51 protein-coding genes (2 of these 51 only partly in view) are annotated in these 56,341 nt (G+C 69.0%); 30 read left to right on the top strand and 21 right to left on the bottom strand.

Annotated elements, in window-relative coordinates:
* From ACV7NO_RS01355 to ACV7NO_RS01315, 9 genes are all read left to right on the top strand, one after another.
* On the top strand, positions 1-503 hold the 3' portion of the coding sequence (locus tag ACV7NO_RS01355) for a helix-turn-helix domain-containing protein (RefSeq protein WP_463404245.1). It extends 373 nt beyond the left edge of the window; 503 of the gene's 876 nt are visible here — the last part of the coding sequence; its start codon lies beyond the left edge, outside the window; its stop codon occupies positions 501-503.
* 109 nt (positions 504-612) lie between these two features.
* Complete coding sequence (locus ACV7NO_RS01350) at positions 613-1,098, top strand: RrF2 family transcriptional regulator (protein WP_463404244.1); 486 nt, start codon at positions 613-615, stop codon at positions 1,096-1,098.
* Between the two features lie 2 nt (positions 1,099-1,100).
* Complete coding sequence (sufB, locus tag ACV7NO_RS01345) at positions 1,101-2,573, top strand: Fe-S cluster assembly protein SufB (RefSeq protein WP_463404243.1); 1,473 nt, start codon at positions 1,101-1,103, stop codon at positions 2,571-2,573.
* Positions 2,574-2,873: 300 nt separating this feature from the next.
* The gene (sufC, locus tag ACV7NO_RS01340; RefSeq protein WP_463404242.1) at positions 2,874-3,716 is read left to right on the top strand and encodes a Fe-S cluster assembly ATPase SufC; all 843 of its coding nucleotides are present in this window, start codon (positions 2,874-2,876) and stop codon (positions 3,714-3,716) included.
* A gap of 145 nt (positions 3,717-3,861) precedes the next feature.
* Positions 3,862-4,917 carry a SufB/SufD family protein gene (locus ACV7NO_RS01335; protein WP_463404241.1) on the top strand — a complete coding sequence of 352 codons (1,056 nt, stop codon included), beginning with the start codon at positions 3,862-3,864 and terminating at the stop codon, positions 4,915-4,917.
* 113 nt (positions 4,918-5,030) lie between these two features.
* Positions 5,031-6,257 (top strand): cysteine desulfurase, encoded by a 1,227-nt coding sequence (locus ACV7NO_RS01330; protein ID WP_463404240.1) that lies wholly within the window; start codon positions 5,031-5,033, stop codon positions 6,255-6,257.
* Positions 6,254-6,736: an SUF system Fe-S cluster assembly protein gene (locus ACV7NO_RS01325; protein WP_463404239.1), complete on the top strand. Its 483-nt coding sequence runs from the start codon at positions 6,254-6,256 to the stop codon at positions 6,734-6,736. Before ACV7NO_RS01330 ends, ACV7NO_RS01325 begins: the two co-directional genes overlap by 4 nt.
* A 53-nt stretch (positions 6,737-6,789) precedes the next feature.
* A complete protein-coding gene (locus ACV7NO_RS01320; RefSeq protein ID WP_463404238.1) occupies positions 6,790-7,143 on the top strand; it encodes a HesB/IscA family protein in 354 nt (117 codons plus the stop codon).
* Positions 7,144-7,349: 206 nt separating this feature from the next.
* Positions 7,350-8,756, top strand: a complete 1,407-nt coding sequence (locus ACV7NO_RS01315) for an amino acid permease (RefSeq protein WP_463404237.1) — start codon at positions 7,350-7,352, stop codon at positions 8,754-8,756.
* On the opposite strand, the gene ACV7NO_RS01310 is transcribed toward ACV7NO_RS01315, so the two are convergent.
* Positions 8,757-9,656 (bottom strand): LysR substrate-binding domain-containing protein, encoded by a 900-nt coding sequence (locus tag ACV7NO_RS01310; RefSeq protein ID WP_463404236.1) that lies wholly within the window; start codon positions 9,654-9,656, stop codon positions 8,757-8,759. It abuts the gene before it with no gap.
* A 359-nt stretch (positions 9,657-10,015) separates the two neighbouring features.
* Between ACV7NO_RS01310 and ACV7NO_RS01305 the strand changes: the two genes are divergently transcribed.
* The gene (locus ACV7NO_RS01305; protein ID WP_463407247.1) at positions 10,016-12,310 is read left to right on the top strand and encodes a CDC48 family AAA ATPase; all 2,295 of its coding nucleotides are present in this window, start codon (positions 10,016-10,018) and stop codon (positions 12,308-12,310) included.
* Positions 12,311-12,405: 95 nt separating this feature from the next.
* Here the strand turns inward: ACV7NO_RS01305 and ACV7NO_RS01300 are convergent, their stop codons facing one another.
* Genes ACV7NO_RS01300 through ACV7NO_RS01290 form a run of 3 tightly spaced genes read right to left on the bottom strand, consistent with a single transcriptional unit; the run spans position 12,406 to position 14,559 of the window.
* Entirely contained in the window at positions 12,406-12,954 is a 549-nt protein-coding gene (locus tag ACV7NO_RS01300; RefSeq protein WP_463404235.1) for a pseudouridine synthase, read from the bottom strand.
* 7 nt (positions 12,955-12,961) lie between these two features.
* Positions 12,962-14,290 (bottom strand): MFS transporter, encoded by a 1,329-nt coding sequence (locus ACV7NO_RS01295; protein ID WP_463404234.1) that lies wholly within the window; start codon positions 14,288-14,290, stop codon positions 12,962-12,964.
* Positions 14,287-14,559: an antibiotic biosynthesis monooxygenase family protein gene (locus tag ACV7NO_RS01290; RefSeq protein ID WP_463404233.1), complete on the bottom strand. Its 273-nt coding sequence runs from the start codon at positions 14,557-14,559 to the stop codon at positions 14,287-14,289. Before ACV7NO_RS01290 ends, ACV7NO_RS01295 begins: the two co-directional genes overlap by 4 nt.
* Positions 14,560-14,766: 207 nt before the next feature.
* Between ACV7NO_RS01290 and ACV7NO_RS01285 the strand changes: the two genes are divergently transcribed.
* Positions 14,767-15,387 (top strand): class I SAM-dependent methyltransferase, encoded by a 621-nt coding sequence (locus ACV7NO_RS01285; RefSeq protein WP_463404232.1) that lies wholly within the window; start codon positions 14,767-14,769, stop codon positions 15,385-15,387.
* A 193-nt stretch (positions 15,388-15,580) separates the two neighbouring features.
* On the opposite strand, the gene ACV7NO_RS01280 is transcribed toward ACV7NO_RS01285, so the two are convergent.
* Positions 15,581-16,750, bottom strand: a complete 1,170-nt coding sequence (locus ACV7NO_RS01280) for a phospholipase D-like domain-containing protein (RefSeq protein ID WP_463404231.1) — start codon at positions 16,748-16,750, stop codon at positions 15,581-15,583.
* 118 nt (positions 16,751-16,868) lie between these two features.
* On the opposite strand from ACV7NO_RS01280, the gene rpoZ reads away from it, so the two are divergent.
* From rpoZ to ACV7NO_RS01265, 3 genes are all read left to right on the top strand, one after another.
* A complete protein-coding gene (gene rpoZ, locus ACV7NO_RS01275; protein ID WP_463404230.1) occupies positions 16,869-17,213 on the top strand; it encodes a DNA-directed RNA polymerase subunit omega in 345 nt (114 codons plus the stop codon).
* A 113-nt stretch (positions 17,214-17,326) separates the two neighbouring features.
* Positions 17,327-18,493, top strand: coding sequence for a Na+/H+ antiporter NhaA (gene nhaA / locus ACV7NO_RS01270; RefSeq protein WP_463404229.1), 1,167 nt, complete (start codon positions 17,327-17,329; stop codon positions 18,491-18,493).
* Positions 18,490-19,494: a histone deacetylase family protein gene (locus tag ACV7NO_RS01265; RefSeq protein WP_463404228.1), complete on the top strand. Its 1,005-nt coding sequence runs from the start codon at positions 18,490-18,492 to the stop codon at positions 19,492-19,494. Before nhaA ends, ACV7NO_RS01265 begins: the two co-directional genes overlap by 4 nt.
* 117 nt (positions 19,495-19,611) lie before the next feature.
* Here the strand turns inward: ACV7NO_RS01265 and lgt are convergent, their stop codons facing one another.
* Positions 19,612-20,514 (bottom strand): prolipoprotein diacylglyceryl transferase, encoded by a 903-nt coding sequence (gene lgt / locus ACV7NO_RS01260; RefSeq protein ID WP_463404227.1) that lies wholly within the window; start codon positions 20,512-20,514, stop codon positions 19,612-19,614.
* A 65-nt stretch (positions 20,515-20,579) separates the two neighbouring features.
* Between lgt and ACV7NO_RS01255 the strand changes: the two genes are divergently transcribed.
* The 4 genes from ACV7NO_RS01255 (at position 20,580) to phbB (ending at position 26,420) form a co-directional block, all read left to right on the top strand.
* Positions 20,580-22,253, top strand: a complete 1,674-nt coding sequence (locus ACV7NO_RS01255; RefSeq protein WP_463404226.1) for a class I adenylate-forming enzyme family protein — start codon at positions 20,580-20,582, stop codon at positions 22,251-22,253.
* 73 nt (positions 22,254-22,326) lie between these two features.
* Positions 22,327-24,552 carry a xanthine dehydrogenase family protein molybdopterin-binding subunit gene (locus ACV7NO_RS01250; RefSeq protein ID WP_463404225.1) on the top strand — a complete coding sequence of 742 codons (2,226 nt, stop codon included), beginning with the start codon at positions 22,327-22,329 and terminating at the stop codon, positions 24,550-24,552.
* 110 nt (positions 24,553-24,662) lie between these two features.
* Positions 24,663-25,667, top strand: a complete 1,005-nt coding sequence (gene hemH / locus ACV7NO_RS01245; protein ID WP_463404224.1) for a ferrochelatase — start codon at positions 24,663-24,665, stop codon at positions 25,665-25,667.
* 30 nt (positions 25,668-25,697) lie between these two features.
* The gene (gene phbB / locus ACV7NO_RS01240; RefSeq protein WP_463404223.1) at positions 25,698-26,420 is read left to right on the top strand and encodes an acetoacetyl-CoA reductase; all 723 of its coding nucleotides are present in this window, start codon (positions 25,698-25,700) and stop codon (positions 26,418-26,420) included.
* Positions 26,421-26,647: 227 nt separating this feature from the next.
* On the opposite strand, the gene ACV7NO_RS01235 is transcribed toward phbB, so the two are convergent.
* Positions 26,648-28,168 carry a sulfotransferase family protein gene (locus ACV7NO_RS01235; protein WP_463404222.1) on the bottom strand — a complete coding sequence of 507 codons (1,521 nt, stop codon included), beginning with the start codon at positions 28,166-28,168 and terminating at the stop codon, positions 26,648-26,650.
* A 266-nt stretch (positions 28,169-28,434) separates the two neighbouring features.
* Positions 28,435-28,812, bottom strand: a complete 378-nt coding sequence (locus ACV7NO_RS01230; protein ID WP_463407246.1) for a glycine zipper 2TM domain-containing protein — start codon at positions 28,810-28,812, stop codon at positions 28,435-28,437.
* 196 nt (positions 28,813-29,008) lie between these two features.
* Between ACV7NO_RS01230 and ACV7NO_RS01225 the strand changes: the two genes are divergently transcribed.
* Entirely contained in the window at positions 29,009-30,052 is a 1,044-nt protein-coding gene (locus tag ACV7NO_RS01225) for an esterase-like activity of phytase family protein (protein ID WP_463404221.1), read from the top strand.
* A 57-nt stretch (positions 30,053-30,109) separates the two neighbouring features.
* On the opposite strand, the gene rpmB is transcribed toward ACV7NO_RS01225, so the two are convergent.
* Positions 30,110-30,412 (bottom strand): 50S ribosomal protein L28, encoded by a 303-nt coding sequence (gene rpmB / locus ACV7NO_RS01220; protein ID WP_463404220.1) that lies wholly within the window; start codon positions 30,410-30,412, stop codon positions 30,110-30,112.
* Positions 30,413-30,573: 161 nt separating this feature from the next.
* Between rpmB and ACV7NO_RS01215 the strand changes: the two genes are divergently transcribed.
* Both ACV7NO_RS01215 and ACV7NO_RS01210 read left to right on the top strand, forming a co-directional pair.
* Positions 30,574-30,795 carry a hypothetical protein gene (locus ACV7NO_RS01215; protein WP_463404219.1) on the top strand — a complete coding sequence of 74 codons (222 nt, stop codon included), beginning with the start codon at positions 30,574-30,576 and terminating at the stop codon, positions 30,793-30,795.
* A 42-nt stretch (positions 30,796-30,837) separates the two neighbouring features.
* Positions 30,838-31,287 (top strand): nucleoside deaminase, encoded by a 450-nt coding sequence (locus tag ACV7NO_RS01210; RefSeq protein ID WP_463404218.1) that lies wholly within the window; start codon positions 30,838-30,840, stop codon positions 31,285-31,287.
* 283 nt (positions 31,288-31,570) lie between these two features.
* On the opposite strand, the gene ACV7NO_RS01205 is transcribed toward ACV7NO_RS01210, so the two are convergent.
* Positions 31,571-32,251, bottom strand: a complete 681-nt coding sequence (locus ACV7NO_RS01205; protein WP_463404217.1) for an OmpA family protein — start codon at positions 32,249-32,251, stop codon at positions 31,571-31,573.
* Between the two features lie 151 nt (positions 32,252-32,402).
* Between ACV7NO_RS01205 and ACV7NO_RS01200 the strand changes: the two genes are divergently transcribed.
* The gene (locus ACV7NO_RS01200) at positions 32,403-33,698 is read left to right on the top strand and encodes a hemolysin family protein (protein WP_463404216.1); all 1,296 of its coding nucleotides are present in this window, start codon (positions 32,403-32,405) and stop codon (positions 33,696-33,698) included.
* 442 nt (positions 33,699-34,140) lie between these two features.
* Here ACV7NO_RS01200 and ACV7NO_RS01195 read toward each other — a convergent pair whose 3' ends face one another.
* The 3 genes from ACV7NO_RS01195 to purD all read right to left on the bottom strand — a co-directional run bounded on the left by ACV7NO_RS01195 (position 34,141) and on the right by purD (position 36,863).
* A complete protein-coding gene (locus ACV7NO_RS01195) occupies positions 34,141-34,734 on the bottom strand; it encodes a hypothetical protein (RefSeq protein WP_463404215.1) in 594 nt (197 codons plus the stop codon).
* Between the two features lie 102 nt (positions 34,735-34,836).
* Positions 34,837-35,556 (bottom strand): hypothetical protein, encoded by a 720-nt coding sequence (locus tag ACV7NO_RS01190; protein WP_463404214.1) that lies wholly within the window; start codon positions 35,554-35,556, stop codon positions 34,837-34,839.
* Between the two features lie 23 nt (positions 35,557-35,579).
* A complete protein-coding gene (purD, locus tag ACV7NO_RS01185) occupies positions 35,580-36,863 on the bottom strand; it encodes a phosphoribosylamine--glycine ligase (RefSeq protein ID WP_463404213.1) in 1,284 nt (427 codons plus the stop codon).
* On the opposite strand from purD, the gene xseA reads away from it, so the two are divergent.
* Genes xseA through ACV7NO_RS01170 form a run of 3 tightly spaced genes read left to right on the top strand, consistent with a single transcriptional unit; the run spans position 36,862 to position 39,276 of the window.
* Positions 36,862-38,220 (top strand): exodeoxyribonuclease VII large subunit, encoded by a 1,359-nt coding sequence (gene xseA, locus ACV7NO_RS01180; protein ID WP_463404212.1) that lies wholly within the window; start codon positions 36,862-36,864, stop codon positions 38,218-38,220. The genes purD and xseA overlap by 2 nt on opposite strands.
* Before the next feature lie 31 nt (positions 38,221-38,251).
* On the top strand, positions 38,252-38,452 hold the full coding sequence (locus ACV7NO_RS01175) for a DUF2093 domain-containing protein (RefSeq protein ID WP_463404211.1): 201 nt from the start codon (positions 38,252-38,254) through the stop codon (positions 38,450-38,452).
* The gene (locus ACV7NO_RS01170; RefSeq protein WP_463404210.1) at positions 38,449-39,276 is read left to right on the top strand and encodes a M23 family metallopeptidase; all 828 of its coding nucleotides are present in this window, start codon (positions 38,449-38,451) and stop codon (positions 39,274-39,276) included. Before ACV7NO_RS01175 ends, ACV7NO_RS01170 begins: the two co-directional genes overlap by 4 nt.
* Here ACV7NO_RS01170 and ACV7NO_RS01165 read toward each other — a convergent pair.
* Positions 39,273-39,794: a hypothetical protein gene (locus tag ACV7NO_RS01165; RefSeq protein WP_463404209.1), complete on the bottom strand. Its 522-nt coding sequence runs from the start codon at positions 39,792-39,794 to the stop codon at positions 39,273-39,275. The two genes, ACV7NO_RS01170 and ACV7NO_RS01165, sit on opposite strands and share 4 nt — an antisense overlap.
* A gap of 303 nt (positions 39,795-40,097) precedes the next feature.
* Here ACV7NO_RS01165 and ACV7NO_RS01160 point away from each other — a divergent pair, with 303 nt between their 5' ends.
* Complete coding sequence (locus ACV7NO_RS01160) at positions 40,098-43,130, top strand: TonB-dependent receptor domain-containing protein (RefSeq protein ID WP_463404208.1); 3,033 nt, start codon at positions 40,098-40,100, stop codon at positions 43,128-43,130.
* Between the two features lie 99 nt (positions 43,131-43,229).
* Here the strand turns inward: ACV7NO_RS01160 and ACV7NO_RS01155 are convergent, their stop codons facing one another.
* A complete protein-coding gene (locus ACV7NO_RS01155) occupies positions 43,230-44,267 on the bottom strand; it encodes a hypothetical protein (protein ID WP_463404207.1) in 1,038 nt (345 codons plus the stop codon).
* Positions 44,268-44,463: 196 nt separating this feature from the next.
* On the opposite strand from ACV7NO_RS01155, the gene ACV7NO_RS01150 reads away from it, so the two are divergent.
* A complete protein-coding gene (locus ACV7NO_RS01150; protein ID WP_463404206.1) occupies positions 44,464-45,780 on the top strand; it encodes an aspartyl/asparaginyl beta-hydroxylase domain-containing protein in 1,317 nt (438 codons plus the stop codon).
* Between the two features lie 96 nt (positions 45,781-45,876).
* On the opposite strand, the gene clpB is transcribed toward ACV7NO_RS01150, so the two are convergent.
* Entirely contained in the window at positions 45,877-48,456 is a 2,580-nt protein-coding gene (gene clpB / locus ACV7NO_RS01145; protein ID WP_463404205.1) for an ATP-dependent chaperone ClpB, read from the bottom strand.
* A gap of 178 nt (positions 48,457-48,634) precedes the next feature.
* Between clpB and ACV7NO_RS01140 the strand changes: the two genes are divergently transcribed.
* Both ACV7NO_RS01140 and ACV7NO_RS01135 read left to right on the top strand, forming a co-directional pair.
* Positions 48,635-51,511 carry a M16 family metallopeptidase gene (locus tag ACV7NO_RS01140; protein WP_463404204.1) on the top strand — a complete coding sequence of 959 codons (2,877 nt, stop codon included), beginning with the start codon at positions 48,635-48,637 and terminating at the stop codon, positions 51,509-51,511.
* An 11-nt stretch (positions 51,512-51,522) separates the two neighbouring features.
* On the top strand, positions 51,523-51,822 hold the full coding sequence (locus tag ACV7NO_RS01135; RefSeq protein WP_463404203.1) for a hypothetical protein: 300 nt from the start codon (positions 51,523-51,525) through the stop codon (positions 51,820-51,822).
* A gap of 251 nt (positions 51,823-52,073) precedes the next feature.
* Here the strand turns inward: ACV7NO_RS01135 and ACV7NO_RS01130 are convergent, their stop codons facing one another.
* Both ACV7NO_RS01130 and purE read right to left on the bottom strand, forming a co-directional pair.
* A complete protein-coding gene (locus tag ACV7NO_RS01130) occupies positions 52,074-53,141 on the bottom strand; it encodes a 5-(carboxyamino)imidazole ribonucleotide synthase (RefSeq protein WP_463404202.1) in 1,068 nt (355 codons plus the stop codon).
* Positions 53,138-53,617 carry a 5-(carboxyamino)imidazole ribonucleotide mutase gene (purE, locus tag ACV7NO_RS01125; RefSeq protein ID WP_463404201.1) on the bottom strand — a complete coding sequence of 160 codons (480 nt, stop codon included), beginning with the start codon at positions 53,615-53,617 and terminating at the stop codon, positions 53,138-53,140. The genes ACV7NO_RS01130 and purE overlap by 4 nt, the downstream gene beginning before the upstream one ends.
* A 101-nt stretch (positions 53,618-53,718) precedes the next feature.
* On the opposite strand from purE, the gene ACV7NO_RS01120 reads away from it, so the two are divergent.
* Positions 53,719-54,537 (top strand): GGDEF domain-containing protein, encoded by an 819-nt coding sequence (locus ACV7NO_RS01120; protein WP_463404200.1) that lies wholly within the window; start codon positions 53,719-53,721, stop codon positions 54,535-54,537.
* Here ACV7NO_RS01120 and gpmA read toward each other — a convergent pair.
* The 3 genes in view from gpmA to ACV7NO_RS01105 are tightly spaced (at most 42 nt apart) and all read right to left on the bottom strand, a layout consistent with a single transcriptional unit that may run on beyond the window.
* Complete coding sequence (gene gpmA, locus ACV7NO_RS01115; RefSeq protein ID WP_463404199.1) at positions 54,500-55,186, bottom strand: 2,3-diphosphoglycerate-dependent phosphoglycerate mutase; 687 nt, start codon at positions 55,184-55,186, stop codon at positions 54,500-54,502. The genes ACV7NO_RS01120 and gpmA overlap by 38 nt on opposite strands.
* Positions 55,187-55,228: 42 nt before the next feature.
* Positions 55,229-55,687, bottom strand: a complete 459-nt coding sequence (locus ACV7NO_RS01110) for a GNAT family N-acetyltransferase (RefSeq protein WP_463404198.1) — start codon at positions 55,685-55,687, stop codon at positions 55,229-55,231.
* A gap of 10 nt (positions 55,688-55,697) precedes the next feature.
* Positions 55,698-56,341, bottom strand: partial view of a M14 family metallopeptidase gene (locus ACV7NO_RS01105; protein WP_463404197.1) — the 3' portion only. It continues 478 nt past the right edge of the window; the window shows 644 of its 1,122 coding nt (coding positions 479-1,122); its start codon lies off the right edge, out of view; it ends in the stop codon at positions 55,698-55,700.

The following is a 56,341-nucleotide window of genomic DNA, read 5'->3' as shown; positions in this document are numbered from 1 at the left end:
CGGCGGTGGAGGCGCGCCGGGCGATGATCGCGGCGGACGGCACCGATGCGAAGATCGCGGTCGCGGAGGCGTTCGTCCGCGCGATGCTGATGCGGACGGAGACTGGCGCCGACACCGCAGCGGTCGATTTCGCGCGGCGGATCGAGGCATGGCTGCTCCACGCGGCCAATCCCGACGTGGGCGCGCTCGCCGCGGGGATGGGCATTTCGCGGCGTCAGGTCGAACGGCGCTGCAACGCGTTGTACGGGGTGCCGCCGCGTGCGCTGGCGCGCAAGTATCGCGCGCTGCGCGCCGCGGTCGCGCTCGCCAGCGGCACCGCGACGCTCGACGACCTGCTCCGGGACGGATTCTACGACCAGTCGCACCTGATCCGCGAACTGCGGCACTTCACCGGGATGACGCCGCGCCAGATCCGCGACGGGACGACCGCGCTCGCGCGGCTGACGATCGAGCGACGGCGTGCGCTGGGCGGACAGATCGACGCGCTGCTGCGCGATAGTTGATCGCGGCGGACGGCCACCGGGTTGATTTCGCACGCCGACGGGGCCATTTGCCAATCGGATCGAATCGGTCCGATTTGAGAGTGGTTCGCAACACGATGATGACCCAGCGATGAAACTGTCGAGCTTCGCCGATTACGCGGTCGTCCTGATGTCCGCCGCCGCGCGGCATTGCGGGAGCCGGGGCGGCGGGGCCGGACGGCTCAACGCGACGCTGCTGGCCGAGGAGACGGGCGTGCCGCTGCCCACCGCGCAGAAGCTGGTCAGCCGGCTGAGCGCGGCCGGGCTGATCGAGAGCACGCGCGGCACCGGCGGTGGCTTCCGCCTGTCGCGCCCGCCGTCCGCGATCACGCTGGCGGACATCGTCGAGGCGGTCGAGGGGCCGATCGCGTTGACCGCGTGCGTCGAGAGCGGTGCGCACGATTGCGGGCTCGAAGGCAATTGCCGCGTCAAGCCGCACTGGGCCGTCGTCAACGACGCGGTCCGCGGTGCGTTGGCGGGGGTGACGCTCGCGTCGCTGTCATCTCCGCCGTTCGAAACGAACGGATCTGGTGCCGCGGGTGCGCCAATCTTCGAAACCAGTGAGATCAGGGCATAATCATGGCCACCAAGAACGCCGAAGCCTATGCCGCGGTCGCCAAGACCTACGAATGGGGCTTCTCCTCCGATATCGAGCAGGACTTTGCGCCCAAGGGGTTGAGCGAGGATACCGTGCGCTTCATCTCCGCCAAGAAGGGCGAGCCCGAATGGATGCTCGACTGGCGGCTGAAGGCGTATCGGCTATGGTTGACGCTGGAGGCGCCCGACTGGGCCAAGCTGAACATCCCGCCGATCGATTATCAGGACGCGTATTATTACGCGGAGCCCAAGGCGAAGCCCAAGCTGGGCTCGCTCGACGAGGTCGATCCCGAGATCCTGCGCGTGTACGAGAAGCTGGGCATCCCGATCGCGGAGCAGAAGCTGCTCGCGGGGGTGGAGGGTGCGGAGCCGCCGCGGCGCGTCGCGGTCGACGCGGTGTTCGACAGCGTGTCGGTCGCGACGACGTTCCGCAAGGAGCTGGAGGCGGCGGGCGTCATCTTCCGGTCGATCTCGGAAGCGATCAAGGAATATCCCGATCTGGTCCGCAAGTGGCTGGGCAAGGTGGTGCCGCAGCGCGACAATTATTTCGCGACGCTCAACGCCGCGGTCTTCTCCGACGGGACGTTCGTCTACATCCCCGAGGGCGTGCGCTGCCCGATGGAGCTGTCGACCTATTTCCGGATCAACGCGGAGAATACGGGGCAGTTCGAGCGGACGCTGATCGTCGCCGACAAGGGATCGTACGTTTCGTATCTCGAAGGCTGCACCGCGCCGATGCGCGACGAGAACCAGCTGCACGCTGCGGTCGTCGAGCTGGTCGCGATGGACGATGCGGAGATCAAATATTCGACCGTCCAGAACTGGTATCCCGGCGACGAGAACGGCCTGGGCGGCATCTACAATTTCGTGACCAAGCGCGCCTTGTGTCAGGGCAGGAACAGCAAGGTGTCGTGGACGCAGGTCGAGACGGGCAGCGCGATCACGTGGAAATATCCGTCGTGCGTGCTGGCGGGCGAGAACTCGGTCGGCGAGTTCTATTCGGTCGCGGTGACGAACAATCGTCAGCAGGCGGATACCGGCACCAAGATGATCCATCTGGGCAAGGGGTCGCGCTCGACGATCGTGTCGAAGGGGATCTCGGCGGGGCGCTCGGACAATACCTATCGCGGGCTGGTGCGCGTGGCGGCGTCGGCGGAAGGGGTGCGCAACTTCACCCAGTGCGATTCGCTGCTGCTCGGCGACCAGTGCGGCGCGCATACCGTGCCGTATATCGAGGTGCGCAACCCCTCGGCGCAGATCGAGCATGAGGCGACGACCTCGAAGATCTCCGAGGACCAGATGTTTTACGCGATGTCGCGCGGGCTGGATTCGGAGGCGGCGGTCGCGCTGATCGTCAACGGCTTCGCGCGCGAGGTGTTGCAGCAGTTGCCGATGGAGTTTGCGGTCGAGGCACAGAAGCTGCTGGGGATTTCGCTTGAGGGGTCGGTGGGGTGAGTAGGGACGAGATAGGTAATCTGCTATCAGCGGACGAAGCCGGACCCGTGGCATCGCCAGAGATTAGCCGGCCGAAACCTACAGTGGTCCCGCCTGAACGTCCGACTGGATCATTAGCCGTAACGCTTGGCTGGATAGCGATGGGTGTCTCTGTTTCAACGATGGCCTTGGGTGCGTTAGGAACATTTGACATCGGCTGGAATGGTCTAATGTTTTCTAGTGGATTGTTTTCGTTTGGGTTCTTTGTGTGGATGGCGGGTTATATCGTCAGCGCACTTTATTTTCTGCCAGGTAAAGATGATGCTTAGAATCGAAAACCTCCACGCCGAGATCGACGGCAAGGAAATCCTCAAGGGTCTCTCACTCAGCGTGAATGCGGGCGAGGTGCATGCGATCATGGGGCCGAACGGCGCGGGGAAGTCGACGCTCGGTTATGTGCTGGGCGGGCGGCCGGGCTATGAGGTGACCGCGGGGAGCGTGATGTTCCAGCCCTCCCGTCACCCCGGCGAAGGCCGGGGTCCAGATCTGGCCGTGGGGCTGGATCCCGGCCTTCGCCGGGATGACGAGGAAGACGGCTGGATCGACCTGCTGGCGCTCGCCCCCAACGAGCGGGCGGCGGCGGGGGTGTTCCTGGGCTTCCAGTATCCGGTCGAGATTCCCGGCGTGTCGAACGTCCAGTTCCTGCGCGAGGCGCTCAACGCGCAGCGGGCGTCGCGCGGCGAGAAGCCGCTGTCGGGCGCGGAGTTCCTCAAGCTGGCGCGCGGCGAGGCGGCCAAGCTGGAGATGGATGCGGAGATGCTCAAGCGGCCGGTCAATGTCGGTTTCTCGGGCGGCGAGAAGAAGCGCAACGAGATGGTCCAGATGGGCGTCGTGAACCCGACGTTCGCGATCCTCGACGAGACCGATTCGGGGCTCGACATCGATGCGCTGCGGATCGTCGGCGACGGGATCAACCGGATCATGCGCGCACCCGACAAGGCGGTGCTGCTCATCACGCATTACCAGCGGCTGCTCGATTACGTGAAGCCGGACTTCGTGCATGTGCTGGACGGCGGCGTCATCACGCGGACCGGTGGCGCGGAGCTGGCGCACGAGCTGGAGCGGCAGGGTTACGCGACGCCAGAGCTGAGGGGGGCGGCATGAGCGCCTTCGCGTTCCTCCCCGGCACGGGGAGGGGGACCAGCTTTGCCGGTGGAGGGGGATCGCGACAGGCGGTGTCCTTCGCGGCGGCGCCTCTCCACCATCCTGCGGATGGTCCCCCTCCCCAGCAGGCTGGGGAGGAATGAGGATGGCGACGCTTTCGCTTCCGACCGTGCGCGAGGAACTGTGGCGCTGGTCCGACATGCCCGCGCTCGATGCGGCGCGGGCGGCTGGCCCGGTCGAGGTCGCACGCCCCGCGTCGATCCTGCCGGACGAACAGCAGCTGCTGTTCGTCGATGGCCGGCTCGAGGGTGACGCCGCCGCGCTCACCCCGGTCACGCTCGAAAGCGACCACCCGCTCGCGCGGCACGCCGCCGGGCAGGGGCACGAACTGCGCCTCGCGGCCGGCTCGATCACGACGCTGGAGATCACGCGCCTCAACAACGGGGTCGACAGCCATACGCCGCTCGCGATCGTCCTCGGCGAGGATGCGGTGCTGACGCTGGTGGAAACCTATGCGGGCACCGGCTGGTCGAACGCGCTCACGCGGTTCGATCTGGCGCAGGGTGCGCGGGTGATGCGATCGGTGCGGGTGACGCAGGCCACCGGCTTCGTCTCGACGCGCGACGAGGTCGTGATCGCTGAAACCGCCAGCTTCGTGTCGGTGGCGCTGGGCGCGTGCGATGCGGGGACGCGGTTCGATGCGGCGCTGACGCTGAATGGTGACGGGGCCTATGCGGAACTGGGCGGCGCGCTGCTGACGCGCGGTGAGCAGAAGCAGGAGTGCGCGGTGCGCGTCCGCCACGCGGCACCCAACGGCCAGTCGCACCAGTTGTGGCGCGCGGTCGCAGCGGACCGGTCGACCGCGAGCCTGGCCGCCGCGGTCGAGGTGGCGCGCGACGCGCAGAAGACCGATGGCGAGCAGTCGCTGCGTGGCCTGCTGCTGGCGCGGACCGCGACGGTGAACCTGAAGCCCGAGCTGGAGATCTTCGCGGACGACGTGAAATGCGCGCACGGCGCGACGGTGGGCGAACTCGATGCGCGCGCGCTGTTCTACATGGCGAGCCGGGGGATTCCGGAGGCGCGCGCGAAGGCTCTGCTGACGCGCGCGTTCGTCGCGGACGCGCTCGACCGGATCGCGGATGAAGCCGTGCGCGAGGCGTTCGCGGCGGATGCGGATGCGTGGCTGGAGACGGCGCTGTGAGTGATCTCGACACGATCCTCCCCGGCACGGGGAGGGGGACCGCTCGCGCAGCGAGTGGTGGAGGGGGAGAGCCCCTGGCGGTAGCATCCGTGGAGGCCCCCCTTCACCAGCCTGTGGCTGGTCCCCCTCCCCGTGCCGGGGAGGATCTGGCGCCGCTGGATACGCTGGCGGACTTCCCCGCGATCCCGGCCGGCTGGGCGTATCTCGATACCGCCGCCACGTCGCAGAAGCCGCAGGCGGTGATCGATGCGATCGCTCGGGGCTATGGCGAAACCTATGCGACGGTGCATCGCGGGGTGTACCAGCGGTCCGCCGACATGACGCTCGCCTATGAGGCGGCGCGGCGTACCGTGGCCGCGTTCATCGGCGGGGCGGAGGATGAAGTGGTCTTCGTCCGCGGCGCGACGGAGGGCATCAACCTCGTCGCGCAGTGCTGGGCGGGGACGCAGCTGAAGGCAGGGGACCGCATCCTGCTGTCCGCGCTGGAGCATCATTCGAACATCGTGCCGTGGCAGATGGCGGCGCAGGCGCATGGCGTTGCGATCGACGTCGTGCCGCTGACCGCGGATCACCGCATCGATCTCGACGCGATGGCGGCGATGCTGACGCCCGCGCACAAGCTGGTCGCGCTGGCGCACGTCTCGAACGTGCTCGGCTCGGTGCTCGATGCGAATCGCGCCACCGCGCTGGCGCACGGCGTTGGCGCGAAGATCCTGATCGACGGGTGCCAGGCGGTGGCGCGGCTGCGCGTCGATGTGCGCGAGATCGGGTGCGATTTCTACGTCTTCTCCGGGCACAAGCTGTACGGCCCGACCGGAATCGGCGTGCTGTGGGCGAAGCGCGACCTGCTGGCGGCGATGCCCCCTTGGCAGGGCGGCGGATCGATGATCGACCGGGTGACCTTCGCGAAGACCACCTATGCGCCGCCGCCGACGCGGTTCGAGGCGGGGACGCCGCATATCGTCGGCGCGCTGGGGCTGGCGGCGGCGATCGACTATGTCGAGGCGATCGGGCTCGACCGCATCCACGCGCACGAGACCGCGCTGGTGCGGCAGGCGCGCGTGGCGCTGTCGCGGATCAACGCGGTGACGCTGTTCGGACCGGAGGACTCGGCCGGCATCGTCAGCTTCGCGATCGCGGGGGTGCATCCGCACGACATCGGCACCATATTGGACGAGGCGGGTGTCGCGATCCGCGCGGGACATCACTGCGCGCAGCCGCTGATGGAGACGCTGGGCGTCGAGGCGACAGCGCGGGCGAGCTTCGGGGTGTATAACGGGTCGCAGGATGTCGACGCGCTGGTCGCGGGGCTGGAACGGGTAGCGAGGATCTTCGGGTGAGCGACAGGTTCGAGATCGAGGAAGTCGAGGGCGTGGCGCCGCCGGCGCGTGCGCGGGTGGAGGATGCGGTGGAGACGCCGCCCGAAACCGCAGCCGAGACGTTCGGTCGCAAGCGCGACTATCTGGAAGGGTTCCTCGCGCAGAAGCCCGCGGGCGACGTGCCGGGCGAGCCGGGGGGGGCGCTGTACGAAGCGGTCGTCGAGGCGCTCAAGGAAATCTACGATCCCGAGATTCCGGTGAACATCTACGACCTGGGGCTGATCTACGGCGTCGAGGTGACCGACGAGGGGCAGGCGATCGTCACGATGACGCTGACGACGCCGAACTGCCCTGTCGCGGAGAGCATGCCCGCCGAGGTGGAGATGCGCGTCGCCGCCGTGCCGGGGATCGCGTTCGCCGACGTCAACCTCGTCTGGGATCCGCCCTGGGATCCGCAGAAGATGTCCGACGAGGCGAAGCTGGAACTGGGGATGCTGTAGGTTTCGATCAAAGTGGTACTTTGATCGAATTGAGAGCGAACGGAATTTTTTTAATGGCCACGACCCTTCGCGAGCGCCCGGCGGCGCTGAACCTGACACCGTCGGCGCATGCGCGGATCGCCGCGCTGATGGAGCGCGCGCCCGAGGGGGCGATCGGGGTGAAGCTGTCGACGCCCAAGCGCGGCTGCTCCGGCCTCGCCTATTCGGTCGACTATGTGACCGAGGCCAAGCCGTTCGACGAGGTGATCGCGACGCCGGGCGGGACGCTGTACGTCGACGGCGGATCGATCCTGTACCTGATCGGATCGACGATGGACTGGGTGGAGGATGACTTCACCGCCGGATTCGTCTTCGCCAATCCCAACGCCAAGGGCGCGTGCGGGTGCGGGGAGAGCTTTACGGTTTGAACTGCCTTTGATCGTCACCCCGGCGGGGTCCGGGCTTCGCTAGGCGGGACGTGCGTCGCTGGCGATGCTTGCGACTTTCTCGTGGAGGGCTGGACCCCGGCCTTCGCCGGGGTGACGGACAGGGGGATATCGCCGTCTCCCGGCTTGAACCTGCTCCCGGTCTGCCGCAACAGGTTGGCAGAGCACCGATAAGAGGGGACGGGGACATGGCAGGCGGGCTTTTCCGGACGAAGCCGATCGCGGTCGAGCCGGTGGCAGGGGCGCACCAACTCGCGCGGACGCTGTCATGGCCGCATCTGGTCGCGATGGGGGTCGGCGGGATCGTCGGGACCGGGATCCTGACGCTGATCGGGGTCGGCGCGGGGCTGGCGGGGCCGGCGGTAATCCTGTCGTTCGCGATCGCGGGTGCGATCTGTGCGTGCGCCGCGCTCGCCTATGCCGAGATGGCGACGATGATCCCCGCCTCGGGCAGCGCCTATACCTACAGCTATGTCGTGCTGGGCGAGACGATCGCATGGGTGATCGGGTGGAGCCTGATCCTCGAATATTCGCTGGTCGTGTCGACGGTCGCGGTCGGCTGGTCGGGCTATGCCGCGCCGCTGCTGGAGCGCGTGATCGGGTTTCCCGAGGCGCTGACGAAGGGGCCCGAACTGGGCGGGGTGCTCAACGTGCCCGCGGTGTTCATCATCGCGGTGGTCGCGGGCATGCTGTCGTTCGGGACGCGCGAGAGCGCGACCGTCAACGCGGTGCTGGTGGGCGTGAAGATGATCGCGCTGACGGTGTTCGTCATCATCGCGCTGCCGCATTTTTCGGGCGCCAACCTCGAGCCGTTCATGCCGTACGGTTTCCCCAAGGCGCTGGCGCCGGACGGGGCGGAGCGCGGGGTGATGGCGGCGGCGGCGATCATCTTCTTCGCCTTCTACGGGTTCGACGCGATCTCGACCGCGGCGGAGGAGACGAAGAACCCGGGGCGCGATCTCGCGATCGGGATCGTTGGATCGATGGTGGCGTGCATCGCGATCTACGTGCTGGTCGCGGTCGCGGCGGTGGGGGCGCTGAGCTACACGCGGTTCGCAGGGTCCGCGGAGCCGCTGGCGCTGATCCTGCGCGAGATCGGATCCCCGGGATTCGCGACGTTCCTCGGCGCCTCCGCGGTGATCGCGCTGCCGACGGTGCTGCTGGCGTTCCTGTTCGGGCAGAGCCGGATCTTCTTCACGATGGCGCGTGACGGGCTGCTGCCCGCGGGCCTTGCGAAGGTGTCGAAGCGCGGCGCGCCGGTGCGGATCACCTGGATCACCGCCGCGATCGTCGCGGTGATCGCAGGGCTGTTGCCGCTCGCGGAGATCGCGGCGTTGGCGAATGCGGGGACGCTTGCGGCGTTCGTCGCGGTGTGCGTGTGCATGATGGTGATGCGCCGGCGCGCGCCCGATTTTGCGCGGACATTCCGTACGCCGCTGGCGCCGGTGGTGGGGACGCTGGGGGTGCTGGGGTGCCTGTACCTGTTCTTCAGCCTGCCGCATCGCACGCAGTTGTATTTCCTCGCGTGGAACGTCGTGGGGCTGGTGGTGTACTTCGCCTATGCGCGCGGGCGGGCGGTGGTCGGGCGCGACTAGTCAGGCGCGCGCGGTATCCTCCGCGCCGAGCATCGCGACCAGCCAGTCGCGGAACATCCGCACCGGCTTTTGCAGCAGCGCGCGCGGGCGGCAGACGAACCAGTAGCTGTACGGGCTCTCGACGACGATATCGAACAGCTGGACGAGCCGGGGATCGTTGGCGTCGAGATAATGGCTCTCGTGCATGAACGCGACGCCGAGGCCCTGCGCGGCGGCCTCGAGCATCAACGGACCCGAATCGAAATGGTCGATCGCGGCTGGCTCGACATGCTCGACGCCCGCGGCCTGCCGCCACGCGACGAAGGTGTCGGGCATGTCGCGATGGAGCAGCGCGGTGAGCCGCGACAGCTGTTCGGGATCGCGCACCGGATCGTCGCGCTCGATCAGCGAGCGCGCACCGATGACGTAGACGCTGTTGCGATCGAGCCGGTAGGCATAGAGCGCGGGATCGATCTCGCGCGCCAGCACGATCGCGGCGTCGAGCCCTTCTCCCAGCCGGGCGATGCCGTGGCCCGCGGTGTCGATATCGAGGTGGAGCTCGGGATGCGCCGCACGCAACTCGCCCATCCGCGGGAACAGCCGTTGCGACGCGAACAGCGGGAGGACCCCCAGGCGCAGCCGCAGCACCTCGGTGCCGCTCGTCATCGTTTCGATCGCGTCGCTGAGCGTGTCGAGCATCGGCGCGATCATCGCGAGCAACCGCTCTCCGTCCGCGTTGAGCACCATGGCCTGGTGGCGCCGATCGAACAGCGGCTTCGAGAGGAAGCGCTCGAGCGTCTGGACGCGGCGGCTGAGCGCGGGCGGGGACAGCGCAAGCTCCTGCGCGGCCGCCTTTGCCGAGCCGAGCCTGGCGACGGCGACGAACGCCTCGATCGCGGTAAGTGGCGGCAGGCGGCGCATGGCCTCGTCAGACCTCCTCGATCCCGGGATTCGGATGCCGGGCGTCCGGTGTCCCGCCCGTTCTTGTGCGGTGCATCATGCACGACGAATCGCGCGTGTGGCAAGCCGCGACTGGGATAGCGCTACCTCGAGATGCAAAAAGTGCAATCTTGGTGATTTCTTTCGCACTTGCACAAGATTCGGGCGCGACGCACATAGAGCAGGCCTTTCAGGCATCCTCTCCTAAAAACTTTCATGGGCTGGCCTTTCGAGGCCGGCCCTTTTTTCTTGCGTCGCGAATCGGACAGGGGCGCTGGCATCCCGGAACCGCGATCCTACGTTACGCACTGCGAGGTTTCGAAGCGGTGAAAAGGATCGGCATGGCGGACGAGGAACGCGCGACGCGCAAGCTCCAGGTGGCCAATGCGCGCCCCGAAGACAGCGGACGCGGGGTGGCGCACCTGCCGCGCTCGGTGATGGCGGCGCTGGAACTGGGCGAGGGCGACGTCGTCGAGATCGTCGGCAAGAAATCCACCCCCGCACGCGTCGTCGGACCGTATCCCGAGGACGAGCGGCTCGACATCATCCGCATCGACGGGCTCCAGCGCGCGAATGCGGGCGTCGGCTCGGGCGATTTCGTCGAGGTACGGCGCGTCGAATCGAACGCGGCGACGCGCGTGGTGTTCGCACCGGCGCAGGACAATCTGCGGCTGCAGGGATCGACCAACGCGCTGAAGCGGACCTTCTTCGGGCGGCCCTTGTGCACCGGCGACGTCGTCGCGACCGCGGGGCACCAGCGCATCGGGCAGATGGACCCGAGCGTCCAGCGGATGCTCAATGCGCCCGCCTATGCGCTGCAGGAGATCCGGCTGGTCGTCGTCTCGGCGAGCCCCAAGGGCATCGTCCATATCGACGAGAACACCGAGATCGAGTTGCGCCCCGAATATGAGGAGCCGTCCTCGTCGCGGCGCGCCGACGTGACCTATGACGATATCGGCGGGATGGCCGCGACGATCGACCAGCTGCGCGAGATGGTCGAGCTGCCGCTGCGTTATCCCGAGCTGTTCCAGCGGCTGGGCGTCGATCCGCCCAAGGGGGTGCTGCTCCACGGCCCGCCCGGCACCGGCAAGACGCGATTGGCGCGCGCGGTGGCGAACGAGAGCGACGCGCAGTTCTTCCTCATCAACGGGCCCGAGATCATGGGCTCCGCCTATGGCGAATCCGAGCAGCGGCTGCGTCAGGTGTTCGAGGAGGCGGCCAAGAGCGCGCCGTCGATCGTCTTCATCGACGAGATCGATTCGATCGCGCCCAAGCGGGGGCAGGTGCATGGCGAGGCGGAGAAGCGCCTCGTCGCGCAGCTGCTGACGTTGATGGACGGGCTGGAGGCGCGCGCGAACCTCGTCGTGATCGCGGCGACCAACCGCCCGGAGGCGATCGACGAGGCGCTGCGCCGGCCCGGCAGGTTCGATCGTGAGATCGTCGTCGGCGTGCCCGACGAGCGCGGGCGGCGCGAGATCCTGGGCATCCACACGCGGGGCATGCCGCTGGGCGAGAAGGTCGACCTCGATGAACTGACGCGCGCGACCTATGGCTTCGTCGGTGCGGACCTGGCGGCGCTGACGCGCGAGGCGGCGATCGAGGCGGTGCGGCGGATCATGCCGAAGCTCAACCTCGAGGACCGGACGATCCCGGCCGAGGTGCTCGACACGCTGGCGGTGACGCGCGAGGATTTCCTCGAGGCGTTGAAGCGCGTCCAGCCGAGCGCGATGCGCGAGGTGATGGTGCAGGCGCCGCGCGTCCGCTGGGACGATGTCGGCGGGCTCGACGATGCGCAGATGCGGCTGAAGGAGGGCGTCGAGCTGCCGCTGAAGGACCCCGATGCGTTCAAGCGGCTGGGCATCCGGCCGGCCAAGGGCTTCCTGCTCTATGGTCCGCCGGGCACGGGCAAGACGCTGCTGGCCAAGGCGGTGGCGCGCGAGGCCGAGGCGAACTTCATCGCGACCAAGTCGAGCGATCTGCTGAGCAAATGGTATGGCGAGAGCGAGCAGCAGATCGCCAAGCTGTTCGCGCGCGCACGGCAGGTGGCCCCGTGCGTGATCTTCATCGACGAACTCGATTCGCTCGTCCCCGCGCGGGGCGGTGGGCAGGGCGAGCCGCAGGTGACCGAGCGCGTCGTCAACACGATCCTGGCGGAGATGGACGGGCTGGAGGAGTTGCAGTCGGTCGTCGTGATCGGCGCGACCAACCGGCCCAATCTGGTCGATCCCGCGCTGTTGCGGCCGGGGCGGTTCGACGAACTGATCTATGTCGGCTTGCCCGACGCGAAGGGGCGACGACGGATCCTGGGGATCCAGACCGCGAAGATGCCGTTGGCAGACGACGTCGATCTCGATGCGGTCGCGGCGAAGGCGGAGCGGTTTACGGGCGCGGATCTGGAGGACGTGGTGCGGCGCGCGGGGCTGATCGCGCTGCGGGCGTCGATCGATGCACGCACCGTGACGATGGCAAATTTCGAGGCGGCACTGGCCGAATCGCGCGCCTCGGTGACCCCGGAGGCGGAGCGCGACTACAAGCAAATGGCGTCGAAGCTGAAGCAGGATGCCGCGGCGATGCAGCCGATCGGGTTCATCTCGCCGGGGCAGCTGACGCCGCGCGGGCCGAAGGGGACGGAGTGAGGTTGCACGTCACCCCAGCCGAAGTTCGGGTCTTTTTCCGGAGGCGCGCGCTTCGGGGTGAGCGATCCCAGCCTTCGCCGGGATGACGTGGTATGTCAGACCACATCGTCCCGCCACGCGCCCGGCGCCAGTCCTTCGAGCGTCCAGTCGCCCACCCGCCAGCGGACCAGCCGGAGCGTGGGGCAGCCGATTGCCGCGGTCATCCGGCGGACCTGGCGGTTGCGACCTTCGCGGATAGTCAGCCGCAGCCAGCGATCGGGGACGGTCTTGCGGAAGCGGACGGGGGGATCGCGCGGCCACAGGTCGGGCGGGTCGATTGCGTCGACCTCTGCGGGGCGGGTGGGGCCGTCGTTCAGCGTGACGCCGCGGCGTAGCGCGTCGAGCGCGGCAGCGTCAGGGTCTCCCTCGACCTGGACCAGATAGGTCTTGGCCATCTTGAACCGCGGGTCCGCGATCCGCGCCTGCAACCGGCCGTCGTCGGTCAGCAGCAGCAGTCCCTCGCTGTCGCGGTCGAGCCGGCCGGCGGGGTAGACGCCGGGCACCGCGATATGGTCCGACAGCGTCGCGCGCGCGGTGTCGGCGCCGCGATCGGTGAATTGGGGCAGCACGCCGTACGGCTTGTTGAACAGGATCAGCCGGGGCATCGCCGCCTCAGACGACCGGATCGTCGAACGCGGCGATCTCGCGATCGGTCGGTGCGCGCAGCGTGCGCCAGCAATAGGCGAACAGCAGCACGCACGCGGCGCCCGCGAGCAGATAGGGCAGCGGGTGGTGGAGTTCGTACAGCCCGACGCCGATCGACGGGCCGAGCACGAACGACGCGCCGTTGATGCTCGTCACCTTGCCCGCGACCGAGCCCTGCGCGGGCGCGCCGACCGCGAGGCTGGCGCCCGCGGTGAAGCCCGGCCGGGTGAAGCCGAAGCCCAGACTGGCCAGCGCGAACGCGGTCGCGATCGCGTACAGCGAGGCCGCCATGCCGGTCAGCGCGCAGCCCGCCGCGGACAGCACCAGCCCGACGAGCATCAGCTGGCGCGGCTTCAGATTGAGTGTCGGGATGATCCCCCACTGCGCGAGCAGCGCGGCGCCCGCGCCCATCATCAGGACGAGCCCGGTCGGCTGGAGCGCCTGCGCGGGCTCGACCGCGAGCCGGTCGATCACGAGGAAGCCGATCGCCTGGCTCGTCATCGCCTGCGCATGGCCGGCGACCAGACCCGCGATCATCCAGGCGCGGATGCGGCAGTCGAAATAGGCGACGTGCTCGACATGACTCTCGGTCGCGGCGGTGACGCTGGCGCCGGTCGGCGCGCCGCCGATCGACGGGTAGGACGAACTCGCGCTGTGCGTACCGGGTTCGACCGCCTGCGCGCGGTCGTCCGGGAGCAGGCGGCGGACGGTGAGGAACACCGCGACGCCGAACAGCGCGAACAGGAAGGCGGGGCCGGACAGCCCGATCTCGATCCCGCCCACGGAGCCCAGGATCAGGTATGGTGCGATCGCCGGGCCGAGGATGGTGCCGAGCCCGAATGCGGAGGCGAGCAGCGTCAGCGCGCGCGTACGCTCCTCGCGCGTCGTCTCGCCGGCCACCAGCGCCTGCACCGCAGGGGGCGCGGCGGCACCGAGACTGCCGTAGATCAGCCGCCCGACGATGAAGAGGAGGAATGCCGCCGTCCCGCCGATCCAGCCATTGATCCCGGCCGCGAGGAAGACGCCGCACAACGTGAGCGAAACGCTGAACCCGCCGAGCCCGAGCAGGATCATCGCGCGTCGCCCGTGGCGATCGAGCCGGTTCGCCCAGAACGGCGCGGCGATCACCCACAGCAGCGCGGACACCGAGAAGGCGCCGGCGACCGCGCTGTCGAGGACGCCCAGCGACCGACCGAGCGCGGGCAGGATCGATTGCAGCGCGGTGTTCCCGGCCGCGATCGTCAGCATCACGACGAACATCAGCGCGAAGTTGCGATCGACGTTCGGCCGCTTCATGCGCGCCGCCACGCATAGCTGCGGTCGATCGTCGCGACCGCGACGTCGTAGCGGGCGTACCAGTCGCGGCGACCGCGCTCGCGCGTTTCCGCATGCTCGGGATGCTCGCGCCACGCCACCGCGCTCGCTTCGTCCGCCCAGTAGCTGACGGTGATGCCGACGCCGCCCGCGCCGCGTGCGCTGTCCACGCCGCGATAGCCCGGCTGCGCGGCGGCGAGCGCATCCATCGCGTCCGCAGCCTGCGCATACGCCGCTTCGTCCCCGGGCATTCGCTCCGACACGAAGACGATAGCGATCTGTCCCGTACGATCCTCGCCCATGCGAACCGGATACGCGATTGCGACGGGCGTGCAACCGGGGCGCTTGAATAACGTTCGGCAATCGTGCGACGGAGGAACTTTCCATCCTTCTTTTCGTCGCAGCCTTCCGTCAAACCCGCCGACAGCGCCCCGACAACAGGACCAGTCAGGATCTCGATGCCCAGCTCGACCACCGCCGCGCGGCGCGCGCGTACCCGCCCCGCCGGCGTGCCTTCCCCGTGGGGCATGTTCTTTCGCGGCTTCCTGAAGCACCCGGTGATGGTCGGATCGATCATCCCCTCGTCGGACAAGCTGATCGACAAGATGCTGGGGCCAGTCGACTGGGCGACGTGCAAGCTGTTCGTCGAATACGGCCCGGGCGTCGGCACCTTCTGCCGTCCTATCCTCGACCGGATGGCGCCCGACGCGAAGCTGATCGCGATCGACACCAACGCCGATTTCATCCGCTATCTGCGCCACACGCTGCCCGATCCGCGGTTCGCGGCGGTGCACGGATCGGCGGCCGATGTGGGCCAGATCGTGCGCGACCACGGCTATGAGTCGGCGGATTACGTGCTGTCGGGGCTGCCCTTCTCGACGCTGCCCCCCGGCGTCGGTCCCGCGATCGCGGCGGCGACGCGCGAGGTGCTGACGCCGGGCGGCGCGTTCCTGGTCTATCAGTTCAGCCCCAAGGTCCGCGACTTCATCGCGCCGCATTTCGACCGGATCGATCACGGGATGGAATGGTGGAACGTGCCCCCGGCGCAGCTGTATTGGGGGTGGAAGCCCGAGGCGTAGGCGCGGCTACGCCCGAGCCGATGCGCCGAAGGCGCGACGCCCGGGCCGGCCGGCGGTCGGCGAAGCGACGACCGTCCGACGACGACGGCTTTGCCACCGTCCTAACTTGTATGCTGCTAAGCCAATCTCCGCCACCACCGCGCATGAAGAAGCGGGACCCCGGATCAAGTCCGGGGTGACGGGGTAGCGAACCCTACTCGTCGATCCCGAAATTGAGCCCGCGCGATACGGTCGGATCGACCACGGCGATCAGCAGATAGGCGAAGAACTGCTTGATGCGCTGCACCGCGCCGGTCTTCGCGCGATAGAGGTCGAGCGTCACTTCGAGCGACGTCGCCATCTCGCCCTCGACATAGCCGTGGACGTGCGTCGCGAAGGCGGGGTCCTCGATGCGCAGCATCAGTTCGAGGTTGATGAACAGGCTGCGCATGTCGAAATTCGCGCTGCCGACATGGACCGCGTCGTCGATGACGTAGAGCTTGGTGTGCAGCTTGGTCGGGAGATATTCGAAGACGCGCACCCCCTTCTTCAGCAACCCGCGATAGGTGAAGCGTGCGGCGGCGATCGTCGCGTTGTTGTCGGACTTGGAGGCGGTGACGATCCGCACGGTGCCCCCGCGGCGGCCGGCCTTGTCGAGGCGGCGAAGCATCGTCGGGCTGGGGGTGAAATAGCCTGCGATCACGTCGATCCGGGTGCCGCGGCGCATGTCGTGGCGGATCGTGCGCGCCCAGGGGGAGAGGCGCCGGGTGGGGCCGCCGATCTGCCAGCGCAGCGCGCCGCTCCCCTCGCTCCATCCGGTCAGCGCGTGGTTGAGCCGGCGGATCCTGCCGCCGGGCTCGGCGATCCAGTCGCGCAGCGCATCGAAATAGCCCGCCATCCGCGCGGCAGCGGGGCCTTCGATCAGCAGTCCCAGGTCGCGCCAGGCCGACTCGGCGGGGGTGCCGAAATAATCGTCCTCGACATTGAATCCGCCGATGATGATCGCGGGCGCGTCTTCCGCATCCGCGAGCGCGAGCTTCTGGTGGTTGCGCAACAGGTAGCGTCGCCCGAACCGCGCGGAGAAGCGGCAGACCGCCACGCCCGCCGCCTCCAGCGCGGCGAAGAAGTCGTCCGGCGCGTCGTCGCTGCCGAACCCGTCGACGATCAGGCTGACCGATACGCCCCGCCGGGCGGCACGTTCGAGCGCGGCGTTGACCGCGCGGCCGGACCGGTCGTCGGCGTAGATATAGTAGAGGATGCGCAGCGAGCGGTGTGCGCCGTCGATCAGCGCGATCAGCGCATCGAACCGGCGCGGGCCGGTATCGAGCAGCGTCAGCCGGTTGCCATCGACGGTGAAGGTCGGTTGAGGCGGCGGGGTCGTCATCGCGAGCGGTGATGGACGCGGCGGCGGCGGCGGGCAAGCGCGCTTTCCTTGACTTGGCGGCCTCGTGGCTCTAGAGGGCAGCGCTTCATTCAGCGGTATTTTGCGAAGGAAAGCGTCCATGGCGCGCGTCACCGTCGAGGATTGCGTCGACAAGATTCCCAACCGGTTCGATCTGGTGCTGCTTGCAGCGACCCGCGCGCGTCAGGTGTCGGGCGGAGCCGAACTGACGATCGATCGCGATCGCGACAAGAACCCGGTCGTCGCGCTGCGCGAGATCGCGGAGCAGACCGTGAAGCCCAAGGACCTGCACGAATCAGCGGTCCAGGCGCTCCAGCGCGTCCAGATCGACGACGAGGACGAGGCGGATGCCGTCGGCAGCCTGGCCGCATCGGCGGAGGCGCTGCGCCTCACCGCCGCTGCACCGCCGCGCAACCAGAATCTGGGCGCCGACTACGACGGGTGATCGTCGGGCCGAGGCTTCTCGGTCAGGCGGTATCTCGCGAAAAGACGAGGCGTTCGCGGGGTCGCGGACGCCTTTTTCTTTGTCCTAGCGGCTCGGCTTTCTAAGGTGTCGCGATGACGCCCTTGGAACCCGATCGCCTTCGTGATCTTTTGCGCGCGCCCGCTGCGGGGGGCGTGGTGCTGATCGCCGCCGCCGCGTTGGCGATGCTCGCGGCGAACCTGCCTGCGACCGCGGCGCTTTATGCCGGCTGGCTGCATTGGGAGACCGGGCCGGTGCTCGCGCCGGCGCTGGGGCCGATGACGGTGCACCTGTGGATCAACGACGGCGCGATGGCGCTGTTCTTCCTGCTCGTTGGGCTGGAGATCAAGCGCGAGATGATCGGCGGCGCGCTCGCGGATGCGGCGCAGCGGCGGCTGCCGTTCGTCGCGGCGGCGGCGGGGATGGCGGTGCCGGCGCTGGTGTATCTGGCGGTGATCGGCGATGCGGCCAGCTTGCAGGCGGGGTGGGCGATCCCGGCTGCGACCGACATCGCGTTCGCGATCGGGGTGCTTGCGCTGCTGGGCCGGCGCGTGCCCGCGGCTTTGCTGCTGCTGCTGACGACGGTGGCGATCGTCGACGACATGGGCGCGGTGGCGATCATCGCGGTGGCCTATACCGATGCGGTGCAGGTGGGGGCGCTGGCGGGCGCCGGGCTGGCGACCTTGGTGCTCTATACGATGAACCGGCGCGGGGTACGCGTTTTGTGGCCGTATTTGCTGGTGGCGGCGGTACTTTGGCTGTTCGTGCTGCAGTCGGGCGTCCACGCGACGATCGCGGGCGTGATCGCGGCGGCGGCGATCCCGATGGCGCCGCAGGGCGGGGCGACGTCGCCGCTCCACCGGCTGGAACATGCGCTCCAGCCTTGGGTCGTGTTCGTGGTGGTGCCACTGTTCGCGTTCGCCAATGCGGGCGTTGCGCTGGGCGGCGTAGCCGTCGCGCCGGTGGTGCTGGCGATCGCGGCGGGGTTGTTCGTCGGCAAGCAGGCGGGGATCTTCGGCGGCATCTGGCTGGCCGACCGGCTGGGCCTCGCGCGCAAGCCGGCGGGGGTGACGTGGGCGCAGCTGTACGGGATGGCGCTGGTCGCGGGGATCGGGTTCACGATGAGCCTGTTCATCGGTGGGCTCGCCTTTCCCGGCGACGCGGCGCTGGTCGAGCAGGTGAAGCTGGGGGTGCTGATCGGATCGGTGCTGTCGGCGATCGCGGGCGTCGCGGTGCTGGTGCTGGCGGGGCGGCGGGCGTGAAGCGGTTTCATGCGCCGGCGCAGGCGTCGCACGCACCGCGCCACGAACTCCACAATGGCGGATTCGCGGACTATGCGGAGACGCCAGCGCGCATCGGCGCGATCCTGGCGGCGATCGGGGGCGCGGCGCTGCCCGAGGATCGCGGCGAGGCGCCGATCCTGGCGGTGCACGATGCGGCCTATGTGCAATTCCTGAAGGATGCGCCGGGATTGTGGCGCGCGGCGGGGCGCGAGGGCGATGCGATCCCCTATGCGTTTCCGATCGTCGGGCGGCGGCCGCTGGCGCTGTCGCGCGTCGATGCGTTGCTGGGGGCGCATGCGTTCGACGCGACGACGCCGATCACCGCGCAGGCATGGACCGCGAGCTACTGGAGCGCGCAGTCCGCGCTGGCGGCGACGCAGGCGGTGCTGGCGGGCGACCGCGCGGCGTTCGCACTGTGCCGGCCGCCGGGGCATCATGCGGGGCGCGACTATTGCGGGGGCTATTGCCACCTGAACGCCGCCGCGATCGCGGCGCAGGCGGCGCGCGACGCGGGGTGCGCGCGGGTCGCGATCCTCGACATCGACTATCACCACGGCAACGGGACGCAGGACATCTTCTGGACGCGCGGTGACGTGTTCTACGCGTCGGTCCATGCCGATCCGGCGACCGACTATCCCTTCTACTGGGGGCATGCGGACGAGCGCGGGGAGGGTGCGGGCGAGGGCATGACGCTGAACCTGCCGCTGCCGCACGGCACGACGATCGGTGCCTTCCGCGCGGCGCAGGCGACCGCGCTGGGGCGAATCGCGGCGTTCGCGCCCGACCTGCTCGTCGTCAGCTTCGGCGCGGATACGTGGGAGGGGGATCCGATCGCGCACTTCGCGCTGACGACCGCGGACTATGCGGTGCTGGCGCGGGATATCGCGGCATCTGGCTGGCCGACGGTGATCGTGATGGAGGGGGGCTATGCGGTCGACGCGCTGGGGGCGAACGTGGCGGGGTTCCTGAGCGGGTTCTGAGGATACCCGAGCCGTTTGCACCAAGTATTTCGAAGCACCGTCTTTTTTGCGGCCGTGGCCAGGAAGGACGGTGCTTCGACAAGCTCAGCACGAACGGGTCAGGTGTATCGCACCTCTTCAGGCGACGCTTTCGGTGCCCGCGATCGGCTCGACGCGCTGGCGGCGTTTCGCGGCGGTGGCGACGAGGAAGACGCCGCCCGCGATCATCGGGACGCACAGCCACTGGCCCATGTGGAGCCCGGTCGCCTCGGCGAACTGGCGTAGCTGCGCATCGGGCTCGCGAAAGAATTCGACGGTGAAGCGCGCGAGGCCGTAGCCGATCAGGAACAGCCCGACGAGCTTGCCCGGCGCATAGCGCGCCTTCGTCCGCCAGAATGCGAACCACAGCAGCGCGAACAGCGCGATGCCCTCCAGTCCAGCCTCGTAGAGCTGGCTCGGGTGGCGTGCGGGCTCGATCATGCCGTAGGCGACGGTGCGTTCGAACACGATGCCCCAGGCCACGTCGGTCGGCTTGCCCCAGAGTTCGCCGTTCACGAAATTCGCCAGCCGGCCGAAGAACAGGCCGAACGGCACGACGCAGGCGACGTAATCGTGGATCCGCAGCCAGTCGAGCTTGTGGCGGCGCGCGAACAGGATGATGCCGATCGAGGTGCCGATCACCCCGCCGTGGAAGCTCATGCCGCCGTCCCACAGCCGCAGGATCGACAGCGGATGCGTCAGCATGCCCGGCGCGTAGAACAGGACATAGCCGATCCGCCCGCCCAGGATGATCCCGAGCGTGGCGTAGAACACCAGATCGTCGGCATGCCGCCGCGCCATCGGGGCGCCGGGCTGCGCGAGCAGCTTGAGCAGATACCACCAGCCGACGACGATCCCCGCGATGTACGCCAGGCTGTACCAGCGCAACGTGAAGAACCCGAGCGAGAAGACGTCGGGGTGCAGCCCGAGATCGGCGAAGCGGATATGGCCGCCCGCGGCCGGAACGGCGGCAGCGGCGGTGGCGAGAGTGGGCAGGATCAAGGCTTTCCCCCTGGGTTTCGCGTCTGCATAGTGGGGCAAACGAACAAGACCAAGTGGAGAGAGCGATGCGGACCGAACTCGACCAGCGGATGGACGCGGTGATGGGCGTGCTGACGGGCGAGGCCGGGCAGGCTGCGCTCGGCACGATCGAGCGGTTCGGGCAGACGCTGCCGGTGATCGCGACCGCGCCGCCGACGCTGCCCCTGTATTTCGCGCATTTCTGTCGCGAGCATGCGGCGGCGGAGTTCCTGGTCGCAGGCGACGAGCGGCTGACCTTCGCGCAGGTCTATGCCGAGGCGCAGCGCGTCGCGACCGCGCTCGTCTCCGGCTACGGCGTCGGCAAGGGCGACCGGGTGGGGATCGCGATGCGCAACTCGCCGTCGTGGATCGCGCTATATATGGGCATCCTGATGGCGGGCGGGGTCGCGACGCTGCTCAACGGCTGGTGGCAGGCGGAGGAGCTGGCGGCGGCGATCGGCGATGTGGAGTGTGCGCTGGTCTTCGCCGACGCGCCGCGCGCGAAGCGGCTGGCGGGCATCGACGTGACGGTGGTGGCGATCGACGATCTCGCACGGTTGCCCGAGGCACTCGCGCCGGTGATCGGGAAGGGCAGCGCGACCGAACTGCCGCCGGTGGGCACGGACGATCATGCGACGATCCTGTTCACCTCGGGCTCCACCGGCCAGTCCAAGGGGGCGCTCTCGACCCACCGGCAGGTGACGCAGGGCGTGTTCAACTATCTGGCGCAGGCGATGATGATGCTGGGGCTGGCGCAGCAGGACGGCACCGCGCCCGAGGGGCAGCCGGTGACGCTGCTCAACGTGCCGCTGTTCCATGTGACCGCGGAGGTGCCGGTGATGCTCCAGAGCTTCGCGATGGCGCGGCGGCTGGTGATGATGCCCAAATGGGATGCCGAGGAGGCGATGCGGCTGATCCAGCAGGAGAAGGTGACCTATTTCGTCGGCGTGCCGCTGATGAGCTTCGAGATGCTGACGCACCCGAACCGCGCGCACTACGACCTGTCGACCGTCGCCGACATCGCGGCCGGCGGCGCGCCGCGCCCGGTCGACCATGTCCGCCGGATCGACGCGGAGATGGAGGGCGCGCCGCTGATCGGGTACGGGCTGACCGAAACCAACGGGGTCGGCACCGGCAACTGGCGATCGAATTACATCGCCAAGCCCAATTCGGCGGGACGCCCGTCCGCGCCGCTGGTCGACCTCGCGATCCTCGACGATGCGGGTCGCCCGGTGGCGCAGGGTGCGCGCGGCGAGGTGTGCATCCGGTCGGTGTGCAACTTCGAGGAATATTGGGGCAATCCGCAGGCGACCGCGGCGGCCTATACCGCGGACGGCTATTTCCGGACCGGCGACATCGGCTATCTCGACGCCGAGGGTTACCTGTTCATCGTCGATCGCAAGAAGGACATCATCATCCGCGGCGGCGAGAATATCAGCTGCCAGGAAGTCGAGGCGGCGCTGTACGAACATCCCGCGGTCGCGGAGGCGGCGGTGTTCGGGCTGGCGGACGAGCGGTTCGGCGAGGTGCCGGGCGCGGTGGTGCATCTGGGCGAGGCGGGCGCGGTCCAGGTGGAGGACCTGATCGCGTTCCTCCACCAGCATATCGCGGCGTTCAAGGTGCCCCAGCGGATCTGGCTGTCCGCAGAGCCGCTGCCGCGGCTGGGGACCGAGAAGATCGACAAGGTGTCGCTGCGCGCGGCGTATCGCGAGTTGGCCTGACCGCCCCTCCGGCGTGCGGGAGGGGCGAAGAAGGCGTCTCCCCTCCCTCGGTCAGGCGCGCTAGAGGCGTTCCATGACAACCCGGCGCAATTTCCTCATCGGCGGCGGTGCCGGCATCGGGCTGGTCGTCGCATGGGCGGCGTGGCCGCGGCGCTATGCGGCGGAACTCGCCGCGGCGCCGGGCGAGATCGGCTATGGCGCGTACCTCAGGATCGGGACCGACGGGCATATCGTCGTTGCGGTGCCGCAGACCGAGCATGGGCAGGGCGTCTATACCACGCTGCCGCAGATCGTCGCGGACGAACTGGGCGCCGACTGGCGGACGGTGGGCGTCGAGGCGGCGCCGGTCAGCCCGCTCTATGCGAACCCGGACGGGGCCGAGTTCCTGTTCGCGGGGGTGTTCGATGCGCTGCCCGCTGGCGCGCGCAAGGTGCGGGCGGAGCGCACCGCGCTGATGCTGACCGCGGGATCGACTTCGGTCCGGCGGTTCGAGGATCCGATGCGCGCGGCGGGGGCGGCGGCGCGGGTGCTGCTGGTCGCGGCGGCGGCACGGCGCTGGGGCGTCGACGCCGCGAAGTGCGATACCGCGGACGGATTCGTCGTGTCGGGCGATCGCAAGCTGCGTTTCGGCGAGCTGGCGGAAGAGGCGGCGAGCGGATCGCTGCCCGCCGAGCTGCCGCTGCGGATCGGCGAGGAGGGGCGGCTGGTCGGCCGGTCGCTGCCGCGGCTCGACGTGCCTGCCAAGGTGGACGGCACCGCGAACTTCACCGCCGACGTGCGGCTGCCCGACATGGTGTTCGCGAGCGTGCGCGCGGGGCCGGTCGGCGATACGCGGCTGATGCGGACCGACAAGGCGGCGGCGGACCGGGTGCGCGGGGTGGTCGCGGTGGTGGAGACCGATCGCTGGGTCGCGGCGGTCGCGAATACGTGGTGGGCGGCGAACCGCGCGCTCGACGCGCTGGCGCCGCGGTTCGAGACGCGCGGGGACCGCGTGTCGACCGGGACGATCGACGCGGCGCTGGCGGCGGCGTTCGATGCGCCGGGCGAGCGGATGGCGGCGGCGGGCGATCTGGCGAGCGTGTTCACCGGCGCGCGGATCGTGACCGCGGAGTACCGCGTCGCGCTGGGCGTCCATGCCGCGATCGAGCCGATGGCGGCGACCGCGCAGCGGCGGGGCGACCGGCTGGAACTGTGGTTGCCGACGCTGGCGCCGGGGCTGGCGCGTGACGCGGCGGCGGCGGCGATCGGGATCGCGCCCGAACTGGTGACGGTGCACCCGATGCTCAGCGGAGGATCGTTCGGCGCCGGACTGGAAACCGGGGCGGCGGCGCAGGCGGCGATCCTGGCGGACCGGCTCAAGCGCCCGGTGCAGCTGATGTGGTCTCGCAGCGAGGACCTGATGCACGACCGTTATCGCCCCGCTGCGATGGCGCGGATGTCCGCGCGGCTGGCGGCGAACGGCGCGATCCTGGGGTGGCAGGCGAAGATCGCCGCGCCCGCGACGGGGCGCGAGCTGGCGGCGCGGCTGCTGGCGCACGACAGCGGCGCGGCGGTCGCGCTGGCGTTGGACGGGATGGTGGCGCACCGGGGGGACCGCTATGTGATGGCGGGCGCGGTGCCGGCGTACCGGATTCCCGCCTATGCGATCGACCACCACCCCGCCGAGATCGGCGTGCCGACGGGGCATCTGCGCGGCGGCGCGGACGGGTACACCGCGTTCTTCACCGAATGCTTCCTCGACGAACTCGCACACGCGGCGGGGACCGAGGCGATGTCGTACCGGATCGGGATGCTGGGAGGCGACGCGCGGCTGGCGCGGTGCCTGTCGACCGCGGCGGCGCTGGGCGGGTGGGACGGTGGTGTCGCGGGAAGCGGGCAGGGGATCGCGTGCCACGCGATGCGCGGCAGCTATATCGCGGTGCTGGCGGAGGCGCATATCGACGAGGCGCAGCGGGTGCGCGTCGACCGGATCGTCGCCGCGGTCGATTGCGGGCGCGCGATCAACCCCGACGTGGTGAAACAGCAGATCGAGGGCGGGCTGATCTTCGGCATGGCGCAGGCGCTGGGGGCGTCGACCGGGTTCGCGGACAACCTGGCGGACGCACGGCGATTGTCGCACCTGTCGCTGCCGCGGCTGGCGGATACGCCCGATATCACCGTCGAGCTGGTGCCGAGCGCGGCCGATCCGGGCGGGGTGGGCGAGCTGGGCGTGCCCGCGGTGGCGCCGGCGATCGCGAACGCGGTGCGTGCGGCGACCGGCGTCAGGCTGCGCGGGTTGCCGCTGCGGATGGGGAACTGACGCGCCGTGCGTTCGTCCTCTATCGCGGCGAAGGCCGGGGCCCGGTATCGAGCGGCCCGATACTCGATCCCGGCCTTCGCCCGGGTACGGCTCTTCGCTAGGACCCCGTCATGATCCCCGCCGACCACCCCCCGATCCCGCGCCCGAAGATCGGCGTCCTGCTGATGAACCTCGGCACCCCCGACGCGCCCGATGCGAAATCGGTGAAGCGGTATCTGGGCGAGTTCCTGTCGGATCGCCGCGTCGTCGAACTGCCGCAGATCGCGTGGCAGCCGATCCTGCGTGGTATCATCCTGAACACCCGGCCGAAGAAGTCGGCGCACGCCTACAGCCAGGTGTGGCGCGACGACGGGTCGCCGCTGGCGGCGATCACGCGCGCGCAGAGCGCGGCGTTGCAGGGCGCGTTCGGCGAGGGGGTGATGGTCGACTGGGCGATGCGCTATGGCAGGCCCGCGATCGCGGAGCGGTTGCAGGCGATGAAGGATGCGGGGTGCGAGCGCATCCTGCTCGCGCCGCTCTATCCGCAATATTGCGCGGCGACGACCGCGACCGCGAACGACAAGGCGTTCGCGCACCTGGCCGGCTTGCGCTGGCAACCCGCGATCCGCACGCTGCCGCCCTATCACGACGACGCGCTGTATATCGAGGCGCTGAAAGCGTCGGTCGAGGCGGGGCTGGCGGCGCTCGACTTCGAACCCGACGTGATCGTCGCGAGCTTCCACGGGATGCCCAAGCGGACGCTGGCGCTGGGCGATCCCTATCACTGCCACTGCCAGAAGACCGCGCGGCTGTTGTCCGAAGCGCTGGAGCGGCCGCTGCGCATCGCGTTCCAGTCGCGGTTCGGGCCCGCCAAGTGGCTGGAGCCCGCGACCGACATGACGCTCGCGGCGCTGCCTGGCGAGGGCGCGAAGAAGGTCGCGATCGTCGCGCCGGGCTTCTCGGCGGACTGCCTCGAGACGCTCGAGGAACTGAGCATCCGCGGGCGCGAGACGTTCGAGGCGGCGGGGGGCACGCACTTCGCGTACCTGTCGTGTCTGAACGATAGCGAGGCCGGCATGAAAATGTTGCGCGGCCTCCTCGCGCGGGAGCTTGAAGGCTGGGTGCGGTTTCCGTAGCGTCGGCGAAAATCACGGGAGAGGATGGACATGGCACGGGTAGCGATCGTCACGGGCGGCACGCGCGGGATCGGCGAGGCGATCAGCGTCGCGCTCAAGGATCTGGGGTTCACGGTCGCGGCCAACTACGCGGGCAACGACGAACGCGCGCGCGATTTCACCGCGCGGACCGGAATCGCGGCGTACAAATGGGATGTCGGCGATTACGACGCATGCCAGGCAGGCTGCGCCAAGGTGGCGGACGAACTGGGGCCGGTCGACATCGTCGTCAACAATGCAGGGATCACGCGCGACGGCACGATCCTGAAGATGACGTACCAGATGTGGAAAGAGGTGATGGACACCAATCTGGGCGGGTGCTTCAACATGGCGAAGGCGGTGTTCCCCGGCATGCGCGAGCGCAAATGGGGGCGGATCGTCAACATCGGATCGATCAACGGGCAGGCGGGCCAGTACGGCCAGGTGAACTATGCCGCCGCGAAGTCCGGCATCCACGGCTTCACCAAGGCGCTGGCGCAGGAAGGCGCGCGCGCCGGGGTGACGGTGAACGCGATCGCGCCGGGCTATATCGATACCGACATGGTCGCCGCGGTGCCGGCCGACGTGCTGGAGAAGATCGTCGCGAAGATCCCGGTCGGCCGCCTCGGCCAGGCGAGCGAGATCGCGCGCGGCGTCGCGTTCCTCTGCTCCGAGGAGGGCGGGTTCGTGACCGGATCCACGCTGAGCATCAATGGCGGGCAACATATGTATTGACGGGCGCAGGCGCCGCGCGTGCGTGGCCGTTGCGCGGCGGGAAGGCCGCCACGCAGCGCCCGGCGCGGCCGGGCGGGTCGGGTGCGCCCGATCCAAGGCGGCGCGTTAACGGCGGCTTTGCCGGCGTCCAAAATCCGTCCCGAAATCCGTCCCGAAATCCGTCGCAGCGATCCGAGCCGGCTCGGATCACATAGCCCGCGGCTGGAGGATCGGTTTCTACGCGCGCATCATCTTGGCTTCGGCCGGCGACTGCGCTTTCCGACAGTCCGTGCACCGGGCGTCGCGGACGGCGAAAGCGTCGGCTCGACGTCCAGCGATGAAACCGGCGGCGCGGCAACGGGCTGCTGCGCGGACTTCGGGCGTGCTCTTCGTACCGGTTCGGCACGCATCGGTTCGACGGCCGGTGACGCTGCGCCGAGCCCGCGCTTTTCCGTAGCCGGAGGCGTGCCATCCATCGTCACGAGAGGCGAGACGACGTCTTCCTTGTCTAGCGGAGCAGGGGGTTGAACAGGCTTGTCGGCGGACGGGGCGCTCGCGACCTCCGGAAGCGCGCGACCGTCGGGAGTGATACGCGTAGAAAGACGGGTCAGCATCACCGCATCGGCGCACTGGATACCGCCGCACAGATCGACGACGCGGATCTCCATGTCGTTGACCGCCTGCGCCAGATCGAACCGGACGCGCATCCTGCCGTCCGCAAGGTCGCGAAGCGAAGCCTTCGTCCTGACCAGCGTCGATGCGGCCCCGTCCGCGACAACGTCGACTTCCACCTCGCCATTCGTATCCTCGCACAGCCCGGCGTTGATGCGCAGCGTCACTTCGTACGTGCCCGGCCGCAACCGCATATAGGGCCCGTGAAGCAGCATCCCGCCGTCCGGACGGAAACACCAGTTCGCATCTCGGCCCTTGCGCTCGATCAGGCCGTCGAGTCGGATCAGCTTCAGGGTCCGTTCCAGATTGCCATCGGGAAACATCTTGGCCACGGCATAGTCGTAGATGATCTGGTCGCTGGCGTTGCACCGGACGATCGTTTCGAGAATTTCGGGCGCAAGCACCATATGCTCGACCGGCTCAAAGGTGTGGGGGTCGATCGCATGGTTGCGGTTCGACACGTTCACGCTGCTAGGAAGGATATCGACCGGGATATCGAGAAGCGTCGACAGTCGGTCGAACGATGCGTCCATCGCTTCGGAAATTCCCACGAAGTCGAACGTGTCCAGAACCTTGATCGCGGCTTCCGCTCGCGCGCCCGGATCCTTCAGCAGCGCCTTGCCCGATCGATCCCCCGACGGGCCCAGCAGAAATTCGGTGTAGCGGTTGGTAGCATGCGTGCGCCAGTTGTTGGCCGGATCGAAGAACGCTTCCATCGTCATCATCTTCGCCAGGCGCGGTCCGTACAGGTTGTGTGCTTCGATATGCTGCATCGAGAACGAGCGCCAGAAATCATACAGCGACAAGGTCCGCTCGACCGGATCGCGCAGGAACGTCATCAGGAAGGCCGGGCGCGGAACGTCCGAGAAATCCCGCAACGATGCGTGCGCCGCGAAAAAGCGAAATCTTGCAAGCCATGCTGACGGCATCAATGCGATCTGCTCGTGACGCTGCGGACATATCTCGTCGTTCGCGAAAAGCGTAGTCAGTGCCGCGAATACGGTGGAACCCGCAGTCTTTTCGGCATGCATGAAGATCAGATTGCGACGGAGGTTCATCGGACACCTATCGAGATAGCGATTGAACAACGTAGTCATTCCGAACGTAATTTAAAATGTAGCGCTCGAAATCTCCCGCTGTTGTCTCGGTTTTGGAGGCGTCTGGCTGGCGACGAACAACGGGCCCGCCGTCTTGCGACAGCGGGCCCGCGCCCTCGGTACGCTACGCGAGGGATCTCTTGAAACTGGTATGGTGGGGGTGGCGGGACGGCGGCGAAGCCGCCGTCGGTGGGGTCGGCGTCAGCGCCGACCCGCCGGTCGTGCCGGGTTGTGCGCCAAGCGCACCGGTCCGGCGTAACCGGACCTCAACGTCGGCAGTACCCGCGATTGCCCGACTTCTCGACCGCGTTGCCGGCCAGTGCGCCTGCGGCGCCGCCGATCACGGTGCCGAGCGTACGATCGCCGCGGCTGTCGATCGTGCGGCCGAGCAGGCCACCGGCGATCGCGCCGACGATCGTGCCGGTCGTGCCGCTGCTGCACCGCTGGTTGTAGCGGCGATCGTCACCGCGATAGCTGCGGCGGTCGTCGTAGCGGGGGCCGCGGTTGTAGCCGTCGTCATAGGCGTTGCCGTACGCGCGCTCGTAGCGCGGGCCACCATAGCGCTGCGCCTCGGCGGCGGCGGGGACCAGGGCAGTCGCACCCATCGCGAGGGCGGCGCCGGCGACCGAAAGGGTCTTGAACATCGAATGCGACATGGGGTGTCTCCCGTTTACCGTGATTCGTCTGTCGGCGGAGGCGTTCCGGGTGGCCCGGGTCCGCCGTCGATGGAGACCTTCTGCCCGAGTCGGTTTGAGGCGTTGCTGAATGCGCCCGTTATCGCGGGTTCAGTTATCCCGCGTTCAGGCTTCCTTCGTACGGCGCAGCGCCTATGAGCCGGTGATGCGCTTTTCGCTGCCGCTGTCGATCGCGCTCGTGCTGGCGCTGGTGCCCGGCTGGACCGGGGAGGAGCGGCTGGCGCTGCTGGGGACGCGTGCGCAACTCGACGCGACGCCGGTGGTGCTCGATCCGCGCGATCCGACGCGGCGGCGGGTGGGGCGGCTGACGTTCCTGGGCGGGGTGTCGCTGACGAGCCGGGACCGGGCGTTCGGCGGGTTCTCGTCGCTGGCGGTGCAGCCGACGCGCGACGGCGAACGGTTCACGCTGCTGACCGATGGCGGCAACATCGTGCGGTTCCGGATGGGTGAGGACTGGAAACCGCGCGGGCTGGCGTTCGGCAATCTGCGCGACGGGCCGGGCCATGGCTGGGAAAAGCGCGACCGCGATACCGAATCGATGGCGATCGACGGCGCGACGGGGCGCGTGTGGGTGGGGTATGAAGGCTATAACGCGATCTGGCGCTATCGCCGTGGGTTCGCGGGGAGCGACGGGCATGTCGATCCCGCCGCGATGCAGGGCTGGTACGACAATGGCGGGCCGGAGGCGATGGCGCGGATGCCCGACGGGCGGTTCGTCGTCATCAGCGAACAGTCGCACGTACCGCCGCGACACTGGTGGGGCGTGGCCGCGGACCGGCTGGGGACGCGCGAGGCGTTCGTGTTCGCGGGCGATCCGGTCGTGGTGCGCACGCCCGCGTTCCGCTTCGCCTATGCGCCACCGGGGCGGTACGACGTGTCGGATGCGGCGGCGTTGCCCAATGGCGACCTGATCGTGCTGGAACGGGCGTTCGCGCTGCCGTTCCGCTGGTCGAACCGCGTCGTGCGAATCCCCGCGCGTGAGATTCGCGCGAATCACGTCGCGAAGGGGGCGGTGCTGGCGACGCTCGATTCGCCGCTGATCCACGACAATTTCGAAGGCGTCGCGGTGCGGCAGGAGCGGGGGCGGACGATCCTGTGGCTGGTGTCCGACGACAACCAGCTGGTGCTTCAGCGCTCGCTGCTGCTCAAATTCGCGCTGGACGACGAGAAAAACCCGCCTGCCCGGTGAGGGAAGGCGGGTTCGGACCCGTCGGACCCCGGCGTGATGCCGGAGCGTCCTTGCGAATCAGGCGGCGGCGCTCGTGGTGCCGGCCAGCTTCTTCACCACGTCGCGCTTCAGGCGACGCGCGCGGAGCGACAGCTTCTCGTTCGAGGTCTTGACCAGCCAGTTGTCCAGCCCGCCATTGTGCTCGACCGAACGCAGGCCGTGCGTCGAGACGCGCAGGCGCACGCTCTTCTCGAGCGATTCGGACATCAGCGTGACGTTCTGCAGGTTCGGCAGGAACGTACGCTTGGTCTTGTTGTTGGCGTGGGAAACGTTGTTTCCTACCTGCCGGCCCTTGCCGGTCAGCTCGCAGATGCGCGACATCGGTTCAATCCTGGTTTCGGGTCGGGTTGTCCCCGGAAAGAGCGCGCCGATAACGGCGATGCCCCGCCGCGTCAAGCCGAACGCGATGCAACCGGCGCGCGCGAAGCGTGTTATTACGCTTACGAACCGAGTGGCGATCAAGTGTGAAAAGGGGACGGACGATGCGTGGACTTCTGGTGCTGGTGGGGATCGCGGCGCTGCTGCTGATCGCGGCGATCCTGTTCGGCTTCGTCAGCTTCGACCAGACGCGTCCCGGCGTGGTGCAGGCGCCGCAGTTCGAGGCGAACGTCGCCAAGGTGAATGTCGGCACCGAGAACAAGACCGTCGCGGTGCCGACGATCTCGATCGACAAGCCCGCGGCGTCGCCGACGCCTGCACCGTAAGGGACTGGACACGCGCCGGAGGGGTGGGGCAGCGCTGCCGCGATGTTTCCACTCCCCGATCCGATGCGCCGCGCGCTCGACGCGGCGCGTAATGCCGCGTTGGCTGGCGAGGTGCCGGTCGGCGCGGTCGTCACGCACCGGGGTGCGGTGATCGCGACCGCGGCGAATGCGCCGCGGCGGCTGCGCGACCCGACCGCGCATGCCGAGATCCTGGCGATTCGCGCGGCGGCAGCGATGCTGGGGCGCGAGCGGCTCGAGGATTGTGACCTGTGGGTGACGCTGGAGCCGTGCGCGATGTGCGCGGGGGCGATCGCGCATGCCCGGATCGCACGGGTCTATTATGCCGCGGCGGATCCGAAAGGTGGGGCAGTGGAGCATGGCGCGCGGGTGTTCGCACAGCCGACCTGCCATCACCGGCCTGAGGTGTTTCCGGGAATCGGCGAGGGCGAGGCCTCGGCGCTGTTGCGGGAATTCTTCGCGGCGCGGCGGTAGGACGGGCGGCAAGCGGCGGTGCTCTGTCGTTCAAGCAGGGTCGCGCGTACCTGACACATGTCGTCATCCCGGACGTGGTCCGGGGTCCGTCGTGTCGCATGTATCCGCGCCTGGGCGTTTGCAGAACCGTGGATGCCGGAACGCGTCCGGCATGACGCGGTGGGTGTTGTGTCCGGCCCGGAACGACCGCTGCCTGCGCCGGGGGTGTCCATCGGGTGCGGGGCGGCGGCCCTGACGACGAGATCCCGGCTTTCGCCGGGATGACGTTCGTGTAAGTCGCCCCTCAGCGTACGTCGGTCTGCGGGATCGGGACGATCTTGATCTCGACGCGGCGGTTCGCGGCGCGGCCGTCCTCGGTTTCGTTCGAGGCGATCGGCTGGGTCTCGCCGAAGCCCCTGGTCCCGAGTCGCGCGGACTGGACGCCGCGGCCCTCGAGATACTGCGCGACCGAGGCGGCGCGGCGTTCCGACAGGTCCTGGTTGTACGCGTCGCTACCCGTCGAATCGGTGTGGCCGTAGACGTCGACATAGGTCCGGTCGTTGCCGCGGTCCGCGAGGACGCTGGCGACCTTGTCGAGCGTGGTGCGGAACTGCGGCTGCACGGCGGCGCTGTTGTACGCGAAGTTGATCCCCGACGGGATGTTGAGGATCAGCTCGTCGCCCTGGCGCACGACCTCGACGTCGGTGCCCGCAGTGCGCGCGCGCATCTCGCGCTCCTGCTTGTCCATGTACGCGCCGATCGCGGCGCCGGCGATGCCGCCGATGCCTGCGCCGACGATCTTCTCCGTCCGGTCGCGACGTCCGCCGACGAGGTCGCCGAGCAGATAGCCGCCGAGCGCGCCGCCGATGCCGCCGATCGCGGTCTTCGAGATGCGGCGCTCGCCGGTGTCGGGATCGGTGGTGCACGCCGAGGTGGTGACGAGCGCGCCGAGCGCGGCGGTGGCGAACAGTCTGTTGAGCTTCATCGAAGGGCTCCTTTTCGAAAATCGGTCTGTCGAATGGATTGGTCGACTGGGGAAACCCGGTCGTCGCGGCGATTGTTCCGCATCCGGTCTGAACCGGAAATGACGAGAAGTGTTGTCGAGCGCGCGGTTTGCCGCCAAAGGAGGCGCACCCATGTTACCGCCGTTCCCCTGGATCGACGTCCTCATCATCCTGGCGCTTGTCGCCTTGAATGGCCTGTTCGCGATGAGCGAGCTGGCCATCGTCTCCGCACGCAAGCCGCGGCTGGAGGCGATGGCGCGCAGCGGCAAGCGCGGCGCGCGCGCGGCGATCGAGCTGGCGTCCGATCCGGGCAAGTTCCTGTCGACCGTCCAGATCGGGATCACGCTGATCGGCATCCTGGCGGGCGCCTATTCGGGCGCGAGCCTGGGCATGCCGACCGCGGCGCGGCTGCAGGCGCTGGGCCTGTCGGCGGAGACGGCGGCGACCGCGGGGTTCGCGATCGTCATCTCGCTGACCACCTATGCCTCGCTCATCATCGGCGAGCTGGTGCCCAAGCAGATCGCGCTGCGCTCGCCCGAGCCGATCGCGGCGCTGGTGGCGGTGCCGATGAAATGGCTGGCGGTGGCGACCAAGCCGGTCGGCTGGCTGCTGGAGGCGACGAGCGCGCTGATCTTCCGCCTGCTGCGCCTCGCCAAGGAATCGGAGGAGCACGTCACCGCCGAGGAGCTGCACCTGATCGTCGCCGAAGCGTCGAAATCGGGGGTGATCGAGGAGCATGAGCGCTCGATCATCTCGGGCGTGGTGCGGCTCGCGGACCGGCCGGTGCGCGAGGTGATGACGCCGCGCACCGATGTCGACTGGCTCGACGCCGCGCTCGACGATGCGGGCATCCGCACCGCGCTGCTGGGGACGCCGCACAGCCGGCTGCCGGTGGGCGAGGGATCGATCGACGCGGTGATCGGGGTGGTTCAGGCGCGCGACATCGCCGCCGCGCTGTTCCGCGGCGAGACGCTCGACCTGCGCGTGCTGGTGCGCAAGGCGCCGGTGGTGATCGACCAGATCGACGCGATGGACGCGCTGGACGCGCTGCGCCGCGCGGACATCCCGATGGCGCTGATCCACGACGAATACGGCCATTTCGAAGGCATCGTGACGCCGGCCGACCTGCTGGAGGCGATCGCGGGCGAGTTCGCGTCGAACGCGGACCCCGATGATTCGCCCAACGTCGTCGAGCGCGACGACGGCTCGCTGCTGGTCGCGGGGACGATGGCGGCGGACGCGCTGGCCGAGCGGCTGGGCATCGACCTGCCCGAGGACCGCGACTACGCCACCGTCGCAGGCCTTGCGCTCGCGGTGTTCCGCAAGCTGCCGCGCGAGGGCGAGAGCTTCGTCGAGCAGGGGTGGAAGTTCGAGGTGGTCGATCTCGACGGGCGGCGGATCGACAAGTTGCTGGTGAGTGGGGTTTAGGGGGGGCGTTTGGCGGAAGGCGGAGGCAGGCTGGAAAGCTGTCGAAGCTTAGCCTAACATGTCGTGTGGACTTCTCCGGCCTGATCCTGATGCCTCTCGCGGCAGTCATTGCCGCCGCTTGGATCGCGGGCATTGCTGCGTTTACGACCCGTGCGGCAACCCTCCGCCCTCCGTTTCTGCTCTCCTACGGACTAGGCGTGCTATTCATGCAGCCTTGGACGATAGCTTCGTGGCAACACGCGGGAATGTTTGGCGTCATGCTGGTCATGCTGGTCATGCTGGCATTCTGGATTTCTGCCGGATGCATCATCGGAGCCATGCCCGCGATGGCGGCTGTCACTCTGATGCGTAGGCTTACACGAGCAAAGTAGCCCTGAACGTCCGCAAGTGGCCGTTAGCTGCCGCTCGATCCAACCGCGACCCGAATGTCCGGGATTGGTGGTTAGCTGCCGTTCGGCAACTCGGCGGCTCTCCCGAATAGAGCCCGGATCAGAGTCGCAAGTGCGATGAGTTGCCAGCCCATCCAAAGTACAAACCAAGTAAAGACAAGGCTTGGTGCTACGTCCCACGCCATCGCGAAGTAGCCGGGCTCCTGACGTTCGATATTATACGCGAGCAAGACATCCAACGTCGCCGCCATCAGCAACATCGCGGCATCAGCCTTGGTGCCGCCAAGCCTCGATCGCCCAAAGCGAACCAACGCAATTGGGTATAGTGCGACGAGCGGGAGCGACCACGCGGTAGGTCCGATCCACCCATCACCAGCTTTAGACATAACGAACGCGATTGCCTGCGTTCCCAACCACAGCAACGCACCTGCAACTATCGATCCCACGAACCTAACCATACTGCCCCCATCGCTGAACGCGACATTGATGCCACCGGCGATAGTCCGCAATTGGGCGTAACCCGTTATCTTGTGCGGCGGTGAAAACATCGGGCGATATTCGGGACGCTGCAATGTTCCATCGTCACCCCGGACCCGTTCCGGGGTCCACGTGCCCGCAATCGATGTCGATACCGTTTCGAACGGCATCGTTCGCAGCACGGTGGACCCCGGATCAAGTCCGGGATGACGGATGTTGGGGGGGCGTCGGGGGACCAATAGCCGAATGTCGACTGGGCCCAAGGCGGAGGTTCAGAGCCGTCCGAACGCCGCCTCGAACCCGGCCTTGTCGCCCGCGGCGAGCAGTTTCGCCTGGTCGAGCCAGCGGTCGCGGGTCATGCGGCCGGTGAAGGGGCCGAGATGGGCGTCGAGATCCTGCGCGGCGCGGGTGTCGAGCGCGGCGAGCTGGCCGACCGTGGTGACGCCGAGTTCGGCGAGGCGGGTGGCGACCTTGGGGCCGAGGCCTTTCAGGATCGTGACGGGGGCGTCGGTGTAGCTCTGCGTGGGGGCTGCGGGGGATGTGGGCGCGGCGGGCGCGACCTGCGTCGCGGGGGAGGCGTCGAGCGGGGCGGCGGCGATCGGTTCGTCGGCGAGCGGGGTGGGCTCGGGATCGACGGGCTCGGGGGGCGGGGGTGTCGCGGCGGTCGGCGCGAGGCCGCGGGGCGGGGGCGCCTCCACCGGTGCGTCGACGCGGGCGGTGGGCTCGTGCGATGCGGGAGGAGCGGCCGGCGCGACGGGGTCGGGACCGGCAAGCGGCCTGGCGGTTTCGGGCGGGGTCGCGACGTCGCGCAGGGCGGCAGGGGCACCACCCTCGTCCTCGATCCGCGCCTGCTCGATCCGCTCCGCTTCGGCGCGCTTGCGCTTCTGCGCGGCGCCGTAGAGGATCGCGAGGATCGTCAGCACCGCCGCGATCGCGATGATCGTCAGGTTGATCGTCGTCAGGACGCCCGTCTCTGCTACTCGCTGGCCCACGCGTACACTCTCCCGTTTCGGGTTTAGACGCTAGCCGTGTCGGCGAGCGCGCGCCAGCCGATGTCGCGGCGGCAGAAGCCGGTCGGGAAATCGAGCGCGTCGACCGCGGCGTAGGCGCGCGCCTGCGCGGTCGCCACGTCGGCGGCGCAGGCGGTGACCGCGAGGACGCGTCCGCCGGCGGAAACCAGCGTGCCGCCCCCGTCTTCGTCGACACCGTCGCGGGTGCCGGCCTGGAAGACCTTCGCGCCGGTCGCTTCCGCCGCGTCGACGCCGTCGATCGCACCGCCGATGCGGGGCGTGCCGGGATAGCCCTCGGCCGCCATCACCACCGTCAGCGCGACGTCGTCGGCGAATTCGGGGGCGGGGAGGTCGGCGAGCGTGCCCTGCGCGACCGCGAGCATCGTGTCGACGAGGTCGCCCCGGAAGCGCATCATCAGCACCTGGCATTCGGGATCGCCGAAGCGGACATTGTATTCGATGAGCTTGGGGCCGTCCGCGGTGAGCATCAGGCCGGCGTAGAGGACGCCGACATAGGGCGTGCCGGCGGCGGCGAGCGCGTCGATCGTCGGGCGGACGATCTCGCCGAGCGCGCGGGCCTCCAGCTCGGGGGTGAGGACGAAGGCGGGGCTGTACGCGCCCATCCCGCCGGTGTTGGGGCCGGTGTCGCCGTCGCCGACGCGCTTGTGATCCTGCGCGCTGCCGAACGAGGCGGTGGTGGTGCCGTCGCTGAGGACGAAGAGGCTGACCTCGGGGCCCTCGAGCATCTCCTCGATCACTGCCTCGGCGGGGCCGTCCGCGAACAGGTCCGCGATCGCGGCCTCGGCTTGCCTGCGCGAGGTGGCGACGGTGACGCCCTTGCCCGCGGCGAGGCCGTCCGCCTTGATGACGCACGTCTCGCCGAAATCGTCGAGCGTGGCGAGCGCGCCGTCCTTCGAGGTGACGCGGAAATAGCGCGCGGTGGGGATGCCGACGCGTGCGCACAGATCCTTGGTGAAACCCTTCGAGCCCTCCAGCTGCGCGGCGGCGCGGCCGGGGCCGAAGACGGGGATGCCGATCGCGCGGAGATTGTCGGCGAGGCCGTCGACCAGCGGCGCCTCCGGCCCGATCACGACGAGCCCGATCTGGTGGCGGCGACAGAAATCGATCGTCGCGCGGTGATCCGCCGGATCGAGCGTGGCTATCGTCGCATGCGCGGCGATGCCGGGGTTGCCGGGCGCGGCGAAGAGCGTATCGAGACGCGGCGAATGCGCGAGCTTCCATGCCAGCGCATGCTCGCGCCCGCCCGATCCCACCAGCAGGACGTTCATGGCCGATCCCCTTTTCGACGAACAGGCGCGGCTCCTAGCCGACGAAATGCCGGGCGACAACGCGCTCGCGCTGTCGGTGGGCGAGCTGTCGATGAAGCTGAAGCGGATGGTGGAGGGCGAGTTCGGCCATGTCCGGCTGCGCGGCGAGATCTCGGGCTACAAGCGCGTCGCGTCTGGGCATGCGTATCTGGCGCTGAAGGACGAGAGCGCGGTGATCGACGGCGTGATCTGGAAGGGGCAGGTGTCCGGGCTGGCGTTCTCCCCGCGCGACGGCATCGAGGTGATCGCGACGGGGCGGCTGACGACGTATCCGGGGCGCTCCAAATACCAGATCGTGATCGAGCGGATGGAGCTGGCGGGCGCGGGCGCGCTGATGGCGCTGCTCGAGAAGCTGAAGGCGGAACTGGCGGCGGAGGGGCTGTTCGACGCTAGCGCCAAGAAGCCGCTGCCGTTCCTGCCGAAGACGATCGGGGTCGTGACCTCGCCGACGGGGGCGGTGATCCGCGACATCCTCCACCGACTGGAGGATCGCTGCCCGACGCACGTCCTCGTCTGGCCGGTGAAGGTGCAGGGCGAGGGATCGGCCAAGGAGGTGGCGGCGGCGATCGCGGGGTTCGACGCGATGCCCGTGGCGACGCGCCCCGATCTCGTCATCGTTGCCCGCGGGGGGGGCTCGATCGAGGACCTGTGGGCGTTCAACGAGGAGGTCGTCGTCCGCGCGGTGGCGGCGTGTTCGATCCCGATCATCTCCGCGGTGGGGCACGAGACCGACACCACCTTGTGCGACCACGCCGCCGACCGCCGCGCGCCGACCCCGACCGCAGCGGCGGAGATGGCGGTGCCGGTGCTCGCCGATCTGCGCTTCACGGTGAACGCGCATGCGCAGCGCGCGGAGCGGTGCGCGCGTCGCTATGCCGAGCGCGGGCGCGAGCGACTCGACGCGATGGCGCGGCTGTTGCCGACGCGCGACCGCCTGCTGGGGCCGCAGCGGCAGCGCGCGGACGATCTGGGCATGCGGGTCGATCGCGCGCTGGAGCGGCGGGTGGCGGCGGCGCGCGGCGTGCTCGACCGGTCCGCGGGCGCGCTGCGTCCGGCGACGCTCGCGCGGCAGCTGGAGGGGGGGCGGCACCGGCTTCGCGACCTGGGGCGGCTGCTCGATTCGGTGAACCCGGACACGATCCTCGAGCGCGGCTATGCGCGGGTGACGACGCGCGAGGGAGAGACGCTGACGGGCGCGGCGGCGACGCGCGCGGCGGGCGCGGTGACGTTGCGGTTCCGCGACGGGACGGTGGATGCGAAGGTTGAGCGCGCGGCCCAGCGCGCCTATCCCAGGCCCGAGCAGCCGCAATTGCTGTGACGAGAGAGCCCCAGACGATGTTGATGTCCCCATGCTGATGTCCAATTCCGACCGCCCGGCCAAGCTGCACTACATGGCCAACGGCTTTCGCGTGCTGGCGCCGGGCGACCATGTGGTGTGCGCGGTATCCGGCGCGCGGGTGGCGCTCGAGGATTTGCGCTACTGGAGCGTGCGCGACCAGGCGGCCTATGCGACCGCGCAGTTCGCCGCGGAGGCGCTGGCGCCCAAGTGAGGCGCGTCGCGATTGCGATCGCACTGGTCGCCGCCCCGGCGTCGGCACAGGTCGCGCTTGTCGGGGCGGCGGAGCAGGGCGGGCTGGTCCGCGGCGTCGCGCCGGCGGGGACGGTGGCGGTGTCGCTCGACGGCTATGCGGTCCCGATGGCCGCGGACCGCGCGTTCGTGCTGGGGTTCGATCGCGATGCCGCGGCGTCGGCGAGGCTGGCGTTCACGCGTGCCGATGGGACGCAGACGACGCAGACGATCGCGGTCGCGCCGCGTGCGTGGCGGCTGGAACGCATCGACGCGCCCTATCGCGCGGGGCGCACCACCGCCGAGTTCGACGCGACGCGGCCGGGCGAGCTGGCGCGGATCGAGGCGGCGCGGCGCGTCGTGACCGGTGCGCAAGGGTGGCGACAGGGATTTGGCTGGCCAGCGACGGGGCGCATCTCCGGCCTGTTCGGCGCGCAGCGGGTGTATCAGGGAAAGCCCGGCAGCTATCACGGCGGCACCGACGTCGCGCTGCCGACCGGCGCGCCCGTCGTCGCGCCCGCCGACGGGGTGGTGATCCTGGCGGCGGAGCGGCCGTTCACGCTGGAGGGCAATTTGCTGATGCTCGACCACGGGATGGGCGTGTCGAGCGCGTTCCTGCATCTGTCGCGCATAGCGGTGGCGGTGGGGCAGCATGTTCGCCGGGGCGAGACGATCGGCGCGGTCGGCGCGACCGGCCGTGCGACCGGGCCGCACCTACACTGGGGCATGCGCTGGGGCGACGCGCGGCTCGACCCGATGCTGGTCGCCGGGCCGATGCCGCGCGTGGAGCGGTCGGCGCGACCCTAGCGGACGCGCTTGATGAGGACGCTGCGCCCGTCGATCCTGGCGCGGAACCCGCCCATCGTCGCGATCTTCAGCGTGATCTCGTCGCCCACCTTCGGCGCGAAGCGAACCGGATCGATCGTCTGCCACACCGATCCGTTGGCGAGCTCCAGATCCCAGCGGCCGGGGGATTTCGCCGGCTGCGCGGTGCGGACCGCGAGCGTCAGTTCGGTCACTTCGGCCGCGTTGATGCCCGGATCGTTGTCCATGGCCAGGCCGAAGCGCTGGCGTCGACGCTCCACGACCTTCTCGCGATCGAGCACGATAAGCTCGCCCTTGCCGCGTGCCGCGACCAGTGCCGTGGCGGCGCGATCGAAGCAGGCCAGGCGTTCCGAATCGGTCGAGATGCGGCGACATTCGTCGATCGCGTCCACCGTGCGCGTGACCGCGGTCTTGTCGTCGGCGCCCGCGGACCCGGCCGCGAGCATGGCCAACCCCATTCCCGCACCGACCGCGACGCGGCCCAGATCGTTACGCGTCATCATTCCCGTTCCTTCGAAAACCTATGCGCACGACCCTATGCCGCGACGCGGCCGCGGGCAACGGGCCGGCCGTGCGCGCGCGCCGTTGTGGGAAAAAAGCCACATGCGCCTTCAAAACGTAACAATGAGACGGTGCTGCATTGCGATAGACGCGTCCCTCCCCGTATTGACCGCAACAGGATCTCCGCATCGCGACCTGGGAAAACCGGGCGGGATGCGTAGCGGATCAAGCAAAAGGGGTTCAAACCTATGAAGTCTTCCGTTCGTTCGCGCCTGCTCGCGTCGACCCTTCTCGTCGGTGCGATGGCCGCTGCCACGCCCGCCTTCGCGCAGGCCGCCCAGGGCGCGCCGGCCGCACCTGCCGTCCCCGCCGAAACCGCGATCCAGGATCCGGCTTCCGAGGCGAGCACCGCGCAGGGCGACATCGTCGTCACCGGCTCGCTGATCCGCAACCCGAACCTCATCTCGTCGACGCCCGTGAACGCGGTGACCGAAACCGAGATCGAGCTGAAGCAGGTCGGCACCGCAGAGCAGCTGCTGCGCGAGCTTCCCGGCGCGGTCCCGTCGATCGGTTCTGCCGTGAACAACGGCCAGGGCGGCGCCTCGCTCGTCAACCTTCGCGGCCTCGGCACCAACCGTAACGTCGTCCTGCTCGATGGCGTGCGCGTCGTTCCCGCCAACCTGACCGGCGTGTTCGATCTCAACAACATCCCGCTGGCGCTTATCCAGCGCGTCGACGTGCTGACCGGCGGTGCTTCGACCACCTACGGCGCGGACGCGATCACCGGCGTCATCAACTTCATCACCAAGACGGACTTCACCGGTGTCGACCTGAACGTCACGAGCGGCACGACCGAGCGCGGCGACGGCAGCCAGTTCCGCGTCGACGCCACGATCGGCGGGAACTTCGCCGACGGCAAGGGCAATGCGGTCTTCTCGATCGGCTACCAGGAACTCGACCAGGTCACGCAGGGCAACCGCGACATCTCGATCTTCCAGGTCGATTCGTTCACCGGCGGCGTCGGCGGCTCGGGCACGTCGAGCCCGTCGCGCTTCACCAACGTGAACCCGACCGGCACCGATTTCGTCCTGGGCGGCACCAATCAGGGCAACCGTCAGATCAACGCGGCAGGCAACGCCTTCCTGCCGACCGCGGCGTTCACGCCGTTCAACTTCAACCCGTACAACGTATTCCAGACGCCGTTCGAGCGCTTCAACATGTATGGCGCCGCGAACTACGAGATCGCCGACGGGATCGAGGTCTACACGCGTGGCCTGTTCTCGAAGCAGACCGTCAGCCAGATCATCGCGCCGTCGGGCGTGTTCGGCCTGACCGTCGACGTTTCGCTCAACAACCCGTTCATGACGACCGCACAGCGCAACGCTTTCTGCGCATTCGATACCAACACCGGTGTGGGCTACACCCCGCGCTACTCGCAGGCGGTCTGCAATGCGGCCGCGACCGCGACCGGGCCCGGCGATCCCAACTACCGCACCGTGTCGACGACGCTGTCGCGTCGTGCGACCGAGGTCGGTCCGCGTATCACCGACTTCACCAGCCAGGTGTTCGATTACCGGTTGGGCGTGCGCGGTGGCCTCACCTCGACGATCAACTATGATGTGTTCGGGAGCTACGGCGAGAGCCGCAACGACCAGCTGATCCAGGGTTACACGCTGAACTCGCGTGCGCGCCAGAGCCTGCTGCTCACGTACAATCCGGCGACCAACAGCTACGCCTGCCAGAACCCGGCCAATGGCTGCGTTCCGGTGAACTTCTTCGGCGCCGACGGGTCGATGACCCCGGCGCAGACGCGGTTCCTGCAGCAGAACAGCTCGTCGTTCATCAAGACGTCGCTGGCGCAGGTCCGCGGCACGGTGTCGGGCGACTTCGGCGTCACTTCGCCGCTCGCGGCCGAGGCGATCAGCTTCGCGGCCGGTGGCGAGTATCGCCGCTACGAAGCGTCGCAGGGGTCTGACTCGCTCGCGCAGAGCGGCGACCTGGGCGGCGCCGGCGGCGCGACCCCGGCGATCCAGGGCGGCTTCGACGTGTACGAGGCGATCGGCGAGCTGATCGTTCCGCTCGTCAGCGACAAGCCGTTCTTCCACAGCCTGACGGCAGAAGGCGGCATCCGCTATTCGCGCTACACCGTCGCTGCGGCGGGCAGCCCGAAGTCGGAGACGACCACATGGAAGGCCGGCGGCAGCTGGGAGCCCGTCGACGGCTTCAAGTTCCGCGGCAACTATGCCCGCGCGGTTCGTGCACCGAACATCTCGGAGCTGTTCTCGCCGCTGAACACCACGCTGACCAACCTGTCGGACGATCCCTGCGCCAACCTGACCGACGCCGGGACGCCGATCGCGGGTCGCGCGATCCCGACGGGCACGCTGCGCGCAGTCTGCATCGCGCAGGGCGCCCCTGCTGGCCAGATCGGCCAGATCGCGGTTCCGACCGCAGGCCAGGCCAACGTCACGGGCGGCGGCAATCCGGCGCTTCAGCCGGAAACGTCGACCAGCTACACCTTCGGTGCAGTCTTCAATCCGCGCGGCGTCCTGCAGGGCTTCAGCGGCTCGATCGACTATTTCAACATCAAGGTGAAGGGTGCGGTTTCGACCGCGACGCCGACCGACCTGATCAACGCCTGCTTCTCGGGTGCGAACCTGAGCGTCACGAACCCGGCGTGCACCGTGATCCGTCGTTCGGCTGCGACCGGCGCGCTGTCGGGCGATTCGTCGGAAGTCCCCGGCCTGTTCCAGCCGCTGTCGAACCTGGGTCGTCTTGCGACCGACGGCATCGACCTGACGCTGAACTACACCCGCAAGTTCGGTGAAGTCGGGCTGGGCCTCGGCTTCGTGGGCACCTGGACCAACCGCCAGGAGTTCCAGTCGACTCCGAGCGCGCTGACGGTCGATTGCGTCGGTCGGTACGGCACGTCGTGCGGTTCGATCCAGCCCGAATACCAGTGGTCGCAGCGCACGACGCTGAGCTTTGACAAGGTCGACCTGTCGCTGCTGTGGCGTCATCTGGGCGCGGTTACCTATGAGGGCGCCGCTACGGCTCCGGCGTTCAACGGCACGCTGGGCGCGGGCAGCGGGTTCGCTGGCCAGGCGTTCAACTTCAACCGGATCAAGGCGTACAACTACCTCGATCTGACGGCGCGCATCCAGGCATCGGACGTGTTCACGTTCATCGTCGGCGTCACCAACCTGCTCGACAAGGATCCGCCGCTGGTCGGCAACACGATCGGGTCGACCACCTACAACAGCGGCAACACCTACCCGTCGACCTACGACGCGCTGGGCCGTCGCTACTCCGTCAGCGCGCGCGTCCGCTTCTAGGCGACGCACGTCCTGCGGGATCGATCGGGGGGCGGGTCTTCGGACCCGCCCCTTTTTCGTGCCTGGCGTACATGGCCGCAGGCGCCGCGGCCGGCCCGATCAGGAGGACAGGAGCGGTGCGGGGAGGGCGAGCGAGAGGTCGTTCGCGCGGGCGACCGCGGTGGCCCAGGTGACGACCTTGTCGATCTCGTCGAGATGCGCGGCCGCGGCTGTGCGGTGCGCGGCGTCGCGCGCGGCGCGATCGAATGCGGCGCCGTCCTTGGCGTTGCGCGTGAATACCGAGCCGTGCGCGATCGCATCGGTCGCGGCACGGCCGAGCGGCAGCGCATAGAGCGACGCGATCGCAGCGAGCGCGTCCGCCGGCCGGTCGAGCAGCGTCTCGCTGTCCAGCGTACGGACGCGGGCGGCGCCGAACCGCGCGACCAGATCGGCGAACAGGCGATGCTGCGCCAGCCATCCGGTGGCCGCCACCTGAAGGTCGGTCTGGCGCAAAAGGTCTTCCGGGGTGAAGCCCAGCCCGATCGCACCGTCCGCGAACAGCTTGGCCAGCAATTCCCGGACCCACAGCCGCCCCCACATCCCCTTCATCGCGATCGAGGCGAGGAAGGTCGGCAGCGGGGCATACAGCAACAGCGCGCGCGCATCGGGGCGCAACGCGAGTGCGGCGGGGGTGAGCGCAGCGATCACGTTCGACGGTTTCACGATCACCGCCTCCCCGGCGCCGAACGGGCGCGCGAGCAGGCGAAGCGCATCGTCCAGCCGGGCGGCGACCACACGCCCCTCCGCGCCGCGCCGCCGCCAACCGCTCAGATCGTTCAGGATCACCGGCTCCTTCAGCGTCGACGCGATGCCGGGCACGTCGAAGGCGCAGGCGAGCAGCGTCGAGCAGCAATAGGCGGAATGGAAGATGAAGTGCATCGGCGCGGGTGGCGGCGCGGCAGCCAGCGCCGATGCGCGCGAGAGCGGGACGGGCGCGGTCGCAGTCGGCAGATGTTCGTCGGTCAGGAACGTGGCCCGCGAGCGGGCTTCGCGAGATGCGTCGACGAAATGAACGACGTCGCGATCGGGATCGTAGCGGTGCGCGAGCCACCGCGCTTCACGGACGATGTCGACAGGGTGCGGCGGGTCGCTGGCCATGGCCGATCCTTGGGCGAAGCAGGGCGTCGGATCAACTGCCGGGGATCGGCTCGCGCTTCGTGCGCCCAAGGCTGCGCGATGTTGCGTCGATGACGTCCAGGTGAGACATGAATGATCGTACGATTGCGGGTGGCGACGCTTGGCAACGTGAGGGTCAGGGGACGGTTGTGCCGTCCGGGGCGGGGTGGATGGAATGATGCGATTAACGGTCGATCGGGCGACGGCGGATGCCGAGACGGCGCGGCTGATCGAGGCGGCGATGCGGCTGCAGCAGGCGGGGCGTGCGGCCGAGGCGGCGCGGACGCTGGAGGTGGTGCTGGGGCGTGATCCGGTGCACCCGGTCGCGCTCAACTCGCTCGGGATGCTGGCGCTGGCGCGCAAGGACTATGCCGCAGCGTCGGACATGTTCGACCGCGCGACCGCGAGCGATCCCAGCGCGTCGCCCTTGTGGATGAACCTGGCGACCGCAGCGCGCGGTGCGGGCGATATCGAGCGCGAGCGCCGCGCGCTGACCGCGACGCTGGCGATCGACCAGCGCGACCTGATGGCGAACATCCGGCTGGCCGAACTGCACGAGCGGGTCGGCGAGTTATCGGGCGCGAACATGCGATGGAGCGCGGTGCTGGCGATCGGCCAGGCGATGACGAACCGGCCGCCTCAGCTTGATGCGGTGCTGGAGCGCGCGCGCGCCTATGTCGCCAAGGCGGCGGTGGCGTTCGGGCAGGCGATCGATGACGGGCTGGCCGACGCGCGGGCGCGGCTGGCGCCGGGCGAGCGCCGGCGGTTCGACGCGAGCGTCGATGCGATGCTGGGGCGGCGGCGGATCTACGCCAACGAATGCCACGGGATGCACTTCGCGTTCCTGCCCGCGGACGAGTTCTTCGATCGCGCGCTGACGCCGTGGTTCGCGGCGCTGGAGGCGAAGACCGACGTGATCCGCGCGGAATGCCAGGCGCTGATCGACAGCGCCGCCGCGGCGCTCCAGCCCTATGTGGCGATGGACCCGGGCACGCCGGCGAACAAATGGAGCGCGCTCGATCACAAGGCCGACTGGAGCGCGGCGTATCTGTGGCGCTACGGCGTGCCCGACGCGGCAGTGCAGGCGGCGTGCCCGGAGACCACGGCGACGCTGCTGGCGCTTCCGCGCAACGATATGCCCAAGCGCGGGCCGACCGCGTTCTTCTCGATCCTGCAACCCGGGACGCGGTTGCCGGCGCATACCGGGGTGAGCAATGCGCGCGCGATCGTCCACCTGCCGCTGATCGTGCCTGCCGGGTGCGGGTTTCGCGTCGGCGGAGAGACGCGCGCGTGGCGCGTCGGCGAGGCGTTCGCGTTCGACGACACGATCGAGCACGAGGCGTGGAACGACAGCGACGAGAAGCGCGCGGTGCTGATCTTCGACATCTGGAACCCGCATCTGAGCGCGGTCGAGCAAGACCTGCTGCGGACGTTCTTCGCGGTGACCGATGCGAGCGGGCTCAATCCGGGCGGGAGCACCGCGGTGGTGGATTGAGTTTCCCTCCCGTCATCTTCACGGATGCGGGGATCCCGCTTCCTTTGCCGTCGCGCGGGAAGAAGCGGGATCCCCGCGTTCGCGGGGATGACGGGGTTATGCGACCGACAGCGCCAGCTTCCCGTCGCCCTCGTCGACATGGACGGTGCTGCCGTCCTTCACGTCGCCGCGCAGGATCATGTCGGCAAGCGGATCCTGGAGGTAGCGCTGGACCGCGCGCTTGAGCGGACGCGCGCCGTAGACGGGATCGTAGCCGACGCGGCCCAGCCACGTGCGCGCGGCGTCGGTGAGGTCGAGGACGATCTTGCGGTCCGCGAGTAGCTTGCCGACGCGCGCCACCTGGATATCGACGATCGGCGCCATGTGGTCCGCCGCGAGCCGGTGGAAGAGGATGACCTCGTCGAGCCGGTTGAGGAACTCCGGGCGGAAGTGCGCGCGCACGACTTCCATCACTTGCGGCTCGACGCTCTCGACCGAGGCGCCGTCCGCCATTGTCGACAGATACTGGCTGCCCAGATTCGAGGTCAGGATGATGAGCGTATTGCTGAAATCGACGGTGCGGCCCTGCCCGTCGGTGAGGCGACCGTCGTCGAGCACCTGGAGCAGGACGTTGAAGACGTCCGAATGCGCCTTCTCGACCTCGTCGAACAGCACGACCTGATAGGGGCGCCGGCGCACCGCTTCGGTCAGCACGCCGCCCTCCTCGTACCCGACATAGCCCGGGGGCGCGCCGATGAGGCGCGCGACCGCGTGCTTCTCCATGAACTCGCTCATGTCTATGCGGACCATCGCGTTCGGATCGTCGAACAGGAATTCGGCGAGCGCCTTGGTCAGCTCGGTCTTGCCGACGCCGGTGGGCCCAAGGAACAGGAACGAGCCGAGCGGGCGGTTCGGATCCTGCAACCCCGCGCGGGCGCGGCGGACCGCGGTGGAGACCGCGCGGACCGCCTGGTCCTGCCCGATCACGCGCTTGCCGATCGTCGCCTCCATCGCGAGCAGCTTGTCGCGCTCGCCCTGAAGCATGCGGTCGACGGGGATGCCGGTCCAGCGGCTGACGACGCCGGCGATGTCGTCCGCGGTCACTTCCTCGCGGAGCATCGCACCCTTGGTGGCGCCCGCGGCGTCCTCCAACTGCTTCGTCAGCTGCGGGATCGTACCGTAGCTGAGTTCGCCCGCGCGCGCGAGATCGCCCTCACGTTGCGCCTGATCGAGCGCGATGCGTGCGGCGTCGAGCTGTTCCTTGAGCCTGGCCTCCGCCCCGATCTTGTCCTTTTCCGCCTGCCAGCGGGTGGTGAGTTCGGCGGACTGCTGCTCGAGATTGGCGAGTTCCTCCTCGAGAGTCTCAAAGCGATCGACCGAGGCGTCGTCGCTCTCGCGGCGGAGCCCCTCGCGCTCGATCTTGAGGCGCAGGATGCGGCGGTCGAGCGTCTCGATCTCCTCGGGCTTGCTCTCCACCTCCATGCGGATGCGCGAGGCGGCCTCGTCCATCAGGTCGATCGCCTTGTCGGGCAGGAACCGGTCGGTGATGTAGCGGTTCGACAGCGTCGCCGCCGATACCAGCGCGGAATCGGTGATGCGGACGCCGTGGTGAAGCTCGTACTTCTCCTTCAACCCGCGCAGGATGCTGATCGTGTCCTCGACGGTCGGCTCGCCGACGAAGACGGGCTGGAACCGCCGCTGGAGCGCGGGGTCCTTCTCGACATGCTTCCGATATTCATCGAGCGTCGTCGCCCCGACGCAGTGGAGTTCGCCGCGGGCGAGCGCGGGTTTCAGGAGGTTGCCCGCGTCCATCGCGCCTTCGGATTTTCCCGCGCCGATCAGTTGGTGCATCTCGTCGATGAACAGGACGATATCACCCTCCGCGGCCTTCACCTCGTCGAGCACGCCCTTGAGGCGTTCCTCGAACTCGCCGCGATATTTCGCGCCCGCGATCAGCGCGCCGAGGTCGAGCGACATCAGGCGGCGGCCCTTCAACGTGTCGGGGACGTCGCCATTGGCGATCCGCAGCGCGAGGCCTTCGGCGATCGCGGTCTTGCCGACGCCGGGCTCGCCGATCAGCGCGGGGTTGTTCTTGGTACGGCGCGCGAGGATCTGGATCGTGCGGCGGATCTCCTCGTCGCGGCCGATGACGGGATCGAGCTTGCCGTCGCGAGCCGCCTGCGTCAGGTCGCGCGCGAACTTCTTGAGCGCGTCATAGCGGTCCTCGGCCCCCGCGGTGTCGGCGGTGCGGCCCTGGCGCAGCTGGTTGATCGCGGCGTTGAGTGCTTCCGGGGTCGCGCCTGCGGTCTTGAGCGCCTTGCCCGCGGCGGTGTTGAGCGACAGCGCGAGCGCGACGAGCAGGCGCTCGACGGTGACGAAGCTGTCGCCGGCCTTCGTCGCGATCTGTTCGGCCTGGTCGAGGACGCGGACCGCGTCGTTGTCGATGCCCGGGGTCGACTGCGCGCCCGAGCCGCTGACCGCGGGGATCTTCGCGAGCGCGAGGTCGGTCTCGCTCGCGGCGCGCTTCGCATCGCCGCCGGCGGCGGCGATCAGTCCGGCGGCCATGCCCTGATCGTCCTCGATCAACGCCTTCAGCAGATGCTCGGGGGCGATCCGCTGGTGGTTCATGCGGATCGCGACGGTCTGCGCCGACTGGAGGAAGCCCTTGGCGCGGTCGGTGAATTTTTCGAGGTTCATGATCGTCCTGTGTCGTTCTGCTGCATCAGATGGTGTTGCATATGGGCAACACAAGAGGGCGGGTTCGAAGACGGGATCTTGGGATGCGCGGGCCGAATGTCGAGAGGGATGACGCTGGCACCTTGCGGGTGGGCCGGCGAGCGTTATGCGTGGGCAAGACACTCTACCGGGAGCTTTCATGCAGTTCAAATATGGCGCGCTTGCCGGCGTGGCGATCGCCGCGCTCTCGACCTCCGCGATCGGGCAGACCGGACCGGCGAAACCCGCGCCGGTCGACGCCCTCGTCAAGGCGGTCGACATCCCGTACCAGACCTTCACGCTGAAGAACGGGCTGCGCGTGGTGGTCCACACCGATCGCAAGGCGCCGATCGTCGCGGTCAGCATCTGGTACGATGTCGGCTCCAAGCACGAGCCGCAGGGCAAGACCGGGTTCGCGCACCTGTTCGAGCATCTGATGTTCAACGGCAGCGAGAACGCGCCGGGCGACTTCTTCGAGCCGCTCAAGCAGGTGGGCGCGACCGACTTCAACGGGACGACCTATTTCGACCGGACCAACTATTTCGAGACGGTGCCGACCGCGGCGCTGCCGCGCGCGCTGTTCCTGGAAAGCGACCGGATGGGCTATCTGCTCGGCGCGATCACGCAGGGGGTGCTCGACGAGCAGCGCGGCGTCGTCCAGAACGAGAAGCGTCAGGGCGACAACCAGCCCTATGGCCTCGTCCGCTACAAGCTGACCGAGGGGTTGTATCCGCCGACGCATCCCTATGGCCACACCACGATCGGATCGATGGCGGACCTCGACGGCGCCAGCCTCCAGACGGTGAAGGACTGGTTCAGGGATCATTACGGCCCGAACAACGCGGTGCTGGTGCTGGCGGGCGACGTCGACGTCGCGACCGCGAAGCCGATGGTCGAGACATATTTCGGTGCGATCCCCAGCGGGCCCAAGAGTCCGGTCGTCACCGCGCCGGTGCCGGTGCTGACCGCGCCGAAGATCGAGGTGATGAAGGATCGCGTCGCGGCGACGCTGATCCTGAAGGAATGGTCGGTGCCGGGGCTGAACGACCCCGCGGCCGCGCCGCTCGACGTCGCCGCCTCGGTGCTGGGCGGGCTGGCGAGCTCGCGGCTCGACAATGCGCTGGTCAAGATGGAGAAGCTGGCGGTCAGCGTCAGCGCGGGCAACCAGACCTTCGCGCAGGTCGGCAATTTCGTCGTCAACGCGGTGGTGCGTCCGGGCGTCGACGCGCAGCTGGTGTCGAAGCGGATCGACGAAATCATGGCGAAGTTCATCGCCGACGGGCCGACCGCGGACGAGGTGCAGCGCGTGCTGACGACGCAGGTGTCGCGGCGGATCGCGGGGCTCGAATCGGTCGGCGGGTTCGGCGGCAAGGCGGTCGCGCTGGCGGAGGGCGCGCTTTATTCGAACGATCCGGGCTTCTACAAGAAGGAGCTGGCGGAGCTTGCGGCGCAGACCCCCGCGAGCGTGAAGGCGGCGGCGCAGACATGGCTGACGCGGCCGAGCTACACGCTGGTGGTCGAGCAGGGGAAACGCGACGCGTACGAGGAGGCGAAAGTGCCCCCCAAGGTGGCGGTGACGCCGGCGCCCGACCAGGCCCGCCCCACACAGCGATCGGGGGGCACGCGCGGCGCGATGCCCGCGGTCGGCGCGATCGCGGGGCTGACCTTCCCGAAGGTGGAGCGCACGACGCTGCGCAACGGCATCGCGCTGGTCTATGCGCAGCGCAGCGCGGTGCCGATGACGATCGCGGAACTGTCGTTCGACGCCGGCGTCGCCGCCGACGTGGCGGGCAAGCTGGGCACGCAGCAGCTGACGCTGGCGATGATGGACGAGGCGACCGCAACGATGGATTCGATCGCGATCGCGGAGGCCAAGGAACGGCTGGGCGCGTCGATCGGCGGGGGCAGTTCGGCGGACCGCACGTCGCTGTCGCTGCAGGTCCCGAGCGCGAACCTTGCGCCCGCGGTGGCGCTGTGGAGCGACATTGCGCGCAACCCGTCCTTCCCCGACAGCGAGTTGCAGCGGGTGAAGACGCAGCAGTTGACGGGAATCGCGCAGGAGCTGACGAGCCCCGAAGGCCTGTCGCGGCGGCTGCTCCCCAAGCTGGTGAACCCGGCCTCGCCCTATGCCAAGGCGCAGGGTGGGGGCGATCCGAAGGCGGTCGCGGCGCTGACGCGCGCGGATCTGGTCGCGTTCCGGCAGGCGTGGTTGCGGCCGGACAAGGCGAAGATCTTCGTCGTCAGCGATCGCTCGCTAGCCGAGGTGAAGGCGGTGCTCGACAAGGGCTTCGGCGACTGGACCGCGACGGGGCAGGCGGGGACGAAGGACTTCTCTGCGGCGGCAGTGACGGTGTCGCCGAAGATCGTGGTGGTCGACCGGCCGGACAGCCCGCAGTCGCTGATCGCTGGCGCGCTGTCGACGGGGCTGAAGGGCACCGACGAGCTGTTGCCGGTGTCCGTCGCCAACGATGCGCTGGGCGGCAGCTTCCTGGGGCGGCTGAACATGGACCTGCGCGAGGACAAGCACTGGTCCTACGGCGTGAGCGGGCGGTTCGATCGCAAGGCGAACGCGGCGCCCTATGTGATCGCGGCGCCGGTGCAGGCGGACAAGACCGGGGCGTCGCTGGCGGCGCTGCGGCAGGACGTGGCGGACTATGTCGGCGCGAAGCCGATGACGAAGGTGGAGTTCGATCGCGCGATCGCGGGCGGAATCAACGCGCTGCCGGGCAATTTCGAGACGTCGGGCGCGGTGCTGGGCGCGATGCAGCAGAACGATCTCTACAGGCGCCCCGACGACTATTATGCGACGATCACGCAGAAATATCGCGCGCTGACGCTGCCGCAGGTTGACGCTGCGGCACGGGCGGCGATCGATCCGGCAAAGATCGTCTGGGTGGTGGTGGGCGACGCGAAGACGGTCCGCCCGCAGCTTGACAGCCTCGGCCTGCCGGTCGAGGTCGTCTCCGCGGCGTCGGTCGCGGGCATGCCGGACGCGCCGGCGACGCCCGTACCTGCGACCCCCAAACCGACGAAGTAAGGAGACGGATGATGGCCGAAGTCGATGGCACCTACGAAGTCACGGTCAAGTCGCCGCTGGGCGACCAGAACAGCACGCTGACCGTGCAGAGCGACGGCGCGACCTTTACCGGCACCAATTCGGGCGCGATGGGCTCGAACGACGTGACCGGCGAGGTGAGCGGCAACACGCTGACCTGGAAGCAGCAGATGACGGTGCCGATGCCGATGACGCTCGACATGACGGCGACGGTCGAGGGCGACACGATCAGCGGGACGGTGGGCGCAGGCGCGTTCGGCAGCTTCCCGATGTCGGGCAAGCGCACGGCGTAGCGCAGCTAGGCCGCGCGCCGCCCAGGGCGGGGCAGCGCCGCCCGGCCGGCGTGGCGCCTGCACGCCACGACCGACGACACGGGATTCACTCCCGTGTCGGGCTGGAGATGGGAGAAAGGCTCGCGGGGTGACCGGCGGGCCTTTTCTCGTCGCGGTCTGGCCGCGCACGCTCGTCACCCCGGACTTGATCCAGGGTGACGGGTGAAATCTGCCTCTCACACCCCTATCCCCCGCGGGGAGAGGGAGCCACGTTACCGCACCAGCCGCGTCACATGCCCCATCTTGCGGCCCGGCCGCGCGTCGCGCTTGCCGTAGAGATGGAGGTGCGCGTCGGGTTCGGCGAGGAGCGCGCGCCAGCGATCCTGGTCGGGGCCGATCAGATTCTCCATCTCGACCCGCGTCGCGGTCAGCGCGGTGTCGCCGAGCGGGAGGCCGCAGATCGCGCGGACGTGGTTCTCGAACTGCGAGGTGACCGCGCCCTCGATCGTCCAGTGGCCCGAATTGTGGACGCGGGGCGCCATCTCGTTGAGGATCGGGCCGTCGGGGGTGCAGAAGAACTCGCACGTCAGTACGCCGACATGATCGAGCGCGTCGGCGATCCGCCCGGTCAGCGCCGCCGCCTGCGCCCAGTGCGCCGCGATCTCCGGCGGGGCGGGGAGGGTGGAGCGGTGGAGGATCGCGTCGCGATGCTCGTTCCAGGGCGGCGGATAGCTGGTCATCGCGCCGTCCGCGGCGCGCACCAGCACGATCGAGAATTCGTGCGTGAAGTCGACGAACGCCTCGAGCACCGCGGGGCCGCCGATCGCGTCCCATGCCGCGTCCGCGTCGGCGGGGGACGCGAGGCGGACCTGCCCCTTGCCGTCATATCCGAACCGTGCGGTCTTGAGCACCGCGGGGGTGCCGACATGCGCGATCGCGGCGTCGAGCTCGTCGCGGCTGGCGACGGGCGCCCAGCGCGCGGACGTGCCGCCGACCTGCTCGACGAAGCGCTTCTCCGCGACGCGGTCCTGGCTGACGCGCAAGGATCGCGGCGAGGGGTGGACGGGGACGCGTTCGGCGAGCCATTCGACCGGCGCGACCGCGATGTTCTCGAACTCGTAGGTCACGACGTCGCACTGCGCGGCGAAATCGGCCAGCACGATGCGGTTGTGATAGTCGGCGCGGGTGAGCGACGAGGCGGTCTGCGCGGCCACGCTCTCGCTGTCGGGCGCAAGGACATGGGTGCGATAGCCGAGCTGCGCCGCCGCGGCCGCGATCATCCGCCCGAGCTGGCCGCCGCCGAGGATGCCGATCGCGGAACCGGGGGGCAGCGGCGTCATGCGTCGGGCGCGTCCGCGACCGACTCGGTCTGCGCCGCGCGCCACGCCTTGAGCCGGTCCGCCAGCGCGGCGTCGGAGAGCGCGAGGATCGCCGCCGCGAGCAGCGCCGCGTTGATCGCGCCCGCCTTGCCGATCGCGAGCGTGCCGACGGGGATGCCGCCGGGCATCTGCACGATCGAGAGCAGGCTATCCATGCCCTTCAAGGCCTTCGATTCGACGGGGACGCCGAGCACCGGCAGGTGCGTCATCGCTGCGGCCATGCCGGGCAGGTGCGCCGCGCCGCCCGCGCCCGCGATCACGACCTGTATCCCGCGGTCCGCGGCGCCCGTCGCATAGTCGTAGAGACGTTGCGGGGTGCGGTGCGCGGAGACCACTTTCGCTTCGTGCGCGATGCCGAGCGCCTCGAGCGTCTGCGCGGCGTGCCGCATCGTGTCCCAATCGGACGTGGAGCCCATGATGATGCCGACCTGCGCCATGCGTGCGCGCCTAGCGAGCCGGTGGCGGCGAGGCAACCGCCCGCATCGTCACGACGTTTTAACCATCACCGTCTAGGCCCGCGGGCAAAGGAAGGGTCGCGATGCCGAACAGGGTGCAGTGGAGCCGACGGGCCTGTGACGGCGGCGACGAGCATGGCGGCGACGACGCGTCGCTGGCACCGGTCGGGGCGTGGTCGTGCGACCTGTTCGACCAGTCGCTGCGCTGGAGCGGCGGGGTGTACGACCTGTTCGGCATCGATCGCGGCATGCGGCTCGATCGCCGCGAGACGGTCGGCTTCTACACGCACGAATCGCGCGTGGCGATGGAACGGCTCCGCGCCGAGGCGATCACGTTCGGACGGGCGTTCACGATCGAGGCGGAGATCGTCCGCGGCGACGGCGCGCGCCGCTGGATGCGGCTCGACGGCGCGATCGGCACAGTGCGCGGGCACAGGCGATTGTTCGGGACGAAGCGCGACATCACCGGGGAGCGGGCGGCGACGCTGGCGCTGCGCGCATGTGCCGGCCGGTGTGTGCTGACCGGGCTCCTCCTCGCTCGGGAGCATGAGGTGGCGCTGCCGGCCATGCTGATCGAGGTCGGCGGCGTCGGGGAGGTCAACCGGCGATACGGCCACGCTGCGGGGGATGCCTGCCTCATCGCGGTCGCGGACCGATTGCGCGCGGCGGTTCCCGATGGCGCGTCGATCGTGCGGATCGGCGGGGCGCGGTTCGCGGTGTCGCTGGGGTCGCTGGCTGCGGGGTCGCTCGGCCGACTGACCTTGCCGGTGGCGTGGGAGGGGCGTCTGCTGCACCCCGGGGTGACGCGGTCGGTGGTGGCGAGCCAGATTCCTCTCCCGCCAGGGGAGAGGGACCAGAGAGCGCCTACCGCTCGTTCAGATAATAGCGGTCGGTGGCGTTGAGCGCGGCGTCGAGTTCGTAGACGATCGGCTGGCCGGTCGGGATCTCGAGGCTGGTGATGTCGGCGTCGGGGATGTTCGACAGGTGCTTGACGAGCGCGCGCAGCGAGTTGCCGTGCGCGGAGATCAGGACGCGCTGGCCGTCCTTCAACGCCGGTGCGATGCGCTCGTCCCAATAGGGCAGGACGCGCGCGATCGTATCCTTCAGACTTTCGGTCGCGGGGATCGGGATGCCGGCGTAGCGGCGGTCGCCCGACAGGTCGAACGCGCTGCCCGGCTCGATCACGGGCGGGGGAATGTCGAAGCTGCGGCGCCAGATATGGACCTGTTCGTCGCCGTGCTTCGCCGCCGTCTCCGCCTTGTCGAGCCCCGTCAGGCCGCCATAATGCCGCTCGTTGAGCCGCCAGTGCTTCTCCGTCGGCAGCCAGAGCCGGCCCATCGCCTCGAGCGCGAGGTTGAGCGTCTTGATCGCGCGGGTCTGGAGGCTGGTGAAGGTCCGGTCGAAATCGAGGCCCTTCGCGGCCATCAGTTCACCCGCCGCGCGCGCTTCCGCCGCGCCCTTCTCGGTCACGTCAACGTCCCACCAGCCGGTGAAGCGGTTCTCGAGGTTCCACGACGACTGGCCATGGCGGATGAGGACGAGGGTGGGCATGCGGATCTCCTGCGGTCTCCCGGGGCTTTTGCCGGGCCGGTGTCAGAGTGCAAGCGTCATGAAGCGGTTGTGCGGGCTGGCGGGGTAGCCCGCGAACGCATCGCGATCGACGAAGCCGGCGGCTTCGTACAGCGCGTTGGCGGGGGCGAAGGAGGGGGACGTGCCCGTTTCGAGATTCAACCGGTGATAGCCGCGGGCCCGCGCGGTCTCGACGATCCGGGCGAGCATTGCGGCGCCGACACCCCGGCGCAGATGCCCGGGCGCGGTACGCATCGATTTCACTTCGCCAGCGCCGTCGCCCAGATCCTTCAGCGCGCAGATCCCCGCAAGCATCCCATCCCGCCACGCCGTCCAGAAGGTTACCCCCGAAGCACTCAGACCATCCGCGTCGAGCGCGTGACGGAACTCGGGCGGCGAATCGCCCGCCGCTTCCCGGCGGTGGAAGGCGAGCAGCGCCGCGACATGCGACGCGCGCGGATCGTCCTCGCGAAGCTCGATCACCGCGCGGCCTTCAGCGCTCGTCGATCATGCCGTCGAGCACCGCGAGGCACGCTACCGCGAGCCGCTTCGAGCGTTCGCCCGACCAGCCGAATTCGGCGTCGGGGTTGGCGTCGTGGTCCTTGAACGGCATTTCGAGCGTGATCGACACCGCGCCGAAGCGCTCCGCGAGCTGGTTGGTCGACATCGACAGGTTGGCCTTGCCGGGCGCGGCCTTTTCATAGCCGAGCGCGGTCTGGAAATCGGGGGTGTGCGCCGCCAGCCGCCGGCCGAACTCGGTGAAGGCGTCGCCCTGGCGCTGCGTCCACGACGGGATGCCTTCGAACCCGGCGATGAAGTTCGCCGCGATCGCCTCGTCGCCGTGCACGTCGATCGCATAGTCGACCCCGGTCGCGTCCATCGCGGCGAGAACGCACCGCACCTCCGGGCTGCGCTCTGCGGTGGGGGCATGCCATTCGCGGTTGAGGTTCACGCCGGCGGCGTTGGTGCGCAGGTGGCCGCGGCGGGTGCCGTCCGGGTTCATGTTGGGGACGATATGAAGCGTCGCCTTCGCGCGCAGCCCCGCCGACGCGTCCGACGCCAGCCATTCGAGCGCGCCGTCCATCCACCATTCGGCCATCGATTCGCCCGGATGCTGGCGGGCGTAGAGCCAGACCT

Source organism: Sphingomonas sp. Ell38C01 (genome assembly GCF_055231975.1).
Note: the sequence above shows the minus strand (reverse complement) of the source record. Positions and strands in the feature narration are given on the sequence as shown.

Bases quoted from the DNA above. Each gene is read 5' to 3' on its own strand.
- ACV7NO_RS01350 (WP_463404244.1), top strand. From the start codon at position 613: ATGAAACTGTCGAGCTTCGCCGATTACGCGGTCGTCCTGATGTCCGCC.
- sufB (WP_463404243.1), top strand. From the start codon at position 1,101: ATGGCCACCAAGAACGCCGAAGCCTATGCCGCGGTCGCCAAGACCTAC.
- sufC (WP_463404242.1), top strand. From the start codon at position 2,874: ATGCTTAGAATCGAAAACCTCCACGCCGAGATCGACGGCAAGGAAATC.
- ACV7NO_RS01335 (WP_463404241.1), top strand. From the start codon at position 3,862: ATGGCGACGCTTTCGCTTCCGACCGTGCGCGAGGAACTGTGGCGCTGG.
- ACV7NO_RS01320 (WP_463404238.1), top strand. From the start codon at position 6,790: ATGGCCACGACCCTTCGCGAGCGCCCGGCGGCGCTGAACCTGACACCG.
- ACV7NO_RS01315 (WP_463404237.1), top strand. From the start codon at position 7,350: ATGGCAGGCGGGCTTTTCCGGACGAAGCCGATCGCGGTCGAGCCGGTG.
- ACV7NO_RS01310 (WP_463404236.1), bottom strand. From the start codon at position 9,656: ATGCGCCGCCTGCCGCCACTTACCGCGATCGAGGCGTTCGTCGCCGTC.
- ACV7NO_RS01305 (WP_463407247.1), top strand. From the start codon at position 10,016: ATGGCGGACGAGGAACGCGCGACGCGCAAGCTCCAGGTGGCCAATGCG.
- ACV7NO_RS01300 (WP_463404235.1), bottom strand. From the start codon at position 12,954: ATGCCCCGGCTGATCCTGTTCAACAAGCCGTACGGCGTGCTGCCCCAA.
- ACV7NO_RS01295 (WP_463404234.1), bottom strand. From the start codon at position 14,290: ATGAAGCGGCCGAACGTCGATCGCAACTTCGCGCTGATGTTCGTCGTG.
- ACV7NO_RS01290 (WP_463404233.1), bottom strand. From the start codon at position 14,559: ATGCCCGGGGACGAAGCGGCGTATGCGCAGGCTGCGGACGCGATGGAT.
- ACV7NO_RS01285 (WP_463404232.1), top strand. From the start codon at position 14,767: ATGCCCAGCTCGACCACCGCCGCGCGGCGCGCGCGTACCCGCCCCGCC.
- ACV7NO_RS01280 (WP_463404231.1), bottom strand. From the start codon at position 16,750: ATGACGACCCCGCCGCCTCAACCGACCTTCACCGTCGATGGCAACCGG.
- rpoZ (WP_463404230.1), top strand. From the start codon at position 16,869: ATGGCGCGCGTCACCGTCGAGGATTGCGTCGACAAGATTCCCAACCGG.
- nhaA (WP_463404229.1), top strand. From the start codon at position 17,327: ATGACGCCCTTGGAACCCGATCGCCTTCGTGATCTTTTGCGCGCGCCC.
- ACV7NO_RS01255 (WP_463404226.1), top strand. From the start codon at position 20,580: ATGCGGACCGAACTCGACCAGCGGATGGACGCGGTGATGGGCGTGCTG.
- ACV7NO_RS01250 (WP_463404225.1), top strand. From the start codon at position 22,327: ATGACAACCCGGCGCAATTTCCTCATCGGCGGCGGTGCCGGCATCGGG.
- hemH (WP_463404224.1), top strand. From the start codon at position 24,663: ATGATCCCCGCCGACCACCCCCCGATCCCGCGCCCGAAGATCGGCGTC.
- phbB (WP_463404223.1), top strand. From the start codon at position 25,698: ATGGCACGGGTAGCGATCGTCACGGGCGGCACGCGCGGGATCGGCGAG.
- ACV7NO_RS01235 (WP_463404222.1), bottom strand. From the start codon at position 28,168: ATGACTACGTTGTTCAATCGCTATCTCGATAGGTGTCCGATGAACCTC.
- ACV7NO_RS01230 (WP_463407246.1), bottom strand. From the start codon at position 28,812: ATGTTCAAGACCCTTTCGGTCGCCGGCGCCGCCCTCGCGATGGGTGCG.
- ACV7NO_RS01225 (WP_463404221.1), top strand. From the start codon at position 29,009: ATGCGCTTTTCGCTGCCGCTGTCGATCGCGCTCGTGCTGGCGCTGGTG.
- rpmB (WP_463404220.1), bottom strand. From the start codon at position 30,412: ATGTCGCGCATCTGCGAGCTGACCGGCAAGGGCCGGCAGGTAGGAAAC.
- ACV7NO_RS01215 (WP_463404219.1), top strand. From the start codon at position 30,574: ATGCGTGGACTTCTGGTGCTGGTGGGGATCGCGGCGCTGCTGCTGATC.
- ACV7NO_RS01210 (WP_463404218.1), top strand. From the start codon at position 30,838: ATGTTTCCACTCCCCGATCCGATGCGCCGCGCGCTCGACGCGGCGCGT.
- ACV7NO_RS01205 (WP_463404217.1), bottom strand. From the start codon at position 32,251: ATGAAGCTCAACAGACTGTTCGCCACCGCCGCGCTCGGCGCGCTCGTC.
- ACV7NO_RS01200 (WP_463404216.1), top strand. From the start codon at position 32,403: ATGTTACCGCCGTTCCCCTGGATCGACGTCCTCATCATCCTGGCGCTT.
- ACV7NO_RS01195 (WP_463404215.1), bottom strand. From the start codon at position 34,734: ATGCCGTTCGAAACGGTATCGACATCGATTGCGGGCACGTGGACCCCG.
- xseA (WP_463404212.1), top strand. From the start codon at position 36,862: ATGGCCGATCCCCTTTTCGACGAACAGGCGCGGCTCCTAGCCGACGAA.
- purD (WP_463404213.1), bottom strand. From the start codon at position 36,863: ATGAACGTCCTGCTGGTGGGATCGGGCGGGCGCGAGCATGCGCTGGCA.
- ACV7NO_RS01175 (WP_463404211.1), top strand. From the start codon at position 38,252: ATGCTGATGTCCAATTCCGACCGCCCGGCCAAGCTGCACTACATGGCC.
- ACV7NO_RS01165 (WP_463404209.1), bottom strand. From the start codon at position 39,794: ATGACGCGTAACGATCTGGGCCGCGTCGCGGTCGGTGCGGGAATGGGG.
- ACV7NO_RS01160 (WP_463404208.1), top strand. From the start codon at position 40,098: ATGGCCGCTGCCACGCCCGCCTTCGCGCAGGCCGCCCAGGGCGCGCCG.
- ACV7NO_RS01155 (WP_463404207.1), bottom strand. From the start codon at position 44,267: ATGGCCAGCGACCCGCCGCACCCTGTCGACATCGTCCGTGAAGCGCGG.
- ACV7NO_RS01150 (WP_463404206.1), top strand. From the start codon at position 44,464: ATGCGATTAACGGTCGATCGGGCGACGGCGGATGCCGAGACGGCGCGG.
- clpB (WP_463404205.1), bottom strand. From the start codon at position 48,456: ATGAACCTCGAAAAATTCACCGACCGCGCCAAGGGCTTCCTCCAGTCG.
- ACV7NO_RS01140 (WP_463404204.1), top strand. From the start codon at position 48,635: ATGCAGTTCAAATATGGCGCGCTTGCCGGCGTGGCGATCGCCGCGCTC.
- ACV7NO_RS01135 (WP_463404203.1), top strand. From the start codon at position 51,523: ATGGCCGAAGTCGATGGCACCTACGAAGTCACGGTCAAGTCGCCGCTG.
- ACV7NO_RS01130 (WP_463404202.1), bottom strand. From the start codon at position 53,141: ATGACGCCGCTGCCCCCCGGTTCCGCGATCGGCATCCTCGGCGGCGGC.
- purE (WP_463404201.1), bottom strand. From the start codon at position 53,617: ATGGCGCAGGTCGGCATCATCATGGGCTCCACGTCCGATTGGGACACG.
- ACV7NO_RS01120 (WP_463404200.1), top strand. From the start codon at position 53,719: ATGCCGAACAGGGTGCAGTGGAGCCGACGGGCCTGTGACGGCGGCGAC.
- gpmA (WP_463404199.1), bottom strand. From the start codon at position 55,186: ATGCCCACCCTCGTCCTCATCCGCCATGGCCAGTCGTCGTGGAACCTC.